This is a genomic window from Streptomyces lichenis, from assembly GCF_023218175.1.
Taxonomy (GTDB): Bacteria; Actinomycetota; Actinomycetes; order Streptomycetales; family Streptomycetaceae; genus Streptomyces; species Streptomyces lichenis.
On the sequence record NZ_JALPTH010000042.1, the window covers coordinates 1 to 48,080 of the forward strand.

Here is a 48,080-nt window from a genome sequence, read left to right on the forward strand (position 1 = left end):
TGTCGGTCATACGGTGAATCCCCGATCGGTCGCGGTGGGAACGGAAGCGGATGAGGGCGGAGGGGGCGAGGGGAGGGGGAGCGAGCGGACGAGGGGCGGGGGGGGCGGTGGCCGGGGGACACAGTCCCCGTCCGGCCACTATCCCGGCCTGGTGGGCCGGTCAGCCACCCGTCGGACCCGGGCCATCGCACCGTTATTGGTCTCGACCAGTGGCGCCGGAGGGGATTCGGCGGAGAGGTGGAAAGGGGCTCTATAGGGTTGCCGTATGGACCGACTCGCCCCGCTCGCCGCCGAACTGCGCGCTCTGGCGCCCTCGTGCGGGCCGGTGCGGCTGGTCGCCGTCGACGGTCACGCGGGCTCCGGGAAGTCCACCTTCGCCGCTCGGCTGGCGGCCTCGCTCGGCGGCGCCCCGGTGCTCCACCTGGACGACATCGCGACGCATGAGGAGCTGTTCGGCTGGACCGACCGCCTCCGGGAGCAGGCGCTGGAGCCGTTCACGCGCGGTGAACCGGCGCGGGTTCACCCGTACGACTGGAATCTCCGCCGCTTCGGGCCGCCGAGGACGCTGCCGGTGGCCGAGGTGGTGCTGATCGAGGGGGTGGGCGGCGGGCGGCGGGCGGTGCGGCCGCTGCTGGCCGGGCTGCTCTGGATGGACCGGGACCGGGAGGCCTCCTGGGAGCGGGGCCGGAGACGGGACGGTCCCCCGCAGGCCGCCTTCTGGGACGGCTGGACGGTGGCGGAGACCCGCCACTTCGCCGCCGACCCGTCCCGGCCGTTCGCCGACTGGCTGGTAAGGGAGTGCCGGGAGGGGTACGCGTGGCGGACCGGACCCGCCGCGGCGACGCTGCACGCAGCAGAGCGTCACTCTGGGTGACCCGATGGGGAGCGCATACCGACTAGTCGGAAAATGGCCGATGGACCGCCCCAACTTCGCTTGACCGGGCGGCCGTACAGGTCTTACGTTCTCAATGTGCGGCTTTCGGAAGCCGCCCCCGACGCGAAGCCCCTGGTTGTTCCCCCGTGACCGGGGGCTTCGTCCTTTCCGCTTTCTCCCGTTCCGTCCCCCCTGGCGTGGCGGCCCCACTCACCCTCGGTCACCGCGCCGTTCGCGCCGCCGTCGCGCGTCCGCGCCCGCCTCCACGGCCCCACGCGCCCTTAGTCGCGCACTCCCCGTGCCGGTACGATGCCTCTCGGTGTGGGCAGGCACGGGCAAGTCCCGTGAGACGGAAGGGCGATGGGATCGACGCCACCGGGCGGCCGCCCGGCTGGTACCGGCACGGGGACACGGTTTGCGGGGGGACCCGATGAACATCGGCACGCGGGGCGCGCACGCCCCGGCCGACCTCGCCTGGCTGCGCGGTGTGGACGCCTACACGATGGGCGCCTACCCCCAGGCGGAGGAGGAGTTCCGTACCGCGGTGCGGATCGATCCCGGGATGGCCGACGGCTGGCTGGGCCTGCACGCGCTGCGGGTGGAGACCACCACCGCGCTGCTGCGGATGCACCGCAACCGCGAGCGGTTCGGCGAGCAGCGCGCCCGCCATCGACGCCGGCTCAACTCCTGGTACTGGCTCGGCTGGTGGGTGCAGCCGGTGCTGGAGCGGCCGCGCGATCTGCTGCTCGCGCACGCATCCCACTGGCTGGACGGACGGCACGTGCCCGAGCTGGACCGGGCGCTCGCCGGGCTGCCGCCGGTGGACGCCGACCGGCAGGTGCGGTTCCTGCACGCCTGCCGCGCCTACCTGGTCAAGGACTGGGAGGAGCTGGCCCGCCACACCGAACCGCTGGTCGACGATCCGCAGCTCGGTATCGAGGCGGGGCTGTTCGGCGGGATGGCCCGGGTCCGGCTGGAGATGTACGCGCAGGCGGAGCCGCTGCTGTCGGCCTCGCTGATGCGCTGCCGCAGCGAGCAGCCGCAGCGCAAGGAGCTGCGCTACTGGCTGGCGCGCGCCCACGAGGGCACCGGCCGCAGCGCGGCCGCCCTGCCGCTCTACCGGGCGGTGTACCGGATCGACCCGGCGTTCATGGACACCGCGGCCCGGCTCACCGCCATCACCGACGACGGGTTCGACGGGGCCGAGGGGGCGGCCGTCGACCTGGCGGCGGTCTCCCTGGCGGGCCTCGGCCAGGACGGCGGTCTGGGTCAGGACTCGGGGCCGGGGAGGGAGTCGGGGCCGGGGAGGGAGGGTCCGGGGCCGGACTCTGCTCCGGGGAGGGACGCCGGGCCGGGATGGGACTCCGGTCCGGGATGGGACGCCTCCGCCTTCACCGGCCAGGACTCCGCCGCCCTCACCGGAAAGGAACCCGGCTGTGCGCAGGACACCGGGGCCTTCGGTCCGGACGGCGACACCTTCGGCTCGGACGGCGGAAGGTTCGGTTCGGAGGGTGGCGGCTCAGGAGCGGACGCGGGCTACGGACCGGAGGACGGGGGCCGCGGGGCGGGCGGGGGCGTCGGGCAGGGCTCGGTGACCGCGCTGGACCTGCGGGACGGATCGGACCTGGCGGACGGGCCGGACACCCCGCCCGGTGCCGGCAGCCGCCGCGGGGCGGACCTGGGACCCGGGGCGGGCGCGCCGGACGGGCCGAGCCGCCGGTCACCGGCCGGCCCCGGCTCCTCGGCCGCCTTCGACGGCGGGGCGCGGGCCCGGGGCGGCTCCGGCCCGGCGGCAGCGCCCGTGGGGCCGGCCGATCCGGAGCTGCTCGCCGAGGCCCTCGCCGAGCTGGAGCGGATGGTCGGCCTCGAACCGGTCAAGCGCCAGGTGAAGGCGGTCTCGGCGCAGTTGGAGATGGCCCGGCTGCGGGCGGCCCGCGGGCTGCCGGTGCAGCCGCCGAAACGTCACTTTGTCTTCTCCGGCCCCTCCGGCACCGGCAAGACCACCGTCGCCCGCATCCTGGGCCGGGCCTTCTACGCCCTGGGGCTGCTCGGCGGCGACCATCTGGTGGAGGCGCAACGCGCGGACCTGGTGGGTGAGTTCCTGGGGCAGACCGCGGTGAAGGCGAACGAGTTGATCGACTCGGCGCTGGGCGGGGTGCTGTTCGTGGACGAGGCGTACGCGCTGTCCAACTCGGGCTACAGCAAGGGCGACGCCTACGGCGACGAGGCCTTGCAGGTGCTGCTGAAGCGGGCCGAGGACAACCGGGACCATCTGGTGGTGATCCTGGCCGGCTACCCGGAGGGCATGGACCGGCTGCTGGCCGCCAACCCGGGGCTGTCCTCGCGCTTCACCACCCGGGTGGACTTCCCCTCGTACCGCCCGCTGGAGCTGACCGCCATCGGCGAGGTGCTGGCGGCGGCCAACGACGACGTGTGGGACCCGGAGGCGCGCGAGGAGCTGCTGTCGATCAGCGGCCATGTGGTGGAGCAGGGCTGGATCGACGAGCTGGGCAACGGCCGGTTCCTGCGCACCCTGTACGAGAAGTCGTGCGCGTACCGGGACCTGCGGCTGACCACCTACCGGGGCGAGCCGACCCGCGAGGACCTGGCGACGCTGCGGCTGGCGGACCTGATGCAGGCGTACGGGGAGGTGCTGTCCGGCCGCGATCCGGTGCGGCGCGGACCGGAGGAGCCGCCCCCGGGTGGCGGCCCCGGCATCCCCGGACTGCCCGGTTACTGAGCCGACGGGCCCCGGGCTGCCCGGTGTCACTGAGCCGGCCGCCTGCGCGGGATCATGCGGTGGCGAGGAAGGCGCGCAGGGCCGAGGTGACCGCCTCGGGCCGCTCCAGGGTGAGGGTGTGCCCGGCCCGGGGGATCCGCTCCAGCCGTGCCCCGGGTATCCGGGCGGCGATCCGGGCCGCGACGGGCGGCGGGGTGGAGGTGTCCTCCTCCCCCACCAGGACCAGCGTGGGCACGGTGACCCGGCCCAGCTCGGCAGCGATCGGCGGATGGCCGGCCACCCCGCGTACCGCGTCCGCGATCCCGGCCCGGTCGCTCCGGCGCAGTCGGCGCTCCCACTCCGCCAGCACCGGCCCGCTCTCCGGGGAGCCAAGGAACGAGGCGCCGAAGGCCATCGCGGCGGCCCGTCCGCGTACCGGTCCGATGCCCACCAGCCGGTGGACCAGGGCCAGTTGCCGGAAGCGCCGGGCCCGGGCCGGGGTGAGGCCGTCGGCGGTGGTGGCGAGCAGGGAGAGGGAGCGCAGCCGCTTGGGGTGGCGGGCCGCCAGCCGCATCCCGACGAAGCCGCCCATGGACAAGCCGACGAAGTGCACCGGGCCGGTGCCGAGCGCGTCCAGCAGCGCCCGTACGTCGGCGGTCAGGGTGTCCATGTCGTAGCCGCCGGCCGCCGGGGGGCTGTCGCCCTGCCCCCGCCAGTCCAGGGTGACGCACCGGTACTCGGCGCTCAGGGAGGCGGTCTGCGGCCGGAACATCCAGCCGCCGAAGAGCAGTCCATGGCCGAAGACCACGGTCGGGGCGTCCGGGCGGCCCGGCGGCGGGCCGGTGTCGGTGTACGCGAGGGTCGCGGCGCCGCTGGTCGTCAGCAGGGGCATCGGGGGCTCAGCCGGCGGTGGCCGCGTAGGGGGCGGGGTCGAAGGTGCCGTTGCGGTGCCGGAAGGCGTCGGCGAAGTCCGGCCAGATCAGGGTCACCCGCTTGCTGCGCGGATCGACGTACCAGCTCCGGCAGCGCTCGCCGTCCCAGACCGTGCCACGGGCCTGCCGGTCGAGGTCGGCGGCATAGCGCTCCTGGGCGGCGGCCGAGACCTCCACGGTGCGGTCGCCCTGGGCGCGGCTCCAGGCCAGAGCGCCGAGGAGGTAGTCGATCTGCGCCTCGATGACATGGACGATCGAGTTGTGCCCAAGGCCGGTGTGGGGGCCGTTGACCAGGAAGAGGTTGGGGAATCCGGCGACCGTGGTGGAGGCGAACGCCTCCATGCCGCGGGCCCAGTGGTCGGCCAGGGACCGTCCGTCGGCATCGTGGACCAGGCGGGCGTACGGGGGTTCGGTGGTCTCGAAGCCGGTGCAGAGGACGATGACGTCGACGGCGTGGGCGGCGCCCGAGGCGGCGATCGCCTTTCCGGGCTCCACGCGGGCCAGCGCCGAGGGCTCCAGGGTGACATGGTCGCGGGTGAGGGCCGGGTAGTAGGTGTCGGAGATCAGCACGCGCTTGCAGCCCAGCTCGTGGTCGGGGGTGAGCGCCTGGCGCAGCGCCGGGTCGGCGATCTGCCGCTCCAGGTGAGCCCGGGCCGCCGCCTTGGCCTCGGCGAGCTGGTGCGGGGCGGCCCGGCGGGCGGCGAACCCCGCCTCCAGATACCAGAAGATCTCGGCGCGGTGGGCGGGGACGGCCTCCGGGTCCCGCCGGAAGACCCGCTGCTCGGTCTCGGTGTACGCGCGGTCGGCGCGCGGGACGACATAGGGGGCGCTGCGCTGGAAGACGGTCACCTGGGAGGCACTGTCGGCGACCTCGGGCACGATCTGGACGGCGCTGGCGCCGGATCCGACGACCGCGACGCGCTTGCCCTCCAGGCCGGTGCCGTGGTCCCAGCGGGCGGAGTGGAACACCGGGCCGCCGAAGTCGCCGATGCCCGGGATGTCCGGGAGGCGGTGGTCGCTGAGGTGGCCGGCCCCGGTCACCAGGAACCGCCCGGTGAAGACCCCGCGGGTGGTGGTGACGGTCCAGCGCCCCTCCGCCGGGTCCCAGCGGGCGTCCCGTACCTCCGCGCCGAAGCGGATGTGCGGCAGCAGCCCCTCCTCGCGGGCGGTGTCGCGGAGGTAGCGGTGGATCTCCGGCTGCCGGGCGAAGAGCCGGGACCAGTCCGGGTTGGGGCGGAAGGAGAAGGAGTACAGGTGGGAGGGGACGTCGCAGGCGGCGCCGGGGTAGGTGTTGTCCCGCCAGGTGCCGCCGACGTCGTCGGCGCGCTCCAGGACGAGGAAGGAGTGCGTGCCCTCGCGCTTCAGCCGGGCGGCCGTGCCGAGACCGGCGAAGCCGGTGCCGATGACGAGGACGTCGACACTTCGGGGGATGGTGGTGCGGCTCATGGGGTGCTCCAGGAGGGGGACGGTCAGACGCGGGCTTCGGGGATGACGCGGCCGGCCGGCTGGGCGCTCGGCCGGGCGTTGAACCGGTCGATCAGCTGCACCAGTTGGGCCGGACGCTCGAAGAGCACGGCGTGCCCCGAGGCGACCTCGGTGTAGCGGGCGTCCGGGATGGCGGCGAAGAGGGCCTTGCTGTGGCGCACCGGCACCATCTGATCGTGGGTGCAGCCGATGACCAGGGTGGTGGCCCGGACCTCGGGCAGCAGCGCGGTGATGTCGATCGACTGGTTCAGCTCCATCTGGAGGTCGTCGAAGTCGCCGGGCACCTGCCCCTCCAGCAGCGGGGCGAGCTGCTCCAGGGTGGCCGCGGCCAGGAAGGGGCCGCCCAGCGCGCAGAAGGCGGTGTACGAGGCGAGCGCCGGGGAGCGGTCCTCGCGCAGCCGGCGCCACACCCCGCCGCGCAGCCGCTGCTGGGTGTCGGTGGCCGCCCAGCCGGCCACCGCGACCAGGTTGACGGCGAGTCCGGGCCGGTGCGCGGCGAGGGCGGTGGCGACCACGGCGCCCAGCGAGTAGCCGACCAGGGTCACCCGGCGGCCGGGCAGCACGCTCTCGCAGACGGCGGCGACCTGGCGCTCCAGCTGGTCCAGGGTGAGCCTGCCGTCCGCGGGGACGGGCTGGGCGAAGTCCAGCGCCACCACGCGCTGCCGGGCCGCCAGCATCGGGAAGAGGTAGCCGTACTCGCGCTCGATGCTGCCGCCGGTGCCGTGGACGAGGACGAGGGGCGGCCGATCGCCTTCCCCGCCGGGGTCCGGCTCCCCCGAGTCGAGGTAGCGGACCCGGATGCCATCGACAGTCGCGCTTCCCTCGGTGGTACGGGCATCGGTGGGGGTGGTCATGGTGGTGCTCCTTCGGGGGCGGGGCCGGAGGGGGGTGATAGTCCGTCGGGCAGACTTTGACCGATCCGGACTCCTGATCGGCGGCCGGAGGACCGCCGCCGGTGATGCGATGACACGCCGCCGTCGGTTTCACTGTCAACGCGTCACGGACCGGGACTCCGGTACGGGGCGCGGTAAGGCGGTCCCGAGTCCACCGGGTGGACTCGGCGGGCCGAAGCACGTGTGAGGGGAGCCGCATCATGGAACCGGCACAGGAGGGCAGGCCGCAGGTGGTGGGCAAGGTCGCCGCCGTCCTGACCGCGCTGGCCCGGGAGGGGGCGGCCGGGCGCCGGCTGCTCGACCTGGCCGATGAGACCGGGCTCGCCCGGCCCACGGTGCACCGCATCCTGCGTGAGCTGGCGGCCGCCGGCTTCGTGGAGCAGCGCCCGGGGCGGCGCTACGGCCTGGGCCCCGCCCTGTACCTGCTGGGGCTCGGCGCCCCCTCCCCCATCCGGGACCATGACGCCGTACGGCAGGTGGCGCAGGAGCTGGCGGGCCGGACCGGTGACACCGTCTATGTGGCGATCAGACGGCTGGACGGGGTGCACTATCTGACCCGGGCCGACGGCGGCTACCCGATCCGCGCGGAGATCGTGGAGGTCGGCGAGACCGTGCCGCTGGGTGTCACCTACGCCGGGATCGCCCTGCTGGCCTGGCATGAACCGGAACGGGTGGAGGCGCAGGTGCGGGCGAACGCGGCCCTGCGGCGGCTGATGCGGTTCCCGGTCGCCGGGCCCGAGGAGACCCTGACCTCGGTACGGCGCCAGATCACCCAGGTCCGCGAGTACGGCTACTGCTTCGACAAGGACACGGTGATGCCGGGCGTGTCCGGGATGGCGGCACCCGTGCCCTCGGCGGCCTCCGATCCGTATCTCGCCATCACCCTGTCCGGGGTCAACGACCGCCTGCCGGCCGCGCGCATCCGCGATCTGGCACCACAGCTCCTGGAGGCGGCCGGCGAGCTCGCGCGGTACATCGCCTGAGCCGCGCCCCACCATCTGCGTAAGAGAAGCACCCGAGCCGACGACGACCATGACGAGGTGTCACCGTGTGGAATCCCTCCCTGTCCCCCACCGCCTCTCCCCCGGCGCCCGGCGCCACCGCCGACAGCCGGGCGGCGGAGACCATCAAGGTGTTCGTGCTGGCCGGCTTCGCCGCTGAGACCTCGTTCCTCGTCCTGGGACTGGTCCTCTTCCCGGACCACGGCCCGCTGCTGTGGCGGGCGGTGTGGACGCTCGGCCTGTGCGGTGTCGGCATGGGGGCGGCCGTCGGGGCGCTGACGTTCCTGGTGACCGGCCGGTTCGCCCCGGGCAGCCGCCCCGCCCTGCTCGTCACGGCCGTCAGCGCCGCCGCCCTCTACAGCGTCTGCCAGACCCTGTGCTGGAGCCTGGACCACAACGTCGGCCTGAACTACTGGGGTTCGGTGGACCAGCCGGTGCTGTTCCTGGTCAAGGGGTATGTCGCGGCGGTGCTGGGCGGGATAGTAGGAGCCCTTCAGCTCCACACCGCTGCCGGCAGGGCGCTGACGCGCCGGGTCGGGGTGTTCCGGTGAGGGAGGCACCGAGCCGGATGGCGGCGGGCCCGCCGAGTGAGACCGGGGCCGCCCTCGCCGTGTCGGCGGCGGCCGCCCTGGTCGATATCGCGCTCTGGCATGACACCCTGCTCGCCTCGGCGCGCGGCGGGCCGGGGGCGGCGCTGCTCGGGGGGTGGCTGGTGATGGTGTGGGGGCTCGCTCCCGGTGCGCTGACCCTCCTCGTACTCCGGAACGCCCGCCGGCGCCTGCCCGGGCCGCGGGCGCTGCCGGTGGCGGCTGCCCTGAGCCTCGCCCTGGCCTGGGCGCTGAGCGCCCTGCTGTACGCCTTCCTCACCGATCCGGGGTTCCGGCAGGCCGCGATGGGCGGGCCCGGGCACGCCCATCCGGTCGCCGCGGCCCCGCACACCGGGCACCCGGCCGGGGCCTCCCCCGCCGTCGGGCTGCCGGTGCTGCTGGTGCCGATCACCTACGCCGTGGTGTTCACGGTGATACGGGGCCAGGGCGGGCGGTTCGCCTCATGAGCGCCGACGCGTCCCGCAGGACCTGGGAGCTGGTGGAGTCGGTGCTGGTCACCGCCTCGCCCGAGACGGTCTTCGGGATGGTCGCCGATCCCCGGCTGATGGCCGGGTTCAGCCCGGAGTGCGCGGGGGTGCTGCGACTGCCGTCGACGGGGCGCGGGAGGCGGTGGTTCCTCGGCCTCAACCGGCGCGGGCCCCGGCTCTGGCTCACCCTGTGCCGGGTGACCCGGGCCGTGCCGCCCCGCGAGTTCGCCTACCGGGTCTCGGTGTTCGGGCTGCCGCTGGCGGACTGGGAGTACCGGGTCGAAGCGGTGGACGAGCGGACCACCCGGGTGACCGAGCACTGGCGGGACCTGCGCCGGGGGCCCGCCGGCCGGGTCGGCGACGCACTGGGTGTGCTGGTCGCCGGAACCGGCCCGGCGGACCGGGTCCGGGTGAACCGGTCCGGTATGCGCACGACCCTGAGCCGGCTGAAGGCAGCCTTGGAAGAGCCCGGCCCCATTGCCCCATCCCCCCACTCCAGGAGCACCAGTTGAGCGCCACCGACCCCGCCACCCCCTCCCAGTCGTCGGGGACGGGCGGCTGATCGCGCACGCCACCACCACCTGCCTGATCCTCGGAGGCCTGAGGGCCCGAAGGGATCAGAAGGGGTCAGGAGGGGCGGTCGGTGCCGGTGCCGCGGGTCTCGGCGAGGGCGCGCAGGGCGCTCGCGTCGCGGATGGCCTGGCGGCGGCCGATGCCGGGCTGGATGCCCAGGGCCGGCAGGCTGGTGCCGTCGCTGAGGTCGAGGAAGACCCAGGGGTCGCCCTCGCGGAGGTTGACCCGGAGGATCTCCGCCCAGGCGAGGCGGCGGCTGTGCACCAGGTTGACCACGGTGACGCCGGACTCGTCGGCGACCACCTTCGGGCGGGCGAGCAGCCCCAGTACGGCGGCGAAGAGCGCGGCGACGAAGATGAAGCTGGCCCGTTCGCCGGGGCCGAGCTTCTCCAGCGCCAGCGCGACCGCGGTGATCACGACGAACATGGCCGCGGCGGCGGTCAGCAGGACGACCCGGGTGCGGGTCGGCCGGAAGACCGCCGGGAGGGCGGGCGCTTGCGGGTCGGGCATGTGCGGTTCCGGTTCTTCCCTTGTTCCGACGGCTTCCCGGGGCCCTGACGGCTTTCTCCCGGGTCTGGTCCCGGCCCGCCCGCGGTCAGAGCCGGCAGGCGTGGATCTCGGTGGTCAGGATGGCCCGGGCGCCCAGGTCGTAGAGGTCGTCCATGATCCGCTGGGCCTCGCGGGCCGGGACCATGGCGCGGACCGCCACCCAGCCCTCGTGGTGCAGCGGGGAGACGGTGGGCGACTCCAGGCCGGGGGTGAGGGCGACGGCCTGCTCCAGGTGCTCCACCCGGCAGTCGTAGTCCATCATCACGTAGGAGCGGGCGACCAGGACGCCTTGGAGGCGGCGCAGGAACTGCTGCACCTTGGGCTCGCCGGTCGGCGCACCGGTGCGCCGGATGACGACCGCCTCGGAGGTGAGGATCGGCTCGCCGATGACCTCAAGGCCGGCGTTCCGGAGCGAGGTGCCGGTCTCCACCACGTCCGCGATGACCTGGGCGACACCCAGTTCGATGGCGGTCTCCACGGCGCCGTCCAGGTGGACCACGGAGGCGTCGATGCCCTGGTCGGCGAGGTGCTTGGCGACGATCCCCTCGTAGGAGGTGGCGATCGTCATCCCGCCGAAGTCGGCCGGGCCGGAGGCCGTCCCGGGCCGGGTGGCGTAGCGGAAGGTGGAGCGGGCGAAGCCGAGCTGGAGGATCTCCTCGGCGCTCGCCCCGGAGTCCAGCAGCAGGTCGCGGCCGGTGATGCCGATGTCGAGCCTGCCGGAGCTGACGTAGATGGCGATGTCCCGGGGGCGGAGGTAGAAGAACTCCACCTCGTTGGCCGGGTCCACCAGCACCAGTTCCTTGGACTCCTTGCGCTGCTGGTAGCCGGCCTCATGGAGCATCGCCGACGCAGGTCCGGACAGTGAACCCTTGTTGGGGACGGCGATGCGCAGCATGGGGCGTTTCCTTCTTTCGCGGTGGGTCGGTGGTGGTGCGGTGCGGCTCAGAGGTGGGCGTAGACGTCGTCGAGGGAGATCCCGCGCGCGACCATCATCACCTGGACGTGGTACAGCAGCTGCGAGATCTCCTCGGCGGCGGCTTCCTTGCCCTCGTACTCGGCGGCCATCCAGACCTCGGCGGCCTCCTCGACGACCTTCTTGCCGATGGCATGGACGCCCTTGTCCACCAGCTCGGCGGTGCGGGAGGTGGCGGGGTCGCCGGTCTTGGCCTTGAGCTCCAGCTCGGCGAAGAGCTCTTCGAAGGTTTTGTTCGCCATGATGGTCCCCAGAGTACGGGGTGCGGGCCCGGCGTCCGGTGCCAGGGCCCGGCACTCAGCGCCAGGGCTCGCTGACCGTACGCAGCGTGGTGGCGGTGGCGACGGCGGCGGTGACCGCCTCGTGGCCCTTGTCCTCGGTGGAGCCCTCCAGTCCGGCGCGGTCCAGGGCCTGTTCCTCGGTGTCGCAGGTCAGTACGCCGAAGCCGACCGGGACGCCGGTGTCCACGGTGACCTGCACCAGGCCCTGGGTGACACCCTGGCACACGTACTCGAAGTGCGGGGTGCCGCCCCGGATGACGACGCCGAGGGCCACGATGGCGTCGTAGCCCCGGCCGGCCAGGACCTTGGCGACGACCGGCAGCTCGAAGCTGCCGGGGACGCGCAGCACGGTGGGCTCGTCGATGCCGAGCTCGTGCAGGGCGCGCAGGGCGCCGTCCACCAGGCCGTCCATGATCTTCTCGTGCCACTGGGCCGCGATCACGGCCACCCGGAGGTCGCCGCAGTTCTTCACGCTCAGTTCGGGTGCGCCCTTGCCGCTCACGTGCATATCTCCTTGGGTGGGGTGGGTCTTCGGGGTTACTGGGTGTGGCAGGGGGAGGCGGCCGCGGGGTCCAGCCAGGGCAGGTCGTGGCCCATCCGGTCGCGCTTGGTGCGCAGATAGCGGATGTTGTGCTCGCCGGCCTGGACGGGCATCGGCTCGCGGCCGGTGACGGTGAGGCCGTGCCGGGTGAGGGCGTCCACCTTGTCGGGGTTGTTGGTCATCAGGGTGAGGCTGCGGACGCCCAGGTCGGCGAGCATCCGGGCGCCGGCCGCGTAGTCCCGGGCGTCGGCGGGCAGGCCGAGTTCCAGGTTGGCGTCGAGGGTGTCGTGGCCGCGCTCCTGGAGCTCGTAGGCGCGCAGCTTGGAGAGCAGCCCGATGCCGCGGCCCTCGTGGCCGCGGAGGTAGACCACGACTCCCCGGCCGGCCTCGGTGATCCGCTCCATGGAGGCCTCCAGCTGGGGGCCGCAGTCGCAGCGCAGCGAGTGGAAGACATCCCCGGTGAGGCATTCGGAGTGGACGCGGACCAGCACGTCCTCGCCGTCCGCGAGGTCGCCGTGGACCAGGGCGATGTGCTCCACGCCGTCCACGGTGGAGCGGTAGCCGTACGCGGTGAAGTCGCCGTGCGCGGTGGGCAGGCGGACCTCGGCCTCGCGGCGGACGGTGGGCTCGTTGTCGCGGCGGTAGGCGATCAGGTCCTCGATGGAGATGATCGTCAGTCCGTGCTTGCGGGCGAACGGGACGAGTTCGGGCAGCCGCAGCATGGTGCCGTCCTCGCCGGCGATCTCCACGATGGCGCCGGCCGGGCGGAGTCCGGCCAGCCGGGCGAGGTCCACGGCGGCCTCGGTGTGGCCGGGGCGGGTGAGCACGCCGCCGGGGCGGGCGCGGAGCGGGAAGACATGGCCGGGGCGGACCAGGTCGCCGGGTTCGGCGCGGCCGCCGCCCAGGAGCTGGAGGGTGGTGGCCCGGTCGGCGGCGGAGATGCCGGTGGTGACCCCGAAGGAGGGGGCGGCGTCCACCGAGACGGTGAAGGCGGTCTTCATGGACTCGGTGTTGTCGCCGACCATCTGCGGCAGGTGGAGCCGGTCCAGCTCGTCGCCCTCCATCGGGGCGCAGATCAGGCCGCGGCACTCGCTCATCATGAAGGCGACGATCTCCGGGGTGGCCTTCTCGGCGGCCACGACCAGGTCGCCCTCGTTCTCCCGGTCCTCGTCGTCGACGACCACGATGGGCCGGCCGGCGGCGATGTCGCGGACGGCCTGCTCCACGGGGTCCAGGGAGAGGTCCTCGTTGTCCCAGATCATGCTGTGCGCGGTCATGCTCCCGCTCCTTCCAGGGTGGGGGCGTCGGTGCGGGAGCGGAGCCACCAGTCGCGCAGGCCCCACAGCACCAGGGCGCCGTAGATGACGTAGACGAAGCCGGAGAAGGCGAAGCCGTTGGCGAAGTTCAGCGGCACGCCGACCAGGTCGACCAGCAGCCAGGCGAACCAGAACTCGACCATGCGGCGGGCCTGGGCGTACATGGCGACCAGGGTGCCGACGAAGATGTACGCGTCGGGCCACGGGTCCCAGGAGAGCTTGGGGAACAGGGTGAACAGCCCGGCGACGGCGAGGGTGCCGAGCACGGCGGCGCCGGCCATCAGGGCGCGCTCCCGCCAGGTGGCGAAGCGGACGGCGAGGGAGCCGTCCTGGGCCGCGCGGCGGCCGCGGGTCCACTGCCACCAGCCCCAGGCGGCGACCAGCATCACCACGACCTGCTTGCCGGCGCTGCCGGCCAGGTGGGAGGTGGCGAAGGCGGCGAACAGGATGACCCCGGCGAGGAACTGGGCGGGCCAGGTGAGCACCGAGCGCCGCCAGCCGAGGGCGAGGGCGATCAGGCCGATGGTGTTGCCGATCATGTCGGCCCACTTGATCTGCTGGCCGAAGGCGGTGAAGGCCTCCGCGTTGAGCCAGTTCACCGGAGGGTCCCTTCGGGGTCGGTGGCCTTGCCGCCTTCGGTGCTCCCCATCAGCCGCTCGACGTACTTGGCGATCACGTCGACCTCCAGGTTGACCGGGTCGCCGGGCTGCTTCACGCCGAGGGTGGTGAGGGCGAGGGTGGTCGGGATGAGGCTGATGGTGAAGTGGTCGGTGCCCGCGTCCACCACGGTGAGACTGACGCCGTCCACCGTGATGGAGCCCTTCTCGACCACGTAGCGGGCGAGTTGGGTAGGGAGGGAGACCTTCACCAGCTCCCAGTGCTCGGAGGGGGTGCGGGCCAGGATGGCGCCGGTGCCGTCCACATGGCCCTGGACGATGTGCCCGCCGAGCCGGCCGCCGACCGCCATGGGCCGCTCCAGGTTGACCCGCGAGCCGGGGGCCAGCGCGCCGAGGCTGGAGCGCTTGAGGGTCTCGGCCATCACATCGGCGGTGAACTCGCCGTCGGCGGTGTCGACCACGGTGAGGCAGACGCCGTTGACGGCGATCGAGTCGCCGTGCTTGGCGCCCTCGGTGACGACCGGTCCGCGCAGGCGGAAGCGGCAGGAGTCCCCGAGGTCATCGACGGCGGTGACCTCGCCCAGCTCTTCGACGATTCCGGTGAACACGCTCAGCTCTCCTTCGGCTTGGCGGTGATCCGCAGATCGGGACCGACGCGGACGGCTTCGGTGACGTCGAGCCGCAACGCCCCGGTGATGGTGGTGATTCCGGCGTCGGCGAGGACGGCCGGTCCGGCGCCGAGCAGGACCGGCGCCAGATAGCCGACGACCCGGTCGATCACCCCGCCGGCGGCGAACGCCCCGGCGAGGGTGGCCCCGCCCTCCAGCAGCACCGAGCGCACCCCGCGCGCGTGCAGGGCGGTGAGCAGCTCGGGTACGCCGATCCGGCCGTCGTACAGGGGCAGCCGGAGCAGTTCGGCGCCGTCCGGCAGCCGGCGGGTGTCGGCGTCCTCACCGACCACCAGCAGGGTGGGGGCGGCGCCGTCCAGGACCCTGGCCCCGGGGTGGATGCCGGCCCGGGTGTCCAGCACCACCCGCAGCGGCTGGACGGCGCCCTCGATGCCGCGGACGGCCAGGTGCGGGTCGTCGGTGCGCAGGGTGCCGCCGCCGACCAGGACGGCGTCGGACTCGGCGCGCAGCCGGTGGACGTCGGCGCGGGACTCGGCGGAGGTGATCCAGCGGCTGGTGCCGTCGGCGGCGGCGGTGCGGCCGTCCAGGGTGGCGGCGTACTTCCAGGTGACATGCGGGCGGCCCAGCCGTACGGAGGTGAGCCAGGCGGTGTTGCCCGCCTCGGCCTCCTCGGCGAGCAGCCCGGCCTCGACGTGGACGCCGGCCGCGCGCAGGGTGTCCGCGCCCCCGGTGGCCCGCGGGTTCGGGTCGCCGACCGCGTAGACCACCCGGGTGATCCCGGCCTCGGTCAGGGCCTGGGCGCAGGGGCCGGTGCGGCCGGTGTGGTTGCAGGGTTCGAGGGTGACGTACGCGGTGCCGCCGCGGGCCCGCTCACCGGCCGCGCGCAGGGCGTGCACCTCGGCGTGCGGTCCGCCGGCGCGCTGGTGCCAGCCCTCGCCCGCGGTCTCGCCGGAGGCGTCGAGGACGACGCAGCCGACGACCGGGTTGGGGCTGGTGGAGCCGAGACCGCGGGCGGCGAGGGTGATCGCCCGCCGCATGGCGGCGTGGTCGGCTGCGGTGGCCACCGGGTCCTCCTGCCTGTCGAGGCGCGGACTCCGGGGCCTGTCGATGACGACAGGGGACGGATGGAACCACCGTACGCAGGGGACGCCGATCGGCCGAGGGACCGGTCGCCGAAGACGGCGGCCGGTGGATACGGCCGGTGCGGCCCTGAGGACAGGGTCACCCGCCGCGCACTGCCTCCCATCCGGACTTTCACCGTCGGTCCAGGAATTTCACCTGGTCAACCGGCCGCTGGATGCGGTCGGGTCGCGGACTGTAACCGCCGGTTCGGAATTGCACCGACCCCGGAGTGCGCTGCTGCTGATATGCGGCAAGTGTGCCACGGCCGCCCACCGCCCCACCAAGGCGGTCCTATGGACTCTGTCACATCACGTCATGAGCATGCCCACAAGGGGACACCTTGGGGACCTGCGGACATTCCACTGGTCCAGACCTATTGACCCCTTGGTCTAGTCCTTTTAATCTCTGCGTCACCTCCTCGGAGCCGGCCTCCCGGTGTGCGCACACCCCGGCCGACACGCACCACCCCCGCATTTCGCCGCTGTGTGTCCCGATCCCCGCCGTGTGCCCGCGTCCCCGCCGCAGGCGCGCTCCCACCTCCCCGGGAGGAAACCCGTGCTCTCCCCCACCCGTGCCAGAGCCACCGCGCTCGCGTCCGGCGCCGCCGTCGCCGGACTGCTGCTCGGCATGCTCTCCATGTCGCCCGTCTCGCACGCCGCCGACTGGGGGTCCCCCCGGACGGAGTCTGGGGGAGAGAACTGTCGGCCCGACGGGCTCTACAAGACGCCCGGCGTCGACGTCCCGTACTGCTCGGTGTACGACACCGAGGGCCGCGAGAAGATGGGCGCCGACCACCAGCGCCGGGTCATCGGCTACTTCACCGGCTGGCGCACCGGCAAGGACGGCACCCCCGCCTATCTGGCCAAGGACATCCCCTGGGGCAAGGTCACCCACCTCAACTACGCCTTCGGCCACATCGACGCCGCCAACAAGCTCTCGGTCGGCGCCGACGGCCCGGACAACGCGGCCACCGGGATGACCTGGCCCGGCACCGCGGGCGCCGAGATGGACCCGGCGCTCCCCTACAAGGGCCACTTCAACCTGCTGAACACGTACAAGAAGCAGCACCCCGAGGTGAAGACGCTGATCTCGGTCGGCGGCTGGGCCGAGACCGGCGGCTACTTCGGCGCGGACGGCAAGCGGGTCGGCTCCGGCGGCTTCTACACCATGGCCACCAACACCGACGGCTCGGTCAACCAGGCCGGCATCGACACCTTCAGCGACTCCGCGGTCGCCTTCATCAAGAAGTACGGCTTCAACGGCGTCGACATCGACTACGAGTACGCCACCTCCATGAAGGACGCGGGCCACCCGGCCGACTTCGCGATCTCCAACGCCCGCCGGGGCGGCCTGGTCAAGGGCTACGCGGCGCTGATGAAGACCCTGCGCGAGAAGCTGGACCGGGCGGGCGCGGCCGACGGACGGCACTACCTGCTGACCGTGGCGGCCCCCTCCTCCGGCTATCTGCTGCGCGGTATGGAGACGTACCAGATGCAGAGGTACCTGGACTACGTCAACATCATGTCCTACGACCTGCACGGCGCCTGGAACGAGTACGCCGGCCCCAACGCCTCGCTCTTCGACGACGGCAAGGACGCCGAGCTGGCCGCCTCCAACGTGTACGGCAGCCAGCAGTACGGCGGCGTCGGCTACCTGAACACCGACTGGGCGTACCACTACTTCCGCGGCTCGATGCCGGCCGGCCGGATCAACATCGGCCTGCCGTACTACACCCGCGGCCACAAGAACGTGCAGGGCGGCACCGACGGCCTGTGGGGGAAGGCCGCGGCGAGCAGCTGCCCGGCCGGCTCCGGGCTGACCAAGTGCGGTGACGGGGCGACCGGCATCGACAACCTCTGGCACGACAAGGACGACAACGGCAAGGAGTCCCCGGCCGGCTCCAACCCGATGTGGCACGCCAAGAACCTGGAGAAGGGGATCCTCGGCGACTATCTGACCGGCTACGGCTTCGGCGCCGGCACCAAGCTGGCCGGCACCTACACCCGCAGGTACGACTCCACCCTGGTCGCCCCCTGGCTGTGGAACGCCCAGACCCGGACCTTCCTCTCCACCGAGGACGAGCAGTCGGTGGCCCGCAAGGCCGACTACGTGGTGGACAAGGGCATCGGCGGCACCATGGTCTGGGAGCTGGCCGGCGACTACGGCTGGAACGCGGCCAAGGGCCAGTACGAGCCCGGCTCCACCCTGACCTCGCTGATGTACGAGAAGTTCAAGTCGGCCCCGGCGTACGGCGCCAAGGTCTCCAACAAGGCGCTGCCCACCAAGGCGGTGAACATCGGGGTGGAGTTCGGCGAGTTCAAGCTCGGTGACTCCAACTACCCGATCACCCCCAAGGTGAGGATCACCAACAACACCAAGGCGGCCCTGCCGGGCGGTACGGAGTTCCAGTTCGACTACTCCACCTCCGCCCCGGGCAACGCCTCCGACCAGTCCGGCTTCGGCACCAAGGTGATCTCCAGCGACCACACCGGCTCCAACGTGGGCGGGCTGAAGGGCGACTTCCACCGGGTCTCGCTGAAGCTGCCGGCCTGGCAGTCCCTCGCCCCCGGCGCCTCGGTCGAGCTCTCCTTCAACTACTACCTGCCGGTCTCCACCCCGTGGAACTGGACGGTGGACATCGGCGGCACCAGCTACGCGCTCGCCGGCGACCTGGCCCGCGGCACCACCGTGGTCGAGCCCGGCGGCGGCACGGACCCGACGCCGACCCCCACCCCCACCCCGACACCCACCCCCACGCCGACTCCCACTCCCACCCCGACTCCGACCCCCACGCCGACTCCGACGCCGGGTGCCTGCACCGCGCCCGCCTGGAAGGCGACCAGCGAGTACGGCGGCGGGACCGCGGTCTCCCACAAGTCCCGCACCTGGAAGGCCAAGTGGTGGACCAAGGGCGAGGAGCCCGGGACCACCGGCCAGTGGGGGGTCTGGCAGGACCTCGGCGCCTGCTGAGCCGGTGGGCACTGGGGTTCGCTGAGCCGGTCGGGCCCCTGGGCCCGCTGAGCCCGGTCACTTCGGTGCCTGCCGACCGGTAGGCCGTACAGACCGCGGCCCGGCGGCGGAGACCGGCCCTTCCCGCCGCCGGGCCGCGCCCAGCACCCATCCCCGCACCCTGCCGCCCGTGCCTTCGGACCATCCGTCCGGGGCACGGGCGGCGGTCGTCGGTGTCACCTCACCTCGGCTCCGGGGCGAACAGCTGCTCCTGGGCCGCGTCGCGCACCGTCAGCAGCGCGCCCCGCAGCACCGCGCCGCCGCCCAGCGCCCCGGCGCGGACTTCGGTGCGCAGTGGGGAGAGCCCGGCGAGCCGCTCCTCCACCCGGGCGGCCAGCGCGGCCCCACCGGCTCGGCCGATCTCACCGCCGAGCACCACACAGCCCGGGTCCAGCACCGCGCTCACCGCGGCCGCGCCCAGCGCGATCCGCCCGGCGAGCTCGTCCAGGAAGCCGTCCGCCCCGGCCGCCAGCGCGGCGCGCACGGCGGCGGCTCCAGCCGGCTCCGTACCCCCTCCCTCCGCCGCGACCCCGTGCCGGGCGGCCAGCCGGGCGATCGCCGCGGAGCCGGTGAGGGCGTGGAAGCCGCCGTCGCAGCCGGTCGCCGAGGGCAGCCCACCGGTCCCCGGGACCGGCAGGAAGCCGATCTCGCCCGCCCCGCCGGAGGCGCCGCGCCTCAGCCGGCCGTCCAGCACCAGGGCGGCGCCCACTCCCTGGCCAAGCCAGAGCAGGACGAAGGTGTCCCGGCCCCGGGCGGCGCCCTCGCGCTGCTCGGCGATGGCGGCCACATTGGTCTCGTTCTCCACCTGCACGGCGGCGGTCAGCCGCTGCTGGAGCGCGGCCACCAGCCGGCGGTGCCACCAGGGCAGTCCGCCGGAGTCGCGCAGTTCCCCGGTGGCCGGGTCGATCAGCCCGGGGGCGCCGATGCCGACGCTGTGCAGCCGGGTGGCCCCGGCCTCCGCCACGGTCCGCTCCAGCAGTGCGACGGCCCGCTCCACCGCCGGGCCCGCCTCCTCCGCCCCGTCCGTCCCCTTTCCGTCGGGCTCCCCCATCGGCGTGGACGCCCGGGCCAGCTCGGTGCCGAGCAGATCGGTGACCAGGACGGTGACGCTGTCGGTGCGCACATCGAGGGCGGCCAGATGGGCGCGGTCGGCCACGATCCCGTACAGCTTGGCGTTGGGACCCCGGCGCTGCGCACCCGTCTCGCCGACCACCCGGACCAGCCCGGTGTGCCGGAGCCGTTCGACCAGGTCGGCGACGGTGGGCCGGGACAGCCCGGTCAGCGTCTTGAGCTGACCGGCCGTCAGCGGACCCTCGTCGCGCAGGAAGCGCAGGGCCAGGCGGTCGTTGATGGCCCGGGCGGTGCTGGGCGATGCAGGCATGCCGGAATCCTTCCAGAGGCCGGGACCCGTCCCGGTGCCGGGAGCCGGGGACCGGGGCGACCGCGTACACACAGCGTGTGCGGCGGCCATCTTACTATCAGGCAGGCTTCCTGATAGTTTACCGCCGATCCCCGGGGAACCGGCCCGAGGGGACCAGGGGGAGGGACGGGAAGGACCTATGGCGACGGAGACGGTCTTGGGTGCCGAGCGGCTGCGCCGGGCGCGGTTCGCGGTGGCGGCGGTGTTCTGTGTGCACGGCGCGGTGGCGGGCAGCTTCGCCACCCGTATCCCCTGGATCGCGGACCACGCCGGGGTGAGCGCCGGTCAGCTGGGCCTGGCGCTGGCCTTCCCGGCGCTGGGCGCCTCGCTGGCGATGCCGCTGGCCGGGGCGATCAGCCACCGGATGGGCGCCCGCCCGGCGCTGCGGCTGCTGCTGGCGCTGTGGACGCTGTCGCTGACCCTGCCCTCGCTCGCCCCCGACGTCTGGGGGCTGGCCGCCGCGCTCTTCGTGTACGGGGCGACCTCCGGCATGTCGGACGTGGCGATGAACGCGCTCGGGGTGGAGGTGGAGCGGCGGCTCGACCGGTCGATCATGTCCAGTCTGCACGGTATGTGGAGCGTGGGGGCGCTGCTCGGCTCGGCGGCGGGCACCCTCGCCGCGCATACGGGCGGGGACGCCCGGGTGCACCATCTGATCGCCGCGGTGGTGCTGACCGCGCTGGGGCTGCTGTTCTGCCAGGGGGTGCTGGACCTGCGCAGCACCCCGGACGAGGAGCCGCCGCCGCGGTTCGCGCTGCCGCCGAGGTCGGCGCTGGTGATCGGGGCGATCGGGTTCTGCGGGGTGTTCGCGGAGGGCGCCAGCCTGGACTGGTCGGCGGTCTACCTCCGGGACCAGCTGGGCACCTCGGCGGGGCTGGCGGCCGCCTCCACCACCGCGTTCGCGCTGACCATGGCGGTCGTGCGGCTGGTCGGCGACCGGGTGGTGGACCGCTTCGGCCCGGTCCGCACGGTCCGGACGGGTGGCGTGGCGGCGACCGCCGGAGGGGCGCTGGTGGTGCTGGCGCCGCACCCGGCGGTGGCGCTGGCCGGATTCGGGCTGATCGGGCTGGGCATCGCGGTGGTGGTCCCGCTGGCGTTCGCCGCGGCGGCCCGCAGCGGGCCGAACCCGAGTCAGGCGATCGCGGGCGTCGCCACCATCACGTACACCTCCGGGCTGATCGCCCCCTCGGCGATCGGCGGGCTGGCCGACCTGACCTCGCTGGCGGTCTCCTTCGGCGTGGTGACGGTGCTGGCCTTCGGCCTGGTGCTGGGCGCCGGAGTGCTCGGCCGGAGCGGGACCCCGACGGGCGCGGACGCCGCCCCGACGACGGTGCCCCTCCCGGGCAAGGCCGCCCGCGACATCACCAAGGGCACCACCCAGGACATCGCCCGGGGCCCCGGGGCCCCAGGGAACAACGCGAGCTGACCACCGGCCCCGGAGCGCACGCGCCCGACCGGGGCACAGGAGCCCAGGCGGCCCCCGCCGAAGAGCCCCGGCCGACCGGTCCCGGGGTCCCGAACGACCCGCGCCGGAGGCCTCGGCCTGACCGGCCTCCGCAGAGCCCCCGCCCGACCGGCCTCCGCAGGCCCGGGAGGCACCCGCCTCCGCAGGCCCCATCCCGGCCGCCCTCCGCGGGGCTCGGAGGCACCCGCCTTCGCAGGGCCCCGGAGGCACCGGCCCCCACCGGACAACCCCGGCCGACCGGTCCCAGGGCCCCGGGCGACCCCCCCGCCGAAGGCCCCGGACCCGACCGGTCCCGGGGTCCCGGGCGCCCCCCGCCGGAGGCCCCGGCCCGACCGGCCTCCGCAGGGCCCCGGCCCCACCGGCCTTCGCAGGGCCCCCAACCGACCGCCCTCCTCAGGGCCCCGCAGCCACCCGCCCCCGCAGGGTCCCCGAGGCACCCGCCTCCGGGGGGCCCGGGGATCGCCGGCCTCTACGATGGCGCTGGCCGATTTCCGGCCACCTTCCGGCCACCTTCCGGGGCGCGGCCGACGGCCCACCGCCCCGGCCCCCGCCTCCTCCTCCCAGAACTGGAGCCACCCCTGATGAACCTCGGCGTGCGCTGGACCGTGCACGGCGACGGGCGCACCCCCGCGCCCGGTGCCGTCGTCCGACCCGACGAGCGGCTGTCCTGGCCGCGCACGGTGGGGCTCGGCGCCCAGCACGTGGTGGCGATGTTCGGGGCGTCCTTCGTCGCCCCGGTGCTGATGGGGCTCGACCCCAATTTGGCGATCATGATGTCCGGGGTGGCCACCGCGATCTTCCTGCTCGCCACCCGCGGCACGGTGCCCAGCTACCTCGGCTGCTCGCTGTCGTTCGTGGGCGTGGCCGCCACCATCCGGGCCTCCGGTGGGGACAGCGCCACGGTGACCGGCGCGGTGCTGGTGGTCGGCGCGGTGCTGTTCCTGGCCGGTCTGGCGGTGCAGCGGTTCGGGGCGCGGATCATCCACGCCGCGATGCCGCCGATCGTCACCGGCGCCGTGGTGATGCTGATCGGCTTCAACCTGGCGCCGGTGACCGCCTCCACCTACTGGCCGCAGGACCAGTGGACGGCGCTGCTGGTGATGCTGTTCACCGGGCTCGCGGTGGTCTGCCTGCGCGGCTTCTGGTCCCGTATCGCGATCTTCCTCGGGCTGGTCTTCGGCTACGCGGTCTCCTGGCTGTTCGACCTGGCCTTCGGAAAGATCCACTCGCCGCTCGGCGGCGCCGAGGCGGTCGACCACTGGCGCCTGGACCTCTCCGGGGTGGCCAAGGCCGACTGGGTCGGGCTGCCGTCCTTCCACGCCCCGGCCTTCGAGTGGTCGGCGATCCTGGTCGCCCTCCCGGTGGTGATCGCGCTCATCGCGGAGAACGCCGGGCACGTCAAGGCGGTCGGCGAGATGACCGGCCGGTCCCTGGACGACCGGCTGGGCACCGCCATCGCGGCGGACGGCGTCGGCTCCGTGCTCTCCACCGCGGTCGGCGGCCCGCCGAACACCACCTACTCGGAGAACATCGGCGTGATGGCGGCCACCCGGGTCTACTCCACCGCCGCCTACTGGGCCGCCGCCGGCTTCGCCCTGCTCTTCGGCCTGTGCCCGAAGTTCGGCGCGGTGGTCGCCGCCATCCCCGGCGGGGTGCTCGGCGGGATCACCGTCATCCTCTACGGCATGATCGGCCTGCTCGGCGCGCAGATCTGGATCAACGCCGGGGTGGACCTGCGCAACCCGCTCAACCTGGTCCCGGCCGCCGCGGGCATCATCATCGGCGTCGGCGGGGTCAGCCTGAAGATCACCGACAACTTCGAGCTGGGCGGCATCGCGCTCGGCACCATCGTGGTGATCACCGGCTACCACGTGCTGCGCGCCTTCGCCCCCGCGCATCTGAAGACCGCCGAGCCGCTGCTGGACTCGGGCACCTCCTCCTACGACCAGCCGTCCGGGAAGGACGACGAGCCGCGGCCGTGAGGCGTCAGCCGGTCGCCAGCTCGTAGGCCCAGTCGGGGCTGAACTCGCCCGCCGCGCCCCGGCAGCCGTCGGACTCGCCCGGCAGCTTGACCCAGAGGTAGGCGTCGATCCGGTCGGAGCCGGTCCGGGTGGTCGGCGACTGGCCGATCGCCCGGCCGGAGGGGTCGCACCACTCCTCCGCGCCCGGCGCCCCGTTGCCGTTGCGGCTGGTGTCGATCACGGCGCCGAGGTGGGAGGGTCCGCCGAGGGCGTCGAGCACCCGGCGGGCGTAGGCGGCCTCGTCCCCGGTGGTGTGGAAGTTGGCGACGTTGGTGAAGATGCCGTCCCCGGCGGTGTGGGCGCCCGCCGCGCGGAGCATCCCGGCCATCGTGGCGGGCGGGTGCCAGCCGGAGTGCCCGGCGTCGAAGTACACCCGGGCCTTGGGGTTGGCGGCCTTCATGGTGCGGGCGGCGCGGGCCAGCGAGGCGTAGCGGGCGTCCCGTTCACCGCCGGAGAGGCAGTCGGCGTAGGCCACCGCGTCCGGCTCCAGGACGACGATGACCTCCCCGCTGCCGAGCCCGTCGGCGAAGCCGCGTATCCAGCCGTCGTACGCCCCGAGGTCCGGCGCCCCGCCCTGGGAGGCGCCGCCGCAGTCGCGGTCCGGGATGGCGTACGGCACCAGCACCGGCACCCGGCCGGCGGCGGCCGCCCCGGAGGTGACCGCCCGGACCTTGCCGGTGATGGAGCCCGGGTTGTACTCGGCGAACCAGACGGCGGACGGCTGGGCCGCTATCCGGGACTCGATCACCGCGCGGCGGGAGTCCCCGGGGTTGGCCCGCACCCAGTCCAGCGCCTGGGACTCGGGGTGGCGGTAGAGCGCCGCCGAGACCGGGTCGTGGCGGACCGGGGCGGCGGGCGCGGCACTCCTCGGCTTCGACGGCTTCGGGGCCTTCCTGGCCGCGCTCTTCGACGGCGACGGGGAAGGCGAGGGCGAGGCGGAGGGGCTGGGCGAGGCGGACGGCGAGGGGGAGGCCGAGACGCTGGGCCGGGCGGGCAGCGGCGGCAACTCCGGTACGGCGCTGACCTCGGCCGGGCGGGCCGTGTCGTTGCCCTCCCCGCCGCCGGAGGCGGCCAGCAGTCCGCTGACGGCGCCCACCGCGACCACCGCCGAGGCGGCGGCCACCATCGCGTGGCGCCCCGCGCCGGCCCGTCTTCCGTCCCGTCCGGCGCGTCGCCGGCGATGTCCGTTCGCCACTGGTGCTTCCCTCCCCCGGTGCCCGCCGGGCTGTTCCCGTTCCCCCGTTCCGGGGAAGCCCGGCCGGACGGCACCGCCGCCGAGCCTACCGACTGCCAGGCTGCTGCCATGACGCAGACCCGGTCGAGCCAGCCCGTCGTCCCCCCGCCGCGCTCCCCCGCCGCTGCCGGGCCGGTCGGCGCCCGCGCGGTCGTGGACCGGCTGCGGGCGCTGGCCGGACGGGGCCCGGCGACGGACGGGGTGGCGGTGTTCCTCGGCGCGTATCTGCCGGTGGTGGCGGAGGCGGCCCGGCCGCCCGGGGCGGGTGAGCGCCCGGAGCGGCGGCTCGCCGCCACCCTCACCCTGCGGTGCGCGGAGCGGGCGCTGACGGCGCTGGAGACGGCCGCGGCGGACGGCAGGGGCTCCGCCTGCTGGCGGCCGCTGCTGGACGCCCGGCACCATCCCGGCGTACGTCCGGTGCAGTTCGCGCTGGCCGGGGTGAACGCGCAGCTCGGCTGCGATCTGCCGCTGGCGCTGGTGGACGTCTGCCGTACGCTGCGCCGCACCCCCACCGAGCTGGCGGACGCCTTCGAGCGGGTCGCCGACCGGCTGGTCCTGCTGGAGGAGCGGGTACGCGAGGAGCTGACGCCCGGGCAGGAGCTGCTGCGGCTGGCCGACCCGCTGGTCCATCTGCTGGGCTGCCGCAGCGCGGAGCGGGCCCGGGACGGGGCCTGGCTGGCGGCCCGGGCGCTGTGGCAGCTCCGCCAGGCGGCGGGGGGCGGGGCGGCGGGGCTGGACGCCGAGTACGCGGCGCAACTGGACCGCTCGGTGGGACTGGCCGGGCGGATACTGCTCACCCCGCTGCCGGTGGCCCGCCGCCGCTGAGGCCCCGGCGGTACGCCGACGGGCCGGCCCCTCGCGAGGAGGGACCGGCCCGTCACCGTACGGAATCGGTGAACGATCAGTCCTCGGGCAGCTCCACCGGGGCGATCTCGTCGTAGAGGTCGCCGGGGCCCGGGTTGGTGGCGTCGGTGGCGCCGCCGAAGTGGTGCATCACGCCCCACACCGCGTTGAGCGCGGTCTGCACGGCGCCCTCGGCCCAGCCGGCCGTCCAGGAGATGTCGTCGCCGGCCAGGAAGATGCCGCGCTTGTCCTCGGGCAGCCGGTCCTGCATGAAGTGGGTGAACAGGCGCCGTTGGTAGCGGTAGTGGCCCGGCAGGTTGGCCTTGAACGCGCCCATGAAGTAGGGCTCGTTCTCCCAGGAGACGGTCACCGGGTTGCCGATGACGTGCTTCCGGATGTCGACGTTCGGGTAGATCTCGCCGAGCGACTTGAGCATGACCTCCATGCGCTCGTTCGCCGACAGCGGCAGCCACTTCAGGCTGTCGTCGCACCAGGTGTACGACAGGCAGATGACGGCCGGCTTGCCGGGGCCGTCGTCCAGCAGGTAGGTGCCGCGGGTCATCCGGTCGGTGAGCGTCATCGACATGGTGTCCCGGCCGGTGGTCTCGTCCTTGTCCAGCCAGAACGGCCGGTCCACCGGGACGAACAGCTTGGAGGACTCCATGTAGTGGGTGCGCTCCATCGCCGTCCAGTGGTCGATGGGGAAGAGCGAGTCGTCGCAGGCGATCTTGGACAGCAGCAGCCAGGACTGGGCGGTGAAGATCGCCGTCTGGTAGGTGCGGATGTCGCCGTTCGCGTCGGTGACGGTGATCCGGTTGCCCGCGGTGCGGTTCAGCCGGGTGACGGCCGGGCGGGGAGCGCCCTCGTGCAGCGAGGAGAGCGAGGTGCCCAGCGGCCAGTGGACGATCTTCTCCGGCTCGCGCTCCCACAGCCGCACCGGCAGCTGCTGGGAGCCGCCGACGATGCCGCGGTGGTGGTCGTCGGCCTCGGTGTAGACGACCCGCAGGATCTCCAGGATGGAGTTGGGGAAGTCGGTGTCCCAGCCGCCGGTGCCGAAGCCGACCTGGCCGAAGATCTCCCGGTGGCGGAAGGACCTGAAGGCCTCGGAGTCGCAGAGGAAGCCGTAGAAGGTCTGGTTGTCCAGCTTCTCGACCAGCTTGGACCAGATCTCGCGGATCCGCGGCACGTCCCGCTCGCGCAGGGCGCGGTTCATGTCGGTGAAGTCGGCACCCTCCTCCAGGCAGGCGGCCCAGGCGTCGGCGACGTCCCGGTAGACCTGCGGGAGGTCGTCGATGGTCTCCGCGTAGTGCGACTCGCCCTTGAGGTCGACCACCGTGGAGGGGGTGGACTCGGCCAGCGGGTTGGGGAACGGCGCGGTCTTCAGGCCCACCAGGTCGATGTAGTGCTGGAGCGCGGTGGAGGACGGCGGGAAGCGCATCGCGCCCATCTCGGCGGTGAGGGCCGGGTCGCAGCCCTCGAAGCCGACGGTGCGCAGCCGGCCGCCGATCTGGTCGGCCTCGTAGACGACGGGCTTGAGGCCCATCTTCATCAGCTCGTAGGCGGCGATGATCCCGGACAGCCCGCCGCCGATGACCGCGACCTCGGTGCCGTGCTCGGTGGCCGGGATCTGGCCGAGCCCGGCCGGGTGGGCCAGGAAGTCGTCGTAGGCGTACGGGAAGTCCGGGCCGAACATGGTGATCGGCGGCTGAGCGTCGGTGTGCTGGACGGCGGTGGGCACCGTGGACGTCATGGGGTACGGACTCCTTGCAGGCTTCAACGGGGCGGGGCGGAAGGTCTTCGGGGTGCGGGGCGCTCAGACGAGTGAGGTGTAGAGGTCCGGGCGCCGGTCGCGCAGATAGGGGTTGGCCTCGCGTGAGGCGGCCAGCAGCTCGGGATCGACGTCCCCCATGACCAGCTCCTCGCCGCGGCCGGCGCGGGCCCGGGCGGTGCCGTCGGGGCCGGCCAGCGCGGAGAGCCCGACGAACTCGAACTCGCCTTCCACACCGGCCCGGTTGGCGTAGGCGATGTAGAGCTGGTTCTCGAAGGCGCGCACGGGGACCACGGACTCGGCGACGATCTCGGCGGGGTGCATCAGCGCGGTGGGCACGATCAGCAGCTCGGTGCCGGCCAGGGCGTGCGTCCGGACGTTCTCCGGGAACTCCACGTCGTAGCAGATGATCAGCCCGACCCGGACGCCGTTCAGCTCGGCCTGGACCAGCGGCTGCTCGCCGGCGGTGAAGGAGTCCGTCTCGAAGCCGCCGTAGAGGTGGGTCTTGCGGTAGTTCGCCAGCCGGGTCCCGTCCGGGCCGACGAGCTGGGCCGCGTTGTACACCGCGGCGCCGTCGCGCTCGGGGTAGCCGTAGGCGATGGCCAGGCCGTGGTGGGCGGCGAGGGCGGCGACGGCCTGGGCGGCGGGCCCGTCGGCGGGCTCGGCGAGCCGGGCGATGCCGTCGCCGATCGCGTAGCCGGTGAGGAACATCTCCGGGGCCACCAGCAGCCCGGCGCCGGTCGCGGCGGCCCGGGCGGCGGCCTGGTCCAGCACCTTGAGGTTGGCGGCGACGTCACCCAGCCGTCCGGAGCTCTGGAGCAGGGCGGTGCGCAGCGGCGGCATCGGCGACCTCGGGATCTCGGGTGGTACGGCGGGAAGGTGCCCGGGCGGACGCGCGCGGTCCGGGCGGAGGGCCCGGGGGCATCGTGGAGTGCCGGGGACGTTCAAAACGGTACGTTCCGGTGCCGATTCCGGACAAGGCGCGTCCGTTGCGCATCGACCATCGATCTATTGCGTACGTAAGCGATCAGACGGCGATTCGTTGCGCGGGAGCGGCCCGACCGCGCCCCGACCCGTACGGATGCCGCAGCCCGTACGGACTACGCGGGCGAGCCGGAGGAGAAGCGCCGCAGCAGGGGCGAGAGCACCAGCACCGACTTGGTGCGCTCCACGAACGGCTCCCCGGCGATGCGCTCCAGCACCCGCTCGAAGTGGCGCATGTCGGAGGCGAAGACCTGGACGATCGCGTCCGCCTCCCCGGTGACGGTGGAGGCGGACGCGACTTCCGGATAGCGCTCGAGACCGCGCTGGATGGTCTCGGGCGAGGTGTTGCCCCGTGCGTAGATCTCGATGAACCCCTCGGTCTCCCAGCCCAGCGCCGCCGGGTCCACCCGTACGGTGAAGCCGGTGATGGCGCCTTCGGCCCGGAGCCGGTCCACCCGGCGCTTGACGGCGGGGGCGGAGAGGCCGACGAGCGATCCGATGTCCGCGAAGGAACGGCGGGCGTCCTCGGCGAGGGCGTGGACGATGCGTTCGTCGAGATCGTTCAGGCGCACGGGGGGTGGATCACTTCTCTGCGGTGGCCAGTCGGGAGCGGCGCATGCCGTAGAGGAAGTAGAACACGAGACCGGCGGCCATCCAGCCAAGGAAGACGACCCAGGTCGGGGACTGGAACTGGGACATGCTGGCGGCGCAGGCCAGGAAGCCCAGGATCGGGAAGAGCCAGCCGAGCGGCACCCGGAAGGAGCGCTTCAGGTCGGGGCGGGTGCGGCGCAGCACGATCACCGCGATGTTGACCAGGCCGAAGGCGAAGAGGGTGCCGATGCTGGTGGCGTTGACCAGCTCGCCGAGCGGGATGACCGAGGCCAGCGCGCCGCAGAACAGCGAGACGATCACGGTGTTGCGGCGGGGCGTGCCGGTCCTGGTGTTGACCTTGGCGAAGACCTTGGGCATCAGGCCGTCGCGGGACATCGCGAACAGCACCCGGGTCTGGCCGTAGAGCACGGTCAGCACCACGCTGGCGATGGAGATGACCGCACCGGCCGCGAGCAGGGTGCCCCACAGGGTGGTGCCGCTGACGTCGTTGACGATCGAGGTCAGCGGGGCGGTGGCGGTCTCGAACTTGGTCCACTTCCAGGCGCCCACCGCGACGGCCGCGACCAGCACGTAGAACGCGGTGACGACGACCAGCGAGAGCATCAGCGCGCGGGGCAGGTCGCGCTGCGGGTTCTTCGCCTCCTCACCGGCGGTGGAGGCGGCGTCGAAGCCGATGTACGAGAAGAAGAGCACCGAGGCGGCGGCGCCGATCCCGCCCACGCCCAGCGGCATGAAGTCGGCGTAGTTGCCGGACTGGAAGCCGGTGAAGCCGATGGCGCAGAACAGCAGCAGCGCGGCGGCCTTCACGAAGACCATGATCGTGTTGAGCCGCGCGGACTCACGCGCGCCGCCCAGCAGCATGATCATCGCCAGCAGGACGACGACCAGACCGGGCAGGTTGATCACACCGCCCTCGCCGGGCGCGGAGGAGAGGGTCGCCGGGATGGTGACGCCTATCGTCCCCTCCAGCAGCTTGTTGAGGTACTCGCCCCAGCCGACCGCGACCGCGGCCACCGACACGCCGTACTCCAGGACCATGGCCCAGCCGCAGACCCAGGCGAGCAGCTCGCCCATCGTTGCGTATGTGTACGAGTACGAGGAGCCGGCCACCGGGATGGAGCCGGCCAGCTCGGCGTAGGAGAGCGCGGAGAACAGGGCGGTCAGACCGGCGATCACAAAGGAGACGGTGACCGCCGGGCCGGCCTTGGGGACGCTGTCGCCGAGCACGACGAAGATGCCGGTGCCGAGGGTGGCACCGATGCTGATCATGGTCAGCTGCCACATGGACAGGGTGCGGCGGAGGGTGCCGCCTTCACCCTTGCCACCCTCGTCGACCAGCACATCCACCGGCTTGCGGCGCATGAGGACGGAGAGGCCGGACGCCTTGGGGGCGGGTGGCTCGGTGGCGGGAGAGGCTGTGCCTTGGTCCAGCACTGCTGGGGGCTCCTTCGTCGCTGCGGGGAAAGAAAGCGGCGCCTTCGGCGTCTCGCGGGCAGCGGGAAGAAGCCCGTGGGATGGGGAGACCGCCGAGCTGACGGTCGCCGCCACTCCTGGTACGGGGCACGAGCCTAAACCCCATCGCTTCGCGTCCGTAATGCACCGTTGTTGCGTTCCCACAGACGATCATTGCGTGCTGGGGCCGCGGACGGGGAAACATTGCGCCCTGGCACACGAATTCGAACATCGGGGGCAGGAGACCCTCCGGCGCTCCTGTGCCCCGCACACCCCTCACCTCCCCGACGGAAGGCGGACGACCCGATGGACGACTGGCCGGCCCCGGAGCCGTTCCTGCGCGGCACCGCCTGGTGGGACGAGGACCGTCCGGTCCGGGCGGACCCCGCCGACCTGGCGCGGCTCCCGTGGGACACCGCCGCCCGGGCCCAGCTGCCGACCGGGGTGCGGCTGGAGTTCACCGCCTCCCCCGGCACCCGGGCCGTGGCACTGCGCTACCGGGCGCGTGTACCCGAGGCCCCCCGGTCCATGCGTGAGCTGTCCCACTGCTTCGCGCTGTGGCAGGGCGACACCTGCGTACGGGAGGTCCTGGCACCGCCCGCCGAGAAGTCCGAGGTGGTGATCGAGCTGCCCGCCCCCGGGGAGTCCGGCGACGGGCCCTTCACCATCCACCCGCCGGAGAGCCAGGCGCCCCGGATCACCGGCGTCCGGGCGCTCGGCGGGGAGCTGACCCCCGCGCCGTGCCGTCCGCGCTGGCTGGTGCACGGCGACTCCATCACCGAGGGCTGGCTCGCCACCCGGCCGGCGCTCACCTGGCCCGCGACCGCCGGACGGGCCCTCGGGCTCGACCCGGTCAACCTCGGCTACGCGGGCTCGGCGCGCGGCGACCTCGCCCTGGCCCAGCAGCTGGCGAGCCTTCCGCGGGCCGCCCTGGTCACCCTCGCCTTCGGCACCAACTGCTGGTCCGGGGTGCCCTATTCGGCCCCGCTGCTGTACGAGACGGTCCGCGCGTTCCTCACCCTGGTGCGGGCCGGCCACCCGGGCACCCCGCTGCTGCTGGTCTCCCCCGTGCTGCGGCCCGAGGCCGAGACCACTGCCAACCCGCTGGGCGCCACCCTCGCCGAGCTGCGCACCGCCATGGAGGAGGCGGCCCGGGACCACGCGGCCGCGGGCGACCCCTGGCTGGCGCTGCTGCCCGGACGGGACGTGCTCGGCCCCGAGCACCTCGCGGACGGGCTCCACCCGAACGACGAGGGGCACGCCCGGCTCGCCCGCGCGGTGGCCTCGGCGGTGCGCGACCACTGGCCGGAGCTGCCCCATCGGCCCCAGACGGCGCAGGAGGACACGACTGGCGCGCATGCCGCCGCGAACTCCGGGTAGCAGCGCCTTCGATCGGTGACATCGACGCGAGGAGGGGCCGTGGACCGGAGGAGCTGTCCGGCGCCGGTGCGCGCCTTCGGTGTGCGGGCCGCCACATGTGACATACCCGACGGGCCTTGTGAGGCCGTGCAGGGGCACACCGCCCGGTGATGGGCGACAGGGCGGTGGCCGGCAGGCACGGCCACCGCCCTCGCCGTCCCGGACCTGCGGGGGCGCGGCGGCCGGAGTGCGACGATGGAAGGCCGCCCGGCGGCCGGTCGTCGCGAGACCCCGCGGCCCGCCCCTCCTCCCCGTCACCGATCGCGAAAGGTGCCTGTGTACCCGGTGAACCAGTCGCCGCGCCGTACCCGCGGCACCGCCCGCCCCCGGCGGGTGACCCCATGACACCCCCCACCACCCCGGCCGAGCGCCCCACCGCGCCCGGCCGTTTCGGCGTACGCGACGGGTCCGCCGTACGCGACCGGGCGGGCGTACGGGGCGGGCCTGCCGTACGCGGCCGGGCTGGCGTACGGGGCGAGGTTTCCGTACGCCGCGGCCCGGCCGCACGCGGAGCGCTCGCCGCAGCCGGAGGAGCCGCCCCACTGCGCGTCCGCCACACCACGGGCCCCCGGGCCCCCGCGCACAGCCGCCTGGCCGGAGACGGCCGAGCCGCCGTACGCGGTCGGGCCGACGTACGCGGCCGCCTGGCCGGAGACAGCCGAGCCGCCGTATGCGGTCGGGCCGACGTACCGGGCGTAGCCCCCGTACCCCGCAGCCCCGCCGCACGGGGCAGAGCTTCCGTGCGCGGCGAGGTCCCCGTACGCGCGGCTTCCGTGCCCGGCCGCCCCGCCACGGGCCGCCGGGCCCCCGCGCACAGCCGCCTGACCGGCGACGGTGGGCCCGCCGTACCCGGACGGGCCGACGTACAAGGTGAGGCCCCCGTACCCCGCTGCCCCGCCGCACGGGCCGCCGTACACGGCGAGGCCCCCGTACGCACGGCTTCCGTACGCGGCCGCCTGACCGGCGACGGTGGGCCCGCCGTACCCGGACGAGCCGACGTACACGGCGAGGCCCCCGTACCCCGCAGCCCCGCAGCCCGCGCAGGAGCCGCCGTACGCGGAGGGCGCGCCGCACCCGCGGGAGCCGCCCCCGGAGGCGCACCCCGAGAAGCCGCCCCGGCCCCCCGTCCACCGAGCAGCCGGGGAGGTTCCCATGGCCCTGCCGCGTGAGAGGCGGTCCCTGGGCGCCCCGGTCGTCGCGCCGCGGCGGCCGCCGGACGACCGGCCGGCGGAGGGCCGTACGACCGGCATCCGCCCGCCGAGCGACCGCCCCTCCGGGGCGGCGGGGCGCTACCCGGCCGCCTCCGAGGAGGACCTGCTGACGCTCCGTCACGCGGTGCGGGCCGCCACCGTGGAGGCCGGCTTCGGTCTGGTCGACCAGACCCGGATCGTCACCGCCATCAGCGAACTGGCCCGCAACGCCTACGTGTACGGAGGCGGCGGCACCGTGCGGATCGAGCCGGTGGCCTCCGGCACCCGGCGCGGGCTGCGGCTCACCGTCAGCGACGAGGGGCCCGGGATCGCCGACCTGGAGCGCTGCCTCACCGACGGCTACACCACCGGCTCGGGCCTGGGGCACGGCCTCGGCGGAGCCCGGCGGCTGATGCACGAGTTCGGTGTGCGCAGTGCACCCGGCCAGGGCACGACCGTGGTCGTCGCCCGCTGGAAGGACCGCTGATGGCCCGTACCGCCCGCCCCCGCCCCACTCCCCCACGTACCCCCGCCGCCGGCCCGGCCGGCCCCCACACGTTCCGGCGTCCGGGCCGGGCCCGGAGAAGACCATGAACGACCGGATCACCACCCACAGCTCGCTCGGCGGGCTCCGCGAGGAGCTGCGGCTGCTGGCGTACCGCGCGGGCCTGCCGGTGGAGACCCGCTACCGGCTGGCCCTGTCGGCGGCCCGGGTGGCCGCCGGGGAGCTGGCCGAGGGGCGCCCGGTGCTGCTGGAGACGGTGCCCCCGCAGTCCGTCGCCCGGGGCACCGGCACCGAGCAGGACCGGCTGACCGTACGGCTCCATCTGCCGTACGCCTCCGAGGGCCCCTCGCTGGAGGGGCTGCCGCTGCCCGCCGAGCGGGTCCCGGGCCCGGCCGCGGTCTGGCGGCTGCCCGCCCCGGCGGAACCGGCCGCGGACGGGGACCGGGACGGCCCCGCCGCCACCGAGCTGCTGGAGGAGGAGCTGCGCGCCGCGGTCGCCGGGATGGACGAGCTGGCCGAGGACCACCGGCAGCTCAAGCACGAGCTGTCCGAGACCAACAGCGGGGTGCTGGCGCTCTACGTCCAGCTGGAGGAGCGCGACGAGCAGCTGCGGCAGGCCCACGGGCGGATGCTGCGGCAGCTGGAGGACGCCCTGCGCCCCGCCCCGGTCGCGGTGGACGGCCTGGAGATGGCGGTGCACTACGAGCCCGCCGAGAAGGACGCCCCGACCGGCGGCGACCTCTACGACTGGTTCGTGCTGCCCGACGGCACCGTGCACATCACCGTGGTGGACGCCCTCGGCCACGGGCTGACCAGCACCCGGGCCGCGCTCAACGTGACCCACGCGGTGCGCACCCTGGCCCTGGAAGGGCATCCGCTGGAGTCGCTGGTGGCCCGCACCGACGAGGTGCTGGCCACCTTCGACCACGAGCTGATGGCCACCGTGCAGGTGGTGCGGCTCGACCCGCGCACCGGCGAGCTGGCCATGGCCAACGGCAGCCATCCACCGGCCCTGCTGGTCCGCGGCGGCGACGGCACCGGTGCGCTGTTGGAGGCGCGCGGGCGCGGTATCGGCTTCCCGCTGCCCGGCAGCGAGGGGCTGCTGCACGACCGGCTCGACCCCGGCGACCTGCTGGTCCTCTACACCGACGGGCTGACCGAGAGCCGCCGGGACCCCCGGGAGGGCGAGCAGCGGCTGATCAAGGCGGCCCGCGGGCTGCGCGAGCGGCCGATAGCGGAACTCCCGGCGGCCATCGCCGAGGAGATGCGCACGGTGGTGCTGCACCCGGACGACACGGTGGCGCTCACCGTCCGCCGCTCCCGGCCCTGAGGAAGCCTCTCGGCACGAAGTGGTGCGTGTCACCCACAAGGGGCGGGTAAGCGGACGGTGAACGACCGAAGGAGCCGCCCATGGTTGTCGAAGTCCCGCCCTGTGCCGACTCCGCCTCGGCGCGTGAGGCCACCGCGCGTTTTCTGGCGGAGTACTGCCCCTGGGCCGATGTGTCCGCCGTCCAGCTCGTCGTCACCGAGTTGACGGCCAACGCCCTGCGCCACGCCGGCAGCCGATGGCGGCTGCGGCTGGGCACCGCCGGGGACGAGTTGTCCGTGGAGGTGGACGACTCCAGTCCGGCCGCCCCCGAGCCCCGTGCGCCGGACTTCTCCGGCGGTGGCGGGTTCGGCTGGCACCTGGTGCAGGCGCTGGCCGGCCGGCTGGAGGTCCGCCCGCACGCCGCCGGCAAGACGATCCGCGCCGTCTGGGCCCGCAGCCGGCCCGCCGCCGTGGCCGCCGCCTAGGCGCCACGGCAGGCACGGCGAAGGGCCGTCCCCGCCCCGCGGCGGAGACGGCCCAGTGCGGAAGCCCGGTGGGCGTCAGCTCCAGCTGGCGTGCAGCGGCTTGCCCTCGGCATACCCGGCGGCGCTCTGCACCCCGACCACGGCCTTCTCGGCGAACTCCTCCAGGGAACCCGCGCCCGCGTAGGTGCAGGAGGAGCGGACGCCCGCGATCACCGAGTCGATCAGGTCCTCCACGCCCGGGCGCTCCGGGTCGAGGAACATCCGGGAGTGCGAGATGCCCTCCTCGAACAGCGCCTTGCGGGCCCGGTCGTACGCGGACTCCTCGCTGGTGCGGTTGCGCACGGCGCGCGCCGAGGCCATGCCGAAGGACTCCTTGTAGAGCCGGCCGTCGGCGGCCTGCTGGAGGTCGCCCGGGGACTCGTAGGTGCCGGCGAACCAGGAGCCGACCATCACGTTGGAGGCACCGGCGGCCAGTGCCATGGCGACGTCGCGCGGGTGGCGCACCCCGCCGTCGGCCCAGACGTGCTTGCCGTACTTCCGCGCCTCGGCGGCGCACTCCAGCACCGCGGAGAACTGCGGGCGGCCCACGCCGGTCATCATCCGGGTGGTGCACATGGCGCCGGGGCCCACCCCGACCTTGACGATGTCGGCGCCGGCCTCGATCAGGTCGCGGACGCCCTCCGCGGCGACGATGTTGCCGGCCGCGATCGGCACCTGCGGGTCCAGGGCGCGGACCACGCGGATGGCGGCGATCATCGACTCCTGGTGGCCGTGCGCGGTATCGATGACCAGGGTGTCAGCCCCGGCGTCGAGCAGCTGCTTGGCCTTGCCGGCCACATCGCCGTTGATGCCCACGGCGGCGGCGATCCGCAGCCGCCCCCGGGTGTCCACGGCCGGGGTGTAGAGGGTGGCGCGCAGGGCGCCCTTGCGGGTGAGGATGCCGGCCAGCCGCCCGTCGGCGTCCACCGCCGGGGCGTAGCGGCGGTTGCGCTGGTCGAGGGTGTTGAACGCCTCGCGCGGGTCGATGTCCGCGTCCAGCAGCAGCAGGTCCCTGGACATGACCTCGGAGAGCTGGGTGAAGCGGTCCACCCCGCTCAGGTCGCGGTCGGTGACCACGCCGACCGGGCGGCCGTGCTCGTCCACCACGACGCCGGCGTTGTGGGCGCGCTTGGGCAGCAGCGACAGGGCGTCGGCGACGGTCTGGTGGGGCTCCAGCACGATCGGGGTGTCGAGCACACGGTGGCGGCTCTTGACCCAGGTGATGACGTCGGTGACGACCTCGATCGGGATGTCCTGCGGGATGACGACGAGACCGCCGCGGCGGGCGACGGTCTCGGCCATCCGGCGGCCGGCGATCGCGGTCATGTTGGCGACGACCAGCGGGATGGTGGTCCCGGTGCCGTCGGGGGAGGCGAGGTCCACGCCCTGACGGGAGCCCACGGCCGAGCGGCTCGGCACCATGAACACGTCGTCGTACGTGAGGTCGTACGGCGGCTTCAGGTCATTGAGGAAACGCACGTGCTGAACATCCCAGTCGATCGGAGTCGGCCCCGGTCAGATCATCAGCCCGGGGGAAATCGCACGTACTTCATTCTCCCATGTCCGCGCGGGCGCACGCCTCAGGCGGAACCTCCAGGCCCCGCCCGGCCCCCTCGTCGCATCCTCCAAGCCCCCGCGCCCGGCGTCACTCGTCCGGGTCGGCGCGGTCCAGCGCGGGGCGCGGGCCGGGGGCGAACTCGGTGAGCAGGAAGTCCGCGGCCGAGGTGTCGGTGACCAGGCTGGTGACCAGCCCGGAGCGGAGCACGGCGCCGATGGCCGCCGCCTTGCGCTGGCCGCCCGCGATGGCGACGACCTCGGGGATACGGCGCAGCCGGTCGGCCTCCACGGCGATGCACCGCTCGACCAGGTCGCGGCCGACCCGGCGCCCGGAGGCGTCGAAGAGGTGGGCGGACATCTCGGCGGCCACCCCCAGCGAGGCGTAGTGGGCGCGCTCCTCGTCGCTGAGCATGTCGTGGACGGTGGAGATGCCCGGCTCCCAGGAGCCGATGGAGACCGCGGCGACGGTGACCTTGTCGAAGTAGTCGAAGGCCCGGGCGATACCGGTCTGGTTGCGCAGCGCGGCGGCGGTGGCCGGGTCGGGCAGCAGCATCGGCGCGTAGATGGGGTGGGCCTCACCGCCGGAGACCTGGGCGGCACGGCGGACCGCCTCCACCGAGCCGCGCTCGGCGGTGCCCGCGTCGTACACCCCGGTCAGCTGGACCACCGTGCACGGCGGCAGCCGGTCCAGGGCGGCGGCCATGTGGATGGTGGAGCGGCCCCAGGCCAGCCCCAGCACATCGCCCTCGGCGACCAGCTCGCCCAGCAGGTCGGCGGCCACCTCGCCCAGGTTCTCCGGGTCCGGTGAGGCGTCCTCGCCCTCCGGCGGGGACTCCACCACCACGGCGTGCCGCAGCCCGTATCTGGCCCGCAGCGCGTCGGAGCGCTCGGCGTCCAGCTCGGCGGGGACGCGGATCTCGATCCGGACGAGGTCGCGTTCGAGGGCGGTCTCCAGGACCCGGGCCACCTTGAAGCGGCTGACGCCGAACTCCTCGGCGATCTGGATCTTGGACTTCCCCTCCAGGTAGAAACGGCGGGCCATGGCCGCGGCCTGTACGAGCTCCGCGGGTCCCATCCGCAGGGCTGGCCGTCCCGCCGACATAGCAGACACCGCGCTCTCCTCACTGCTGTTCACACGTTCACGTCGGACCGTCATCCTCGCAGATCCGGCGGTCCGTGATCGGTCCTGTGGGGCTTCGTTCATCTCCCGGTGGCTCAGTGGCCGCACGCCCAGGCCGCGCCCTTGGCCGCGGCGGCCGCCTGCTCGCGCAGCCCGCGCACCGCGGCGGCCGGGTCCTCGGCCCCGTAGACCGCGCTGCCGGCCACGAAGACGTCGGCGCCGGCCTCCGCGCACCGCTCGACCGTGGACGCCGACACCCCGCCGTCCACCTGCACCCACACGTCCAGCCCGTGCCGGGCGACCAGGTCCCGGGTGCGGCGGATCTTGGGCAGCATGATGTCCAGGAACGCCTGCCCGCCGAAGCCGGGCTCCACGGTCATGATCAGCACCATGTCCAGCTCGGACAGCAGGTCCTCGTACGGCTCGATCGGGGTGGCCGGCTTCAGCGCCATCGAGGCCCGCGCCCCCTTGGCCCGGATCTCCCGCGCCAGCCGCACCGGGGCGGCGGCCGCCTCCACATGGAAGGTGACCGACCCGGCCCCCGCCTCCACGTACTGCGGGGCCCAGCGGTCCGGGTCCTCGATCATCAGATGGCAGTCCAGCGGGATGCCCGTCGCCTTGCGCAGCGACTCGACGATGGGCACGCCCAGGGTGAGGTTGGGCACGAAGTGGTTGTCCATGACGTCGACATGGAGCCAGTCGGCGCCTTCGACGGCCCGCGCCTCGTCGGCGAGGCGGGCGAAGTCGGCGGACAGGATGCTGGGGTTGATCTGGGCCATGGCCCAAGCCTGCCATGCCTTACGGCCCTTTCCGCACCCGCGGCTCCCCGGGTACGGACGGCCGGTGCCGCGCTTGCCGCTTTTGCGGCGTGACACCGGGGCGGGGTGGGAGCGCCCCCGGGCCGGGGCGCCGCCGACGGCCCGGCCCGCACCGGGCGGCGCCCACCCGGGCGCCGTCCCTTCCCGGCCCCGGCGACCCCCGCACCGCCGACGGCGACGAGCCCGCACCGGCCCATCGCGGTCGGGGCCGCCCACCCGGTGGCGGCCCGTACCGGCCGGCCGCCCATCGCAGGCGCCGCCTTCTCCGGTCCCGACGGCCGACAGCCGGTCGCCTCGCAGGCGCCCCGGGCGGCCGCCCACCGTGGGCGCCGCGCTTCCCCGGTCGGGGGCGCCGGCCGGCGCCCCCGTCAGTCCTCCCGGCGGGCGTTGAGCCGGGCGGCCTGGCGGGTCAGATGGTCGCGCTCGGCGAGGTTGGGCGCCTGGCGGGCCGCCTCGGCGTAGAGCCGGGCCGCCGCCACCGGATCGCCGTCCCGTTCGCGCAGATACGCCGCCACCGCCGGGTGGCGCGGCAGCGCCGGATCCAGCTCCGCGAGCGCCGCGAGGCCCGCCCGCGGGCCGTCCGCCTCGCCGACGGCCACCGCGCGGTTCAGCCGGACCACCGGGCTGCCGGTCAGCCGCACCAACTCGTCGTACCACTCCACGATCTGCGGCCAGTCGGTCTCCTCGGCGGTGGGCGCGTCGGCGTGCAGCGCCGCGATGGCGGCCTGGGCCTGGAACTCGCCCAGCCGGTCCCGGGCCAGCGCCGCCTGCAGGATGCCGATGCCCTCGGCGATCGCCCCGGTGTCCCAGCGGCCGCGGTCCTGCTCGGCGAGCGGCACCAGCGCCCCGTCCGGCGCAGTACGGGCGGCCCGCCGGGCGTGGTGCAGCAGCATCAGCGCGAGCAGCCCGGCCACCTCGGGGTGGTCGACCGCGGCCGCCAGCTGCCGGGTGAGCCGGATCGCCTCGGCGGCCAGGTCGACATCGCCCGAGTACCCCTCGTTGAAGACCAGGTAGAGCACCCGCAGCACGGTGGCGACATCGCCGGGCCGCTCCAGCCCCGCCCCGGCGACCGCCTTCTTCGCCCGGCTGATCCGCTGACCCATGGTCGTCTCAGGCACCAGATACGCCCGGGCGATCTGCCGGGTGGTCAGCCCGCCGACCGCGCGCAGGGTGAGCGCCACCGCGGACGAGGGCGTCAGCGACGGATGGGCGCACAGGAAGTACAGCCAGAGGGTGTCGTCGGCCGCCGGCACCGGTCCGGGCTCCGGCTCCTCCCCCACCAGGTCCTCGCGCCGCCGCCGCGCGGCGTCCGCCCGGGTCGCGTCCAGGAACCGGCGCCAGGCCACGGTGACCAGCCAGCCCTTCGGGTCCCGCGGAGGCTCCCCGGGCCACACCCGCACCGCCTCCACCAGGGCGTCCTGGACGGCGTCCTCGGCCGCCGCGAAGTCGGCTCCGCGGCGGACGAGGATCCCCAGCACACCCGGCACCAGCCCCCGCAGCAGGGCCTCGTCCATCGGCCCGGTCACTCCGTGACGGTGGGGTGCGCGCCCAGGAACGGGCGCACCTCCAGCCACTCGTGGATCGGCCTCCCGCCCGCCCCCGGGGCCGCCGACAGCTCCCCGGCCAGCTCCACGGCCCGCTCCCGGCTGTCCACGTCGATGATCATCCACCCGGCGATCAGGTCCTTGGTCTCGGCGAACGGCCCGTCGGTGACCGGCGGCCGCCCCTCGCCGTCGTACCGGACCCACATCCCCTCCGGCGAGAGCGCCTGCCCGTCGACGAACTCGCCGGTCTCCTCCAGCCGGCCCGCGAAGTCGTTCATGTACCGCACATGCGCCGAGATCTCCTCCGGCGTCCAGCGGTCCATGGGCACGTCGTTCACCGCCGCCGGAGCGCCGCGGTAGTGCTTGAGCAGCAGGTACTTGGCCATCGTGGTTCTCCTCGGTCCGAGTGCGGCCCATTGTGGCCGCCTTCACCCCGAGGACGGAGCAGCCCGCGCGTCCTCGACATCCTCCGGCCGCTTTCCCCGACTTTCTTCCCGCGACCTCTCAGCCGGTACGCCGCAGCAACGCCAGGTACATCGCGTCCGTACCGTGCAGATGCGGCCAGAGCTGCACATCGGGGCCGTCCCCCAGCGCCGGGACCCCCGGCATCAGCGGCCGGGCGTCCAGCAGCTCCGCGCCCCCGGTGCGCTTCAGCACGTCGTCCACCACCGCCCGGGTCTCCGCCAGATGCGGCGAGCAGGTCGCGTACCCGACCACCCCGCCGACCCGCACCGACGCCAGCGCCTCGGTGAGCAGCGCGCGCTGCAACGGAGCGAAGCCCTCCAGGTCCTCCGGGCGCCGCCGCCACCGCGCCTCCGGACGGCGCCGCAAGGCACCGAGCCCCGAGCACGGCACATCGACCAGCACCCGGTCGAACGACCCCGGCACCCATGGCGGCCGCGTGCCGTCGGTGGTGATCACCTGATACGGACCCGGGTTGCCCGAAAGCGCCCGCTCCACCAGCCGCGCCCGGTGCGGCTGCTTCTCCGCGGCCACCAGCCGCGCGCCCCGCCGCGCCGCCAGCGCCCCGAGCAGCGCCGCCTTCCCGCCCGGGCCGGCGCACCCGTCCAGCCACCGCCGGTCCGGCCCCTCCAGCGGGGCGTTCGCCAGTGCCACGGCCACCAGTTGGCTGCCCTCGTCCTGCACCCCGGCCCGGCCCTCCGCGACCGCCGCCAGGGCCCCCGGCTCACCGCCCTCGGCCAGCCGCACCGCGTACGGCGACCAGCGCCCGGGCAGCGCCTCCTCGCCGACCGCGGCCAGCAGCTCGTCCTGCCCGATCCGGCCCGGGCGCGCCACCAGCGTCACCTCGGGCCGCTCGTTGTCCGCCTCCAGCAGGTCCTCGATGCCCGCCCGGCCTCCGCCGAGGGCGTCCCAGAGCGCGGACACCACCCACCGCGGGTGCGAGTGCACCACGGCCAGGTGGTCCTCGGCGTCCTCCTCATACGGAGGGGCGACCTCCTCCAGCCACCCGTCCAGGTCCCGCTGGGCGATCCGCCGCAGCACCGCGTTGACGAACTTGGCCCGTCCGTCCCCCAGCACCACCCGGGCCAGCTCCACGCTCGCCGACACCGCGGCGTGCGTCGGAATCCTGGTCCCCAGCAACTGGTGCGCGCCCAGCGACAGCACGTCCAGCACCGGCGGGTCCACCTCGCGCAGCGGCCGGTCCACACAGGCCGCGATCACCGCGTCATAGGTGCCCTGCCGGCGCAGCGTGCCGTACACCAGCTCGGTGGCCAGCGCCGCGTCCCGCGCCTCGAACCCCTCGTTGTTCTCCCGCGCCTTGCGCAGCAGCGGCGGCAGCACCAGGTTCGCGTAGGCGTCGCGCTCGTCCACCGCCCTCAGCGCCTCGAACGCGAGCATCCGCACCGGGTCCTTCCTGGGGCGGCGGTACGGCGTGGACGGACGGCGACGGGGCTGCTCGCTCAAAAGGTGCTCCGCGGATCGAAAAGGCTCAACCCTCTCAGCCTACGTCCCCGGCCCCCAGCCGCTCCCCGGGGGCGATGCGCACCCCGCGCGCCCAGTCCGCGCCCCGCATCGGCTTCTTGCCCTGCGGCTGCACCCACAGCAGCTCCACCGCGTGCGACCCGGTCCCGGCCCACACGTTGTTCTTCGCCACCGCCAGCTCACCGGGCGCCAGCTCACTGCGCTCCGGCACCGGCAGCGCCTGCACCACCTTCAGCCGCTCCCCCCGGAACACCGTCCACGCCCCCGGCGCGGGCGTGCACCCGCGGACCACCCGGTCCACCCGCAGCGCCGGCGCCGCGAAGTCGAGCCGGGCGTCCTCCACGGTGATCTTCGGCGCCAGGCTCACCCCGTCCGCCGGCTGCGGCACCGCCTGCAGCGTGCCGTCCTCGATGCCGTCCATGGTCGCCGCGAGCAGCCCCGCCCCGGCGAACGCCAACCGCGTGAGCAGGTCCCCGCTGGTGTCCGTGTGCCGCACATCCTCGGTCACCACCCCGTACACCGGCCCCGAGTCCAGCCCCTCCTCGATCAGGAACGTCGACGCCCCCGTGGTCTGGTCCCCCGCCATGATCGAGTGCTGCACCGGAGCGGCGCCGCGCCACGCGGGCAGCAGCGAGAAGTGCAGGTTCACCCAGCCCCGCGCCGGCACGTCCAGCGCGACCTTGGGCAGCAGCGCGCCGTACGCCACCACCGGGCAGCAGTCCGGCGCGATCTCCCGCAGCCTGCCCAGGAACTCCTCGTCCCGCGGCCGGGCCGGCTTCAGCACCTCGATCCCCGCCTCCTCGGCCCGCTGCGCGACCGGACTGGCCACCAGCCGCCGCCCCCGCCCCGCGGGCGCGTCGGGCCGGGTCACGACGGCGGCCACCTCATGCCGCCCGGAGGCGATCAGAGCGTCCAGGGCGGGAACGGCGACCTCGGGGGTGCCTGCGAAGACGAGCTTCATCGGGGTCTGGCTGCCTGTCTGTCGGTCCGGCGGTGGGCAGCGCACCAGTCTAATGCGGTGGGCGGCTGTCGCCGCCGCTGACCGGGTCCGCCCGGTGGCCTCGCTGACGCGTCTGCGTCTGCGCTTGGTTTCGGTCCGGTGGCGGTTTGCGGGTCCGGTGGGTGTGCACTCTGCCCGGTGGGTGGGGGGCGGGGCACTCCGGGCTCACGTGCTCGCCGCTCGTGCTTGAACGTCAGACGGTCAAGCGAACCGTTCGACTTACACTCGTCGGTCCCCCAAGGACTTCGTCCAGGGGGTACCCCCAGCGCGCGCGACCCTGCGTACCCCACCCAACGTCCGGAGGGCGAGTGCACCCCGGTGGCACGACCCCGGCCTAGGGGCCGGGACACAGCCAGGCGCAGCGATACGGACCCCAGGCTCCGAAGGGACCGCAATCGTTTGTACGGGCCGGGCGAGACCGTCCCACCCGCCGGGCAGTGGCGTCCGACCGATGCGGGCCCACGGCCCGGGGAATCGTCGGCCATCGCGAGGGAGGCAGTCGCCTCACCAGGCGGGCCGCAGCCCCAGGCGGCGGCACGGGGCCGGGGCCTGGACGGGCCGTATCACCCGCCGGGCGGTGGCGTCCGACCGGCGCGGGCCCACGGCCCGGGGAGAGGGCATCAGCCACGGCGATTCGGTCAGTGCGCCGCCGGTCGGGTGGGGGTACGCAGGGTCGCGCGCGGAGCCGCCGAGCGTAATGAGGCGATGTGCTTGAGCGTCGAACGGTGCGCGCGAGCGGCGAGCACGTGAGCCCGGAGTGCCCACGCCCCCACCCACCGCAGAGCGGACCCGACCACCGGACCGGCGAAAGGCCACCGGACCCATGCCGAAGCAGACCCACCCGCGTCAGCGAGGCCACCGGGCAGGGGCCCGGCCCGGACACCGGCGGCGCACGCCGCCCACCGCGTCAGCGAGGCCACCGGGCCGGCGGCCAAACGCCCGGCCGGCGGCCGCCTGAGGCCCCTCGAATATGCGGATACGCATCCGCAGCGTGACCCCACCGAGCGTGGCGCGTTGGTCAAGGCGGATTGACCGACCAAGGGTCGCCGTGCGCGACCCGCTCCTTTCCGACGCCGGTTCGAGAGGCTCCTCATGGCCGACCACGCAACCCACGACGCCCAGGCCCGGGCGAGCCTGCACCTGCTGGTGCGGGACATCGAGCGGGTCCGCCGGCAGGTGGACGCATTGCGCACGCTCACCGCACAGCTCGGCAATGTCTACCGTCCGCGGCGATCGGGACCCGCCACGGGCTTCGTCGTCTACGGCCGGGCCCCCGCCCCCACGGTCAGACTCGCCCAGGAGTTGCGCGACAGCGTCGAGACCCTGGTCACCGCCGCGGTGGACTTCGACCGCTCGCTGGGCTTCTCGTGGGACGCGGTGGGCTCCGCCCTCGGGGTGACCAAGCAGGCCGTCCACCGCCGCTACGGCACCCGCCGCCCGACCCCGCAGCCGGTCGCCGGCGGCCCCGAGCAGGGTGAGCCGGGAGCCAGGACGGTGCCCACCGTCCCCGCCGCCCGCTCCATGCCCATGCCCCAGCAGCCCACCGCAACCACCCGGACGCTCCGCGAGGACGTCCGCCCCAGTGCCTTCCCCGCCCCGCGCAACGGCTGACCTCCCCCGGACCGGCTGCCGCCTGCCCTTCCTCCCCGGCAGGCGGCAGCCGCACACCGCGGGGCCGCGCCCGCCGGAACGGGCGGGAGACCGCGTCGGTCGCGGACAGGGCGGCCCGCCAAGGGAGCTCAGCCGATGTCCGGCGGGTCCACCCGCACCCGCACCGGATCGTCCCCGCCCCGTGCCAGCCGCCCCGCCTGCGCGGCCTTGAGCGCCGCGGCCAGGGCGGCCCCGCTGCCCGGCGGTACGCGCAGCAGGGCGCGCTCCCACTCCTCGCCCGGCGGCGGGTCGCCCGTGCGGCGCGGGGCGCCCGGGGGGCGGGGTGGGAGGGGGACGGGGCCCAGCACCTCGGCGTCCCCGGGCAGCTCGGCCGCCGTGAGGAAGGCGGCCACCGCCTCCGCCCGGCCGGTCACGGACGCCATCCGGGAGACCGGGGGGAAGCCGAGCTCGGCGCGCTCGGCCAGCTCCCGCTGGGCGTGGCCCACCGGGTCCCAGCGGACCAGCGCCTGCACCGGGCGCAGCGTCGGCTCGGCGACGACCACGACCATGCCGCCGTCGTCCTGGCCCCGCACCAGCGCCGCGGCGTCGATCCAGCGGCGCAGGGCCTCCTCCCCGGCCCGCAGGTCGGGGCGGCCCAGCATCGCCCAGCCGTCGAGCAGCAGCGCGGCCGCGTAGCCGGCGCCCTCGGCGACCGGCTCGGCGCCGGGCGTGCTGACGACCAGGGCGGGCCGGGCCGGCACGGTGTCCAGGATGTGGTCGCGGCCGGAGGTGCGCACCGGCACCGCGGGGAAGGCGCGGCCCAGCTCCTCGGCGGTGCGCCGGGCGCCGACCACCTGCGCGCGCAGCCGGGGCGCCCCGCAGGTGAGGCAGTGCCAGTCGGGGGCGCCCCGCCCGCACCAGCCGCAGCGCAGCAAGTCCTGGCCGCCGGGAGCCTCCAGGGGGCCGGAGCAGTGGCGGCAGCGCGCCGGGGTGCGGCACAGCTCGCAGGCGAGACGGGGGACATAGCCCCGGCGGGGCACCTGCACCAGTACGGGGCCGGTCTTCAGGCCCTCGCGTACGGCCTGCCAGGCCAGGGTGGGCAGCCGGGCGGCGCGGGCGGCCTCGTCGCGGGCCAGCTCGTTGTCGCCGACGGTGCGGACCAGGGGCGCGGCGGCCCGGACCTCCTGGCGGGGGGCGAGCAGCGGGCGGGCCCAGCCGGTCTGCACCAGCTGCGCGGCCTCCACGGTGCAGCCGGTGGCGCCCAGCAGGAAGCCGCAGCCCTCGTGGGCAGCGCGCAGCAGCAGGACCTCCCGGGCGTGCGGCAGCGGGGCGTGCTGCTCGCTGTGGCTGCCGTCCCCGTCGTCCCAGATGGCGACCAGCCCGAGGTCCTTGACCGGGGCGAACATCGCCGCCCGGGTGCCGACGACGGCCCGCACCGCGCCCCGGCGGACGGCCAGCCACTGGGCGTACCGCCGCTCGGGTCCGGCCTCGGCGGTGAGCAGGGCGTGCCGGCCCTCGCCGAGGGCGGCGGTGAGCGCGGCGTCCACCCGGGCGGCGGCCCGGCCGTCGGGGACGACGACCAGCGCGCCCCGTCCGGAGGCGAGGGTGGCAGTGATGGTGCGGGCCAGTTCGTCGGCCCAGTGCGGCCCGGGCAGCGCGTTCCACACCGCGCGGGGCGAGGCGCCCTGCGCCAGCGCGGCCAGGAAGGCCTCCCCCTGCTCGTACCGGCTCCAGCTACCGGCTTCCGGGGCGGGCGGCGGAGGCAGCGGCTCGGGCGAGGGGCGGCGCTCGGCGCGGGTGCTGCGGGGCGGCACCGCGAGCTGGAGGACGTCGGCCAGGCTGCCCGCGTACCGGTCGGCCACGGCGCGGGCCAGGCCGAGCAGCTCGGGGCTGAGCACCGGTTCGGGCGAGACCACGTCGGCGAGGGCGGCGAGCGGCCCGGCGTAGTCGGATTCGGCGCGGCGCTCCACCAGGAAGCCGTCGATGAGCCGGCCGCCCTCGCGCCGGCCGCCGCGCACCTGGTGGGCGCCCGCCCCGAAGCGGACCCGGACCCGCACCCCGGGCTGCGCGGCCTCGTCCAGCTCCTCGGGGACGGCGTAGTCGAAGAACTGGTCGAGATGGAGCACGCCCTTGTTGACCACGATCCGGGCGACCGGCAGCTCCTTGGCGAGGGCCGCGCCGCGCCAGGTGCGGGGCTTGGCCCGGGGGACGTTCGCCGTGCGGACGGTCTCCCGGATCAGCGCGAGCTGCTCGGGCGGCTCGACCGCTCCGGCCTCGGGTTCCTCCTGCTCGCTGCGCACACCGAATTCCTACCAGACCCCACCGACACCGCCTCCGGCCGGCCGATTGGTCAGGCCACCGGGCCCGTTGTCAGTGGTGTCCGCTTCCATGGTGGCCATGACCGTTCACACCGTCGCCGGCCGGCTGCCCGGTATCGCCGAGCTGCGCGACCACTGCCGTGCCCTGGCTGCCCTGGAGGCCGTCGTCTGCCCCGCTGGTCGGAGACGGTGGAGCTGGCCGAGATGAGCAATGGCAGCGGTGACGAGTACGGGATCGTGTTCTGCCCGGCCGGGGTGTGGATACGCGGGTTCGACCATGAGTCGCTGATGAGCCCGTACGCCCGGGACGAGCTGGAGGTGTGGCCGGGGGTGCTGGAGGAGGTGCCGGAGGTGTTCCGGGAGTACGTGGTGGAGCCGGCGTTCTCGGACGAGGGGTGCCGAGGGTGACGGCCTGTCTGTGGCGGACCACCGAGGACACGGTCTGGCGGACGGGAAGCGCCATCGAGTTCCCGGCGTCGGAGGACCGGGCGGACGTGGACGGGGCGGAGTACCTGTTCGCCGGGCTGGTGGACCGGTCCGCCGAGGTGTATGTGGAGTTCGCGCGGGACATGCACGAGGTCGAGCTCGATGCGGCGGCGGTCGGGGAGGTGCTGGCCCTGCGTCCGCTCAGCGAGGGGCTGCTGGGGCGGCTGGTTCCGGGCCGTGTGCTCGGAGAGCTGATCGGGGACCTGTCGGAGATCGGCTATCCGTACTGACCGTCGACCGCACCCGGTGGCAGACAACGCCGCCGGGGTCCGGCACCCGGGTGAACGGGTGCCGGACCCCGGCGGGAGGCGGCGGAGGCCGTGGGGAGCGTGGCGGCCTACAGACCGGCGGCGGCGCGCAGGGCGTCC

General features: G+C 74.5%; 43 protein-coding genes and 1 riboswitch. Of the genes, 18 read left to right on the forward strand and 25 right to left on the reverse strand.

What is annotated here, in order from left to right:
• Positions 1 to 265 precede the first annotated feature (265 nt).
• Positions 266 to 874: a uridine kinase family protein gene (locus tag M1O15_RS29360; RefSeq protein ID WP_248637256.1), complete on the forward strand. Its 609-nt coding sequence runs from the start codon at positions 266 to 268 to the stop codon at positions 872 to 874.
• 430 nt (positions 875 to 1,304) lie between these two features.
• On the forward strand, positions 1,305 to 3,614 hold the full coding sequence (locus tag M1O15_RS29365; RefSeq protein ID WP_248637257.1) for an AAA family ATPase: 2,310 nt from the start codon (positions 1,305 to 1,307) through the stop codon (positions 3,612 to 3,614).
• A gap of 52 nt (positions 3,615 to 3,666) precedes the next feature.
• Here the strand turns inward: M1O15_RS29365 and M1O15_RS29370 are convergent, their stop codons facing one another.
• From M1O15_RS29370 to M1O15_RS29380, 3 genes are read right to left on the reverse strand one after another with little or no spacing between them, the layout of a single operon-like run.
• Positions 3,667 to 4,485 carry an alpha/beta fold hydrolase gene (locus M1O15_RS29370; protein WP_248637258.1) on the reverse strand — a complete coding sequence of 273 codons (819 nt, stop codon included), beginning with the start codon at positions 4,483 to 4,485 and terminating at the stop codon, positions 3,667 to 3,669.
• A gap of 7 nt (positions 4,486 to 4,492) precedes the next feature.
• Positions 4,493 to 5,971 carry a flavin-containing monooxygenase gene (locus M1O15_RS29375; RefSeq protein ID WP_248637259.1) on the reverse strand — a complete coding sequence of 493 codons (1,479 nt, stop codon included), beginning with the start codon at positions 5,969 to 5,971 and terminating at the stop codon, positions 4,493 to 4,495.
• 23 nt (positions 5,972 to 5,994) lie between these two features.
• Positions 5,995 to 6,864, reverse strand: a complete 870-nt coding sequence (locus tag M1O15_RS29380) for an alpha/beta fold hydrolase (protein WP_248637260.1) — start codon at positions 6,862 to 6,864, stop codon at positions 5,995 to 5,997.
• Positions 6,865 to 7,103: 239 nt separating this feature from the next.
• Here M1O15_RS29380 and M1O15_RS29385 point away from each other — a divergent pair, with 239 nt between their 5' ends.
• The 4 genes from M1O15_RS29385 (at position 7,104) to M1O15_RS29400 (ending at position 9,491) form a co-directional block, all read left to right on the forward strand.
• A complete protein-coding gene (locus M1O15_RS29385; RefSeq protein WP_248637261.1) occupies positions 7,104 to 7,886 on the forward strand; it encodes an IclR family transcriptional regulator in 783 nt (260 codons plus the stop codon).
• Between the two features lie 65 nt (positions 7,887 to 7,951).
• Positions 7,952 to 8,455: a hypothetical protein gene (locus M1O15_RS29390; protein ID WP_248637262.1), complete on the forward strand. Its 504-nt coding sequence runs from the start codon at positions 7,952 to 7,954 to the stop codon at positions 8,453 to 8,455.
• Positions 8,452 to 8,958 carry a hypothetical protein gene (locus M1O15_RS29395; protein WP_248637263.1) on the forward strand — a complete coding sequence of 169 codons (507 nt, stop codon included), beginning with the start codon at positions 8,452 to 8,454 and terminating at the stop codon, positions 8,956 to 8,958. The genes M1O15_RS29390 and M1O15_RS29395 overlap by 4 nt, the downstream gene beginning before the upstream one ends.
• On the forward strand, positions 8,955 to 9,491 hold the full coding sequence (locus tag M1O15_RS29400) for an SRPBCC family protein (RefSeq protein WP_248637264.1): 537 nt from the start codon (positions 8,955 to 8,957) through the stop codon (positions 9,489 to 9,491). The genes M1O15_RS29395 and M1O15_RS29400 overlap by 4 nt, the downstream gene beginning before the upstream one ends.
• Positions 9,492 to 9,606: 115 nt before the next feature.
• Here M1O15_RS29400 and M1O15_RS29405 read toward each other — a convergent pair whose 3' ends face one another.
• The 8 genes from M1O15_RS29405 to ribD form a co-directional block, all read right to left on the reverse strand.
• The gene (locus tag M1O15_RS29405; RefSeq protein WP_248637265.1) at positions 9,607 to 10,062 is read right to left on the reverse strand and encodes a PH domain-containing protein; all 456 of its coding nucleotides are present in this window, start codon (positions 10,060 to 10,062) and stop codon (positions 9,607 to 9,609) included.
• An 85-nt stretch (positions 10,063 to 10,147) separates the two neighbouring features.
• Positions 10,148 to 10,996: an ATP phosphoribosyltransferase gene (gene hisG, locus M1O15_RS29410; protein ID WP_248637266.1), complete on the reverse strand. Its 849-nt coding sequence runs from the start codon at positions 10,994 to 10,996 to the stop codon at positions 10,148 to 10,150.
• Between the two features lie 47 nt (positions 10,997 to 11,043).
• Complete coding sequence (locus M1O15_RS29415) at positions 11,044 to 11,316, reverse strand: phosphoribosyl-ATP diphosphatase (RefSeq protein ID WP_031078175.1); 273 nt, start codon at positions 11,314 to 11,316, stop codon at positions 11,044 to 11,046.
• Positions 11,317 to 11,371: 55 nt separating this feature from the next.
• Positions 11,372 to 11,857 carry a 6,7-dimethyl-8-ribityllumazine synthase gene (gene ribH / locus M1O15_RS29420; RefSeq protein WP_248637267.1) on the reverse strand — a complete coding sequence of 162 codons (486 nt, stop codon included), beginning with the start codon at positions 11,855 to 11,857 and terminating at the stop codon, positions 11,372 to 11,374.
• Positions 11,858 to 11,892: 35 nt separating this feature from the next.
• Positions 11,893 to 13,173, reverse strand: coding sequence for a bifunctional 3,4-dihydroxy-2-butanone-4-phosphate synthase/GTP cyclohydrolase II (locus tag M1O15_RS29425; protein ID WP_248637268.1), 1,281 nt, complete (start codon positions 13,171 to 13,173; stop codon positions 11,893 to 11,895).
• Positions 13,170 to 13,811, reverse strand: coding sequence for a nicotinamide mononucleotide transporter family protein (locus M1O15_RS29430; RefSeq protein WP_248637269.1), 642 nt, complete (start codon positions 13,809 to 13,811; stop codon positions 13,170 to 13,172). Before M1O15_RS29430 ends, M1O15_RS29425 begins: the two co-directional genes overlap by 4 nt.
• A complete protein-coding gene (locus tag M1O15_RS29435; protein WP_248637270.1) occupies positions 13,808 to 14,437 on the reverse strand; it encodes a riboflavin synthase in 630 nt (209 codons plus the stop codon). The genes M1O15_RS29430 and M1O15_RS29435 overlap by 4 nt, the downstream gene beginning before the upstream one ends.
• 2 nt (positions 14,438 to 14,439) lie before the next feature.
• Positions 14,440 to 15,522 carry a bifunctional diaminohydroxyphosphoribosylaminopyrimidine deaminase/5-amino-6-(5-phosphoribosylamino)uracil reductase RibD gene (gene ribD / locus M1O15_RS29440; protein WP_248637271.1) on the reverse strand — a complete coding sequence of 361 codons (1,083 nt, stop codon included), beginning with the start codon at positions 15,520 to 15,522 and terminating at the stop codon, positions 14,440 to 14,442.
• Between the two features lie 164 nt (positions 15,523 to 15,686).
• A riboswitch (FMN riboswitch) is annotated at positions 15,687 to 15,817 on the reverse strand.
• A 318-nt stretch (positions 15,818 to 16,135) separates the two neighbouring features.
• On the opposite strand from ribD, the gene M1O15_RS29445 reads away from it, so the two are divergent.
• Positions 16,136 to 18,550: a chitinase C-terminal domain-containing protein gene (locus tag M1O15_RS29445; protein ID WP_248637272.1), complete on the forward strand. Its 2,415-nt coding sequence runs from the start codon at positions 16,136 to 16,138 to the stop codon at positions 18,548 to 18,550.
• 220 nt (positions 18,551 to 18,770) lie between these two features.
• On the opposite strand, the gene M1O15_RS29450 is transcribed toward M1O15_RS29445, so the two are convergent.
• Complete coding sequence (locus tag M1O15_RS29450; RefSeq protein ID WP_248637273.1) at positions 18,771 to 19,970, reverse strand: ROK family transcriptional regulator; 1,200 nt, start codon at positions 19,968 to 19,970, stop codon at positions 18,771 to 18,773.
• A 178-nt stretch (positions 19,971 to 20,148) separates the two neighbouring features.
• Here M1O15_RS29450 and M1O15_RS29455 point away from each other — a divergent pair, with 178 nt between their 5' ends.
• Positions 20,149 to 21,435 (forward strand): MFS transporter, encoded by a 1,287-nt coding sequence (locus M1O15_RS29455; protein WP_248637274.1) that lies wholly within the window; start codon positions 20,149 to 20,151, stop codon positions 21,433 to 21,435.
• 620 nt (positions 21,436 to 22,055) lie between these two features.
• Positions 22,056 to 23,456, forward strand: coding sequence for a uracil-xanthine permease family protein (locus M1O15_RS29460; protein ID WP_248637275.1), 1,401 nt, complete (start codon positions 22,056 to 22,058; stop codon positions 23,454 to 23,456).
• A 4-nt stretch (positions 23,457 to 23,460) separates the two neighbouring features.
• Here M1O15_RS29460 and M1O15_RS29465 read toward each other — a convergent pair whose 3' ends face one another.
• Positions 23,461 to 24,621, reverse strand: a complete 1,161-nt coding sequence (locus M1O15_RS29465; RefSeq protein WP_248637276.1) for a glycoside hydrolase family 6 protein — start codon at positions 24,619 to 24,621, stop codon at positions 23,461 to 23,463.
• A 177-nt stretch (positions 24,622 to 24,798) separates the two neighbouring features.
• On the opposite strand from M1O15_RS29465, the gene M1O15_RS29470 reads away from it, so the two are divergent.
• Positions 24,799 to 25,554 carry a DUF5995 family protein gene (locus M1O15_RS29470; RefSeq protein ID WP_248637277.1) on the forward strand — a complete coding sequence of 252 codons (756 nt, stop codon included), beginning with the start codon at positions 24,799 to 24,801 and terminating at the stop codon, positions 25,552 to 25,554.
• A gap of 76 nt (positions 25,555 to 25,630) precedes the next feature.
• On the opposite strand, the gene M1O15_RS29475 is transcribed toward M1O15_RS29470, so the two are convergent.
• The 4 genes from M1O15_RS29475 to M1O15_RS29490 all read right to left on the reverse strand — a co-directional run bounded on the left by M1O15_RS29475 (position 25,631) and on the right by M1O15_RS29490 (position 30,370).
• The gene (locus M1O15_RS29475; RefSeq protein ID WP_248637278.1) at positions 25,631 to 27,322 is read right to left on the reverse strand and encodes a flavin monoamine oxidase family protein; all 1,692 of its coding nucleotides are present in this window, start codon (positions 27,320 to 27,322) and stop codon (positions 25,631 to 25,633) included.
• Between the two features lie 63 nt (positions 27,323 to 27,385).
• Positions 27,386 to 28,183, reverse strand: coding sequence for a carbon-nitrogen hydrolase family protein (locus M1O15_RS29480; protein WP_248637279.1), 798 nt, complete (start codon positions 28,181 to 28,183; stop codon positions 27,386 to 27,388).
• Positions 28,184 to 28,440: 257 nt separating this feature from the next.
• The gene (locus M1O15_RS29485) at positions 28,441 to 28,896 is read right to left on the reverse strand and encodes an Lrp/AsnC family transcriptional regulator (RefSeq protein WP_105868150.1); all 456 of its coding nucleotides are present in this window, start codon (positions 28,894 to 28,896) and stop codon (positions 28,441 to 28,443) included.
• Positions 28,897 to 28,906: 10 nt separating this feature from the next.
• Complete coding sequence (locus M1O15_RS29490) at positions 28,907 to 30,370, reverse strand: amino acid permease (protein WP_372499617.1); 1,464 nt, start codon at positions 30,368 to 30,370, stop codon at positions 28,907 to 28,909.
• 324 nt (positions 30,371 to 30,694) lie between these two features.
• Here M1O15_RS29490 and M1O15_RS29495 point away from each other — a divergent pair, with 324 nt between their 5' ends.
• The 4 genes from M1O15_RS29495 (at position 30,695) to M1O15_RS29510 (ending at position 35,296) form a co-directional block, all read left to right on the forward strand.
• Positions 30,695 to 31,768 carry a GDSL-type esterase/lipase family protein gene (locus M1O15_RS29495; RefSeq protein WP_248637280.1) on the forward strand — a complete coding sequence of 358 codons (1,074 nt, stop codon included), beginning with the start codon at positions 30,695 to 30,697 and terminating at the stop codon, positions 31,766 to 31,768.
• A gap of 1,191 nt (positions 31,769 to 32,959) precedes the next feature.
• Positions 32,960 to 33,484, forward strand: a complete 525-nt coding sequence (locus M1O15_RS29500) for an anti-sigma regulatory factor (RefSeq protein ID WP_248637281.1) — start codon at positions 32,960 to 32,962, stop codon at positions 33,482 to 33,484.
• A 103-nt stretch (positions 33,485 to 33,587) separates the two neighbouring features.
• On the forward strand, positions 33,588 to 34,832 hold the full coding sequence (locus M1O15_RS29505; protein WP_248637282.1) for a PP2C family protein-serine/threonine phosphatase: 1,245 nt from the start codon (positions 33,588 to 33,590) through the stop codon (positions 34,830 to 34,832).
• A gap of 80 nt (positions 34,833 to 34,912) precedes the next feature.
• On the forward strand, positions 34,913 to 35,296 hold the full coding sequence (locus M1O15_RS29510; protein ID WP_248637283.1) for an ATP-binding protein: 384 nt from the start codon (positions 34,913 to 34,915) through the stop codon (positions 35,294 to 35,296).
• A gap of 75 nt (positions 35,297 to 35,371) precedes the next feature.
• On the opposite strand, the gene M1O15_RS29515 is transcribed toward M1O15_RS29510, so the two are convergent.
• The 7 genes from M1O15_RS29515 to fmt all read right to left on the reverse strand — a co-directional run bounded on the left by M1O15_RS29515 (position 35,372) and on the right by fmt (position 43,279).
• Positions 35,372 to 36,814 (reverse strand): GuaB1 family IMP dehydrogenase-related protein, encoded by a 1,443-nt coding sequence (locus tag M1O15_RS29515; RefSeq protein ID WP_248637284.1) that lies wholly within the window; start codon positions 36,812 to 36,814, stop codon positions 35,372 to 35,374.
• 166 nt (positions 36,815 to 36,980) lie between these two features.
• Positions 36,981 to 38,027 carry a sugar-binding transcriptional regulator gene (locus M1O15_RS29520; RefSeq protein WP_248637285.1) on the reverse strand — a complete coding sequence of 349 codons (1,047 nt, stop codon included), beginning with the start codon at positions 38,025 to 38,027 and terminating at the stop codon, positions 36,981 to 36,983.
• Positions 38,028 to 38,107: 80 nt separating this feature from the next.
• Positions 38,108 to 38,791 (reverse strand): ribulose-phosphate 3-epimerase, encoded by a 684-nt coding sequence (gene rpe, locus M1O15_RS29525; RefSeq protein ID WP_248637286.1) that lies wholly within the window; start codon positions 38,789 to 38,791, stop codon positions 38,108 to 38,110.
• A 407-nt stretch (positions 38,792 to 39,198) separates the two neighbouring features.
• Positions 39,199 to 40,344, reverse strand: coding sequence for an RNA polymerase sigma factor (locus tag M1O15_RS29530; protein ID WP_248637293.1), 1,146 nt, complete (start codon positions 40,342 to 40,344; stop codon positions 39,199 to 39,201).
• An 8-nt stretch (positions 40,345 to 40,352) separates the two neighbouring features.
• Positions 40,353 to 40,760: a YciI family protein gene (locus tag M1O15_RS29535; RefSeq protein WP_248637287.1), complete on the reverse strand. Its 408-nt coding sequence runs from the start codon at positions 40,758 to 40,760 to the stop codon at positions 40,353 to 40,355.
• Positions 40,761 to 40,878: 118 nt separating this feature from the next.
• The gene (locus M1O15_RS29540) at positions 40,879 to 42,300 is read right to left on the reverse strand and encodes an RsmB/NOP family class I SAM-dependent RNA methyltransferase (protein ID WP_248637288.1); all 1,422 of its coding nucleotides are present in this window, start codon (positions 42,298 to 42,300) and stop codon (positions 40,879 to 40,881) included.
• A 34-nt stretch (positions 42,301 to 42,334) separates the two neighbouring features.
• On the reverse strand, positions 42,335 to 43,279 hold the full coding sequence (gene fmt / locus M1O15_RS29545) for a methionyl-tRNA formyltransferase (RefSeq protein WP_248637289.1): 945 nt from the start codon (positions 43,277 to 43,279) through the stop codon (positions 42,335 to 42,337).
• A gap of 1,131 nt (positions 43,280 to 44,410) precedes the next feature.
• Between fmt and M1O15_RS29550 the strand changes: the two genes are divergently transcribed.
• The gene (locus M1O15_RS29550; protein WP_248637290.1) at positions 44,411 to 44,929 is read left to right on the forward strand and encodes a hypothetical protein; all 519 of its coding nucleotides are present in this window, start codon (positions 44,411 to 44,413) and stop codon (positions 44,927 to 44,929) included.
• A gap of 128 nt (positions 44,930 to 45,057) precedes the next feature.
• Here M1O15_RS29550 and M1O15_RS29555 read toward each other — a convergent pair whose 3' ends face one another.
• On the reverse strand, positions 45,058 to 47,208 hold the full coding sequence (locus M1O15_RS29555; RefSeq protein ID WP_248637291.1) for a primosomal protein N': 2,151 nt from the start codon (positions 47,206 to 47,208) through the stop codon (positions 45,058 to 45,060).
• A gap of 97 nt (positions 47,209 to 47,305) precedes the next feature.
• On the opposite strand from M1O15_RS29555, the gene M1O15_RS31735 reads away from it, so the two are divergent.
• The 3 genes from M1O15_RS31735 to M1O15_RS31745 are packed head-to-tail and all read left to right on the forward strand — an operon-like array spanning position 47,306 to position 47,942.
• A complete protein-coding gene (locus M1O15_RS31735) occupies positions 47,306 to 47,434 on the forward strand; it encodes a hypothetical protein (RefSeq protein WP_308282421.1) in 129 nt (42 codons plus the stop codon).
• Complete coding sequence (locus M1O15_RS31740) at positions 47,431 to 47,634, forward strand: hypothetical protein (RefSeq protein WP_308282422.1); 204 nt, start codon at positions 47,431 to 47,433, stop codon at positions 47,632 to 47,634. The genes M1O15_RS31735 and M1O15_RS31740 overlap by 4 nt, the downstream gene beginning before the upstream one ends.
• Positions 47,631 to 47,942, forward strand: a complete 312-nt coding sequence (locus M1O15_RS31745) for a hypothetical protein (RefSeq protein WP_308282423.1) — start codon at positions 47,631 to 47,633, stop codon at positions 47,940 to 47,942. The genes M1O15_RS31740 and M1O15_RS31745 overlap by 4 nt, the downstream gene beginning before the upstream one ends.
• The last annotated feature ends 138 nt before the right edge of the window (positions 47,943 to 48,080 follow it).

Bases quoted from the DNA above. Each gene is read 5' to 3' on its own strand.
- M1O15_RS29360 (WP_248637256.1), top strand. From the start codon at position 266: ATGGACCGACTCGCCCCGCTCGCCGCCGAACTGCGCGCTCTGGCGCCC.
- M1O15_RS29365 (WP_248637257.1), top strand. From the start codon at position 1,305: ATGAACATCGGCACGCGGGGCGCGCACGCCCCGGCCGACCTCGCCTGG.
- M1O15_RS29370 (WP_248637258.1), bottom strand. From the start codon at position 4,485: ATGCCCCTGCTGACGACCAGCGGCGCCGCGACCCTCGCGTACACCGAC.
- M1O15_RS29375 (WP_248637259.1), bottom strand. From the start codon at position 5,971: ATGAGCCGCACCACCATCCCCCGAAGTGTCGACGTCCTCGTCATCGGC.
- M1O15_RS29380 (WP_248637260.1), bottom strand. From the start codon at position 6,864: ATGACCACCCCCACCGATGCCCGTACCACCGAGGGAAGCGCGACTGTC.
- M1O15_RS29385 (WP_248637261.1), top strand. From the start codon at position 7,104: ATGGAACCGGCACAGGAGGGCAGGCCGCAGGTGGTGGGCAAGGTCGCC.
- M1O15_RS29400 (WP_248637264.1), top strand. From the start codon at position 8,955: ATGAGCGCCGACGCGTCCCGCAGGACCTGGGAGCTGGTGGAGTCGGTG.
- M1O15_RS29405 (WP_248637265.1), bottom strand. From the start codon at position 10,062: ATGCCCGACCCGCAAGCGCCCGCCCTCCCGGCGGTCTTCCGGCCGACC.
- hisG (WP_248637266.1), bottom strand. From the start codon at position 10,996: ATGCTGCGCATCGCCGTCCCCAACAAGGGTTCACTGTCCGGACCTGCG.
- M1O15_RS29415 (WP_031078175.1), bottom strand. From the start codon at position 11,316: ATGGCGAACAAAACCTTCGAAGAGCTCTTCGCCGAGCTGGAGCTCAAG.
- M1O15_RS29425 (WP_248637268.1), bottom strand. From the start codon at position 13,173: ATGACCGCGCACAGCATGATCTGGGACAACGAGGACCTCTCCCTGGAC.
- M1O15_RS29450 (WP_248637273.1), bottom strand. From the start codon at position 19,970: ATGCCTGCATCGCCCAGCACCGCCCGGGCCATCAACGACCGCCTGGCC.
- M1O15_RS29455 (WP_248637274.1), top strand. From the start codon at position 20,149: ATGGCGACGGAGACGGTCTTGGGTGCCGAGCGGCTGCGCCGGGCGCGG.
- M1O15_RS29460 (WP_248637275.1), top strand. From the start codon at position 22,056: ATGAACCTCGGCGTGCGCTGGACCGTGCACGGCGACGGGCGCACCCCC.
- M1O15_RS29465 (WP_248637276.1), bottom strand. From the start codon at position 24,621: ATGGTGGCCGCCGCCTCGGCGGTGGTCGCGGTGGGCGCCGTCAGCGGA.
- M1O15_RS29470 (WP_248637277.1), top strand. From the start codon at position 24,799: ATGACGCAGACCCGGTCGAGCCAGCCCGTCGTCCCCCCGCCGCGCTCC.
- M1O15_RS29475 (WP_248637278.1), bottom strand. From the start codon at position 27,322: ATGACGTCCACGGTGCCCACCGCCGTCCAGCACACCGACGCTCAGCCG.
- M1O15_RS29480 (WP_248637279.1), bottom strand. From the start codon at position 28,183: ATGCCGCCGCTGCGCACCGCCCTGCTCCAGAGCTCCGGACGGCTGGGT.
- M1O15_RS29495 (WP_248637280.1), top strand. From the start codon at position 30,695: ATGGACGACTGGCCGGCCCCGGAGCCGTTCCTGCGCGGCACCGCCTGG.
- M1O15_RS29500 (WP_248637281.1), top strand. From the start codon at position 32,960: ATGGCCCTGCCGCGTGAGAGGCGGTCCCTGGGCGCCCCGGTCGTCGCG.
- M1O15_RS29505 (WP_248637282.1), top strand. From the start codon at position 33,588: ATGAACGACCGGATCACCACCCACAGCTCGCTCGGCGGGCTCCGCGAG.
- M1O15_RS29510 (WP_248637283.1), top strand. From the start codon at position 34,913: ATGGTTGTCGAAGTCCCGCCCTGTGCCGACTCCGCCTCGGCGCGTGAG.
- rpe (WP_248637286.1), bottom strand. From the start codon at position 38,791: ATGGCCCAGATCAACCCCAGCATCCTGTCCGCCGACTTCGCCCGCCTC.
- M1O15_RS29530 (WP_248637293.1), bottom strand. From the start codon at position 40,344: ATGGACGAGGCCCTGCTGCGGGGGCTGGTGCCGGGTGTGCTGGGGATC.
- M1O15_RS29535 (WP_248637287.1), bottom strand. From the start codon at position 40,760: ATGGCCAAGTACCTGCTGCTCAAGCACTACCGCGGCGCTCCGGCGGCG.
- fmt (WP_248637289.1), bottom strand. From the start codon at position 43,279: ATGAAGCTCGTCTTCGCAGGCACCCCCGAGGTCGCCGTTCCCGCCCTG.
- M1O15_RS29550 (WP_248637290.1), top strand. From the start codon at position 44,411: ATGGCCGACCACGCAACCCACGACGCCCAGGCCCGGGCGAGCCTGCAC.
- M1O15_RS31735 (WP_308282421.1), top strand. From the start codon at position 47,306: ATGACCGTTCACACCGTCGCCGGCCGGCTGCCCGGTATCGCCGAGCTG.
- M1O15_RS31740 (WP_308282422.1), top strand. From the start codon at position 47,431: ATGAGCAATGGCAGCGGTGACGAGTACGGGATCGTGTTCTGCCCGGCC.